The sequence below is a fragment of the Verrucomicrobiota bacterium genome, from assembly GCA_027622555.1.
GTDB lineage: Bacteria > Verrucomicrobiota > Verrucomicrobiia > Opitutales > UBA2995 > UBA2995.
On sequence record JAQBYJ010000040.1, the window covers coordinates 1 to 42,964 of the forward strand.

A 42,964-nucleotide genomic window follows, 5' to 3' on the forward strand; every position below is an offset into this window, starting at 1 on the left:
CCCAGCATGATCTAGGTATCCCATTCCAAATGCTCGTCAATCACCGTGCCAAATAAAAATACCGTGGGAGTTGTCATTTGATCGGGCGGAGTTCGGGGTAACCTTTGGCACTTCCAAATACCTGAAGTGGTTGGATCTGACTATGGACGCTGTTTACACATTCGAATCCCTCGATGCACGGGTCAATGATCTGGGGACTCCATTGGCAGGACCTGATCGAGTAAGGTCGGGAAGTTTTGAAATGCGAATTGGCCGTGACAAGCGAAACAATCCCCTGAATCCAGAATCCGGCTACCGCCTATTTGCTGACATTGAGTGGGGCTCCGAGGCATGGGGCGGCGAAGTGGATTACCAAGCCGCCGATTTAGGGTTGTCCTACCACAAGGAGATCAAACGCGGCCTCATTTGGCACGGATCCATTTCCCATTCTGTGGTTGGCTCGCTCAACAAATCGCAATCTCAGATCCCCAACAACAAGCTTCTGTTTCCTGGTGGAGAAAATTCTATTCGTGGGTACCAACGAGGAGAAGCTGCACCGAGGGATGCATTTGGAGACTTTGTCGGAGCCAAGTCCTTCATGCTTATGAACCTCGAGTTGGAGCAACGACTTACCGATAGCATTTCAATAGTTGGCTTCTACGACGGCCTTGGAATGACCGCTAATATCGACGATTATCCTTTCGACGAATATTTATCTTCGGTCGGGCTAGGCATTCGTTTTAGAACTTTTATGGGGCCTGTTCGTTTGGAATATGGTCACAACCTGGACCAGCGCATCGAAGATCCGGATGGAACATTTCATCTTTCCCTGGGCTTCCCCTTTTAGGATTCTCAAGCTACCTCCCCAAAAGTCGGGACTACTTCATCAACTTACCACCATAAGCCACACGACCGATGGCATCCGCCTCGTACTTAATGTGTACGTTTTCGTGCGGCCGATCAAGAATACCGGCGATCACACGGGTCAACTCAGTTATTTCAGCTTCTATTAAATCAGATGGAGGAACTTTTCGTTTGAGTACATTCACCAGTACCGGACCGATATAGGAGTCCAATGATGTTTTGTTCTCTGCCCAGTAATTTCTGGGCACGGGATTGATCTTCACCCAGGTCTTGCCCGGAGGAGTATCAAAAACTTTTCCAACACCATCGGCCAAACGCTGTACGGCATCCCCTTTCAGGGTTTCATTATTGCGAAAAACTATGTCTATATCCAATTGAGGCATCGGATAAAGGAACCACAGGGATACTTCCAATTCGAGAAACAGAATCAAATAATTCTATTTTCTCTTAAATTTGACAGATCAACTGAAAGCTCACGCTGATTTTGTCATTTACCACGTGCTGACCGAGTTTTTCGAAAATTTTGCCGCTGCCGTAAACAGAACCGAATCGAGTCCTATCGACATCAAACTGGCCTTGAAGTCCCAATTTGCCATCAAGATAAGCGATTTGAGCATTGAACTCAATAGCTTGGGATTTTCCCCGCAACATAAGTCGGCCCTTAACAAGCAGATTGAAATCTCCCGGAGCGGACTCTGCGATTGCCTCGCAAGATTCCATCCTGAATTCGGCGGTGGGAAATTCTTGAACACTAAAAAAGTCATCCGTAGCCAAGTGACCAATTAACATCGCTGCAACACTTCCATCCTGGATGTCGGTGCATGTTATCCGGGTCATATCAAGAATGACGTCTCCCGATGCAAGATGTCCGTCTTGTATTTCTAGCTTACCGGACTGAAATGTAATTCGACCATGGTGTTGGTTAAATAAATTACGGCCGGTCCAACGGAAGACGCTGTGATCAAGATCAATGACATATGTACCGTCGACCGCCTTCAAAGGATTTCTGCCTCGCCCTTCGACTGAAAATCCGGACAACACCCAGGCATCAAGACCCCCTTCAAGCGTTTGGACATTTTCATACCCGGCATTCTGGAGGCGTTCCAAAGCCAAGCCGCTGGCTCCAAACTTGTCGTTCATCCCATACACAACAATGTTAGTGGATGTGTCGTTAACGAGCTCAGAAACCGCATCCAGGAAAGCGACTTCGTAAACACAGGCATGCTTAGAGCCAGATATTCTTATCTCTTCAAAAGCTTCGTCAGACAACAGATGGAGGAGAACAGGCGGAGCCTCAGATGAAAGTTGGCTTTTGAGAAGCAAGGGGGTAATTTTTGAACTTTTCATTATACAAAGGGAGTTGAATCCTGCGGTTTGAGGCAAAACATTTGATTTGAGTTACATGTAATCTTCCAGAGTTCGAGAAGTCCAAGAATTAAAGGTTGTTAGCAAAGTCCGCTTTTCCCAATAATGAAAATATCTTAATTAATTCAAATCCCAATCGACTGAAAACATATCCCACATCATTCCCGGCCCGTATTCGGACTGCTTTATTTTCACTCTTTGTTTTAGGCGTTTACGGTAGCACTTCATTAACCGCAGCCTATCCAGAAAAACCGATCAAAGTGATCGTACCGACCAATGCCGGTGGAGAGACTGATGGCCTGACACGCTTACTGCAAAGAGCGATCGCTGAGAAAAAACTGCTGCCTGAAAAAATGGTGGTGGTAAACCTTCCGGGTGCGGGCGGCACCCTCGGAACCAGAAAGATCAAACAAGCAGAACCGGACGGCTACACCATCGGCCTTTGGCATTCCGGAATCGTCACCTCCAAAGCAATGGGGATTGTCGATTACGACCACAATGATTTCGAATTGATCTGTATGACCGGCTATACGGAACTCCTACTCGGGGTCACTGAAAAATCCAGGTTTGAATCGATCGAAGGTCTCCTGGACATCGCCCGCGCTGATCCCCGTTCAGTAAAAGTCTCAACCAACGTAGGCTTACCGGTACACCTCATACCATTGTTATTTGCAGAAGAAGCCGGTGTCGAATTCCGGTTCATACAAACGGGTGGCGGCTCCCCACGGCTAACTTCCCTGTTAGGCGGCCACAGCGACATGACCATGCTGTCTACCATGGCATTTGTAAATTTCAGGGATTCGGGGCTCAAACCCCTTGTCACCTTTTCCGGGAAGCGAGACCCCATGTTTCCGGAGGTTCCGACGGCCAAGGAAATTGGAATCGACGTAGAACTCGTTGAAATACGAGTCTGGCTGGCTCCCAAAGGAACTCCCGAACCTGTTTTGGAAATGATCCGCAACGCCCTTGAATCGGTCATGACGGACCCGAAAATCGCCGAGGAAATGAAAAGCCTGGGTGTAGTACCCGAATACGGCGGTCGAGAAATCGCCCAACCGCTGCTGGATGTTCTCCTCGAAAAAGTGGCTCCGTTGGTAGGGAAAGCACGTAACATGGATCGTTAAGTTTGGGTCTATGAGATCACTCTATAGTTCCATCCAAGACTATGTTATCAGTGTCTTTACGATAGTACTTGCCGGACTGGTCCTCTGGGCAGCGCAGGACATTCCACCACCCTTTTTTGATCCACTGGGCTCAGCGGCCGTGCCAAAGGCATGTGCCTACCTCCTAATCATCCTGGCACTGGCCATCTCTGTAAGAAATTTTTTCAGGAACAAAGCCTCAGCCAACTCGAGTACCGAAGATGAGGGATTCAAACGCGAACCGATTCTCGGTATTGCTGTAGTCGCATTGTCGGTACTTTACATCTTGTCCATGGGAGCTGGTTGGGTTGGTTTCAGATGGGGAACTATTCTGTATATAGCCATCACCGGATCTCTATTAGCCAAGGGCAATAAACGAGTCATGTTGATCAGCCTGGCATTCGGACTTTTGTTTGGTTTCGGAGGTCAGCACTTGTTCACCGATTTCTTTTATATCGATCTTCCGCAATAATCGCTTCCCATCCATGGATCTGCTTCAAGCCTTTCAATACCTCCTGACACCTGAGCCAATGATGTGGCTTATGATAGGTGTCGCCAGTGGTATTTTTGTTGGAGCCATCCCCGGACTGAATGGGGGTATGTTGATGGTGCTCACCGTGCCACTTACCTTTTCGATGGACTCCACCCATGCCGTACTCCTGCTGATGGGTATGCATGTGGGGTCCGTTTCCGGAGGTCTTATTAGCGCAACGCTGTTGAAAATGCCGGGGACGCCATCAGCCATGATGACCACCCTCGACGGTTATCCCATGGCGCAGCAAGGAAAGCCAGACGTGGCTTTGAGTCTGGGAATTGGGGCATCGTTTTTGGGTGGTTTAATTTCGGCGGTTTTCCTGATTATCCTGGCACCTGCGCTGGCAACCCTGGCATTGAAGTTCGGGCCCTGGGAGTATTTCTCCCTGGTGCTAATGGCCTTAGTTCTTATATCGACCATCTCCCAAGGAACGATGCTGAAAGGGTTACTTTCAGCCATGCTCGGAATCACGGCTGCACTTCCGGGTCTCAATGCTTCGGACGGACAACTACGCCTGACGTTTGGCCAGGAATCCATGACCGACGGGTTCAACCTGCTTCCCGTTTTGCTCGGAATATTTGTGATGAGCCAGCTCATTAAAGACACGGTTGAGCTGAATAAAAAAGCAACGAGTATATCGCTGAAAAACTCACGCTTGTTTCCAAAGTTAAGTACCTGGAAAAAGCAAACGACCAACCTGCTCCGCTCGTCCATCATTGGAACCTGGATTGGAATATTGCCCGGAGTTGGAGCAAGCATTTCCTCGATGGTATCCTATGGTATAGCCAAAGCTTTTAGTAAAACTCCGGAAAAGTTTGGCACCGGTCATGACGAAGGTATCGTCGCTTCCGAAGCAGCCAACAACGCAAACGCAGGCGGCGCACTCATCCCGCTGATTACCATGGGGATTCCCGGAGCACCCGTGGACGCCATTCTCCTCGGTGCCATGATCATGCACAATATACAACCTGGGCCGCTATTGTTTCAAACAAACGGATCGTTGGTGTGGGCGCTGATGGGAGGATACCTGGTAGCCAACATTTTGATGTTTTTGATCATGCTCTTTTCAACCCGAATCGTGGCCAAGGTGATCAACATCAACCGAGCTTATCTAGTCCCCGTCATATTTGTGTTCTGCCTGATTGGAGCGTTTGCTGAGAGCAATCGTTTATTCGATGTATGGCTGGTTATCGTTTTTGGCCTTGTAGGATTTTTTCTGGATAAGGCCAAGTTTCCTCTAGGCCCATTCGTGATTGGCTACGTTCTTACCTCATTTCTGGAAGAGAACTTGCGGTCGGGATTGCAGTCCTCAGATGGTTCCTACCTACCCTTGCTAACTCGTCCCCTATCTTTGGTTTTTGTGCTCGTTGCAGCAGCGTTTTTATTCCTTCCGTTTTATACCGAATGGAACCGGAAAAGAAAACAAAGGCTGGTAGACTAAATTTCCGCCGACTCGACGGTTCTCAAACAAATTGGGGCAACAATATTGAAAGTCTACACCCAGAGCAATCGCCAAGACTGTTTCGGCCTTGAAAGTCCTTAGGTGGTAGGGCAAGGGCGTCCCGGCTATGCCGTCACTATCCCAGAAATACACGGCGCAGCGAGGACGCTGCTGCCCTACCCTCCAATTGGCGAAGTGATCGATTACATCCCGCATTATTGTTTCACCCATAGTTGGTAACAAGCTTTCCCAAAGCTTGTAAAACCTTCTACCGTGCATTAAGAATTACTCGAAATATTTTTATACGGAATAAGCTCTTATCTATTTATCCATCGTATTCCCAAATCGAACCATGAACGCTCTGCGAATTTCCAGAACCCTGATATTAGTAGTAGTTTTCATTTCGGCGACGGTCGGATTAAACGCCTGGACCTCGTATAAGAAAGTTTATGTTCACACCGATGCGAGTCCTGAGTATCTGGCACAACGGTCCCCGGACAAACCGGAAAGTTACTACTTCTTTGAGGGCATGTATTTTGGCGGGCGTATCAATGACAAGAGCCTAAAGAAAGTGGAGTTTATTGAAATTGCTCAGGGGCTGGCACCCCACCTGGCGAAACAGGATTACTGGCCAGCACAAAGCAAAGAGACCTGCGACCTGTTACTCATTGTTAGTTGGGGAATCACCGAAGTGGACGCTTTTAAGGACATTTATTTGGATTACCTCAATGACGGTTACTTCGATAACTTCATATCCACCTCATTTTTCCACGATCAAAGATACTCCTACGAGACAGTGCAGGCAGCCAAGCTAATAGGATTTTATCCACACCTGAACTGGGATCGTTACGACATCATACCTCACTTTCGTCACCAGGACTATGAGTTGAGGGAAGCTTTGGACACTGAACGGTATTTTATGATCGTAACCGCCTTCGACTTCCAGGCACTGGTAAGCGATAAGCAATGGAGACGCGTTTGGTCCACGCGTTTCAGTATGCGTTCGCCGGGCACAAATTTTTACAAAGCGCACCTGGCACTCAGTAAAGCCGGGGGAAATTACTTCGGGAAAAACCTGGATAAGCTCGGAAAAGAACGAGCCGATTTTGATCCTATAATCGCAGATGTTGAAATAGGCGAAATCGAAGTGCTTGAAACCATCGATTCCCCTACTCGCAGGGGAATAATGAATTCAATTCGTTTGTCAGAAGATCGCCGCTAAGGCCTGATTTTTCAAAAGGAAGAATATCTTGTAGTTTATTAACTGGAGGGACAGACTTAGGGCGAAATAAGTTAGTTCGTTGTGACCTCACATTTTTTTAGGATCTCAAAAAGGACACCAAAGTACCCCATGAAACAAAGGATTCACTCACGCCCCATCCGGAGCCTGGTTTTTGTAATCGGGCTTGGTTTGCTTACGCTCAATCATGCTGATGGCTACAAGCGAATATATATCCATTCTGATGCCGAGGAGGACTACCTCGCCCAACGATCATCGGATCATCCAGAGTCATATTATTTCTTTAAGGGTGTTCACTTCGGTGGTTATGTAAACGACGCTTCCCTAAAGAGAACTCAGTTTATCGATATCGCCAAAGGAATGGCCCCGCACCTGGCGCAACAGGATTATTGGCCGGCCCAGAGCAAGGAGACTTGCGATCTCTTATTGGTCGTAAGCTGGGGCACAACCAGTCCCAACATGCATAGGGACGTATCCAATAGTATTTTCAGGGACACCTTAGACGGTGAGTATTACGATAATATCGCAAACGAAGATTATGACGAATCAGATTTTCGTTGGTTTGGACAGCAAAGAAATTCGAAGCTGCTTGGATTTTACCCTTACATCCGTAGAGACCGAATGATTCGCATAAGCCCTCAGGAAGAATACGAGCTTCGGGTAGCCATGCGTGATCAACGCTATTTCATAATCGTAACTGCCTTCGATTTTCAAGAGCTCCTGAACAATAAGCAGTGGAAACGCGTATGGTCCACTCGTTTCAATATGCGTTCACCCGGGATCAGTTTTGAGAATGCCCATATGGCATTGAGCAAAGCAGGTGCCTCCTACTACGGCCAAAAATTAAAAGATCTGGAACATAAAAAGGCAGATCTTGATCCATTCATCGCGGAGGTCGAAATGGGCGAGATCCAGGTCCTGGAAACCATCGACGTTCCTCAGGGACCCGGCATCCTGAATTCACTCCGCTTACCTGAGTAGAAGCGATAAGTTCCCTTATCAACGCTACGAGGACACGATTGAATCCACGCTGGATGAGGTTTATTTAAGGATGACCCACGAAGAATTAGTTCCAATAAAAAAGGCCATTGAGATCCGCATGACGGAGCTAACGAGCATCCTTCAAACCAAGACCGAAGACACAAAACCCATTGAGCCCGATGTTTCCATCGGCCGATTGTCGCGGCTCGATTCTATGCAGATGCAGCAAATGGCTCTCGAGCAAAGACGAAGGAAGGAATCCGAGCTGCAAAAACTTAAAAATGCACTCAAACGAATGGAGGACGGCAGCTACGGAACCTGCATGATGTGCCGTCAACCCATTGCACCTGCTCGATTGGAAGCACAACCCGATGCGATTCTTTGCATAAACTGTGCGCCGTAAGGATTTTGAATCCATTCGTTACTTCTACAAAATTACAAAGCAAAGAGTGCTCACCCTTCCTCCAGCCCAAAATATCAAAGAAAAGCCCCGGCCTGAATTCAGACCGGGGAGCCAAAAGCTTTTAATAATAATCAATATTTATCTAGAGATCTATATCCACACTGATGATAAATTGACGTGGTGTCTTCCGTGCAACCCGGAGGTTGTTTCCTACAACTGACTTAATTACCGGGAATGTACCCGCGTCATCAAGAATGTTGCGGATCGTTCCTTGAATGCGGTAGTTCCTATCTCCGAATAGCTTGATTTTCCCACGATAGCCCCCAGTTAAGTCAAAGGTCATATCGACGGCTCCAGAAAGTTTTTTATCCAGATCAGGCGACTCAACGCCCGCGACGATAATTTCTTCGTAACCTACCGTTGGGGCATCGCGCCAGCGCATAGCACCACCCAAATTCCAACCATTTAATTTTCCTTCAGTAAAGCGGTAGTTCACGTTGAGGTTGGCGGACTTGGCCCGGTCAAATTCATTCGCTTTTCCGTCCAATGCCTTGATCAGAGTGGCCCCGATCGGTCCGTTCACAGTGACGTTCTGGTAATACTCCGATATGGTCCCATTATTCAGGTTATTCTCATTTTGCCAGGCCGTTTCCCAGGTCCACGCAGGAGCACCAGGATCAATGCCCCCAATTAAGCCATCGCCATCGAGGTCGCGAGGATTGCCTACTCCCCCTTCAGGAACGCTGAATTTGGTCCATGAATCTTCCAGGCGCTCCTCGATCCACTGAAACCAGATGTTACCAATATTGGATTCAACCGCCTCCCGACTGGTATAAGTTAAACGAATGTTCAATCCTTCGATGGGACGGGCGGTAATCTGAATTTCCTCTCCGGTTGAGGTGTTGTCACTCATCACCCAGTAACAACAACGACCGCGTTCGCGGAAACCACCGGTTCCTGCACCAGGATAATCATCCACGCCGGTTAAGGTACGGTAACGATTGGCCACGTCCCAAACCGGATCACGCCAGCGATTGAATGGAGTATTTGCCGCACGGCTGGGACTAGAAGAAAGTTCGAAGTCATTGTATTTTATGGAAAGCTTGTCGTCAAAGAGATCCAGCCTGATACCTAGATCCTGTCCCTGTCCTTGGGCACCAGGATATTCTGTTCCATAGGGATCAAAACGACCAATATTTGGCTGGAAAGTATCGGACTCATTCCAGAAAAGGCTCAACCAGGGTATCGGACGTACTACAGCCCCTTTGGTGCGAGTGATACCACTTTGTGGGGCTTCCCATTCACCAAATACGGAGTCATCCACATGCGGGTAAAGCCCGGTTCCTCGCGTGCCATTCGGGTGAGCACCGGCACTATTGGAGTCGTCTCTATCCACATCGATGAAATTTTTTGCCTTGGCGGTATCTTTCCTCCAACCAAAGGTGGTGACGATTCTATTTTCCCAGAAAAACCCTTGGTAGCCAAACTGCCTGGTATCCAATTGCGTATTAATTCCTTGTGGAGCATTATTAGATACCAATCTTTTTCCTTGAGCGTCAAAGTAACCTGTGTTGTTTGGATCAATCGTCCAGGACTTCCCGTTTTCATCCTGGATAGTGATAGGGCGACCATCAAAAGTGAAATCAGTCGGTTGAGCTATATAACCATTCTCTTCGGTCAGGTACATACGTGCGCCTAACCCACGAGCGCCCGTATCCGCCCAACGTCTACCAGTCAAACCATTGGCAAAGTCTGAATTTGCGAAGGAGGGTTCTTCCAAAGTATTTATATCTGGAAGAAAGCGATACCGATAGCCTTGTTGGCCTAGGCCGGTTAATGCCTTGTCGCTAGATTTAAGAGCGGCAACCCGATGCCGACCAAAAAAACGAAGGATGCTATCAAACTTCGCCTCAAAATCAAACTCGTAGGACATGGTGGCCCGCCAGTTTTCACTCGTGTTCGTGTTGTTTTGCCATGAAGGAACACCGTCGACATAAAAATCTCCTAAATGAGGATTCGGAGTAACTCCGTCGCCAAGGAACAGATTGGGGTCTACTTTCACAGTACGATCTTCAATTCCCTGGTCCCATTCTTTAACAATTTGATCCTCTTTGTGAGCTCCTAACTCAATGTACCAATTCTCAGCCAGCTTCTGTTCAATGAATACGTCATAAATGTCAGCTTCGGAAGAATGCCGTTCTACAGCACCAGCCATATTCACTTCCAATGCGCGCGGGAAAATCGAGTTATCGAGTAAGGTATAGCCGTCCGCTTCAAAGTTAACCGCAGACACTCCTGGCAAGTTATGTGGCGAGTCGATGGTCGCCATGGTCCTATAGGTTGTGGTCGGTTGTTGAAATGTACCGTCATTATTGATCAGAACAGTCGGTTGCGCGGGACCATTATTATAGATCAGCGGCAATCCGCCTAGCTGGCCATTGCTTCCTATAAATGCCCCATTATCAAAGCCGGGCTTCCCCCAACCAAACCAAGGTGAGACGTTGTCATAAGGCAGAAAGCGATTTACTCGGGAAAAATCACGCTCAGCGTGCTCGAAGTGAGCCATGATAGTCGTATTTTCAAACGGCTTATAAGTAATCGTCGCATAGACCCGCTGATCTTCATCAAAGTTCGGTTTCCAATCCTGTTTGGTATCCTTGTTTAACAGCGCGACACGAATAGCCAGCTTATCTTCAATCAATACCTTGTTGTAATCCAAAGCGACACGGTGACCTTCAAAGGAATCGACCTGAAAACTGATTTTGCCAAAATCTTCGCTGATTTCAGCACGATTCAAAGTCACGTCTAAAACACCAGCTGGTTGACCAGTTCCGAACAGAATGGACTGTGGACCCGATGCAATCGTAACCCGTGACACATTGTAGTTCTCCGAATTGGTAAAGGCCTGGAAAAAATTTCGCGATACGGTTCCTTCCCCGACTCCACGAATCTGTTGGGCAACTCCGGCAGCCTGGTTTCCAAAACCATCTCCATTACCGCTTACACGGTCTTCCGCGTTGGCCACGTTCAGGGAATAAATGAGGGACTCCTCCAGAGAGTTGATGGCATAGTCTTGCATGAATTCCATGGTGAAAACTTCAACCTGGGCAGCCACATCCTTAAAGTTCGTTCTAAGACGAGTTCCAGCGAGAGTCTCGGTGGCAACCCAGCCTTCTTCCGGTTGGATGGTGAATGGGGAGAGTTCAAAGATATCGGCGTCATCTTCTTGAGCGAAGACGGCGGCTGAGGCAAGGAACCCAATGGGCACCAGTATGACAGGCAATCGCATCCACTTTTGGAATAGACCGTTGGTAACAGTTTTTTGAGAATTAATCATCTTGTAGTTTCCTTATTAAGAATAATGAGGTTGTAGTTTTCTAGAGGCATACCAAAGGCAACGCCATGGGAAGATCAAAGGAAGATAGGGTTATTCACTTATTCGGTGTAATTCGCAGGTGAGCTCTAGTGAAAATCTGCGGATTTTGCTTGTCTATATCGACAGGCATCACAAGTTACCCGTAACAATTTTGGTAAGATTAATAAGACCCAGTTGTTAAAAGAAAGAACCCATGCCCCGCCCCACTCTACAAATAATAGCCGATCGTGCCGGCGTCTCCAAAATGACGGTGAGCCGGGCGCTGCGAAACCACCCGAATTGCGGCAAGGAGACAATCGCAAGAGTGAACGCCATAGCCAAGGAGCTCAATTACAAGAAGCACCCGCTTGTATCCGCGCTCATGACGGATCTGCGATACAAAAAGAACTATGAATTCAAACCCATTGTGGCTCTGCTTCACCTGGATCAGCGAAAGAAACAACTGCATCCCAATTTGAAGCGGATGAGATCCGGAGCGAAGGAAAGTGCAAATCAGCAAGGCTACGATGTGGTGGAGTTTTACTTGACCGACGAAGGGATGACAACCAACCGCATGGTCCAGATTTTCAATGCACGAGGCATTCACGGAATCATTTTTGTACACTCCGCACGACCAAACATCGAACTGGAGATCGATCTTTCCAAATTTGCCTGTGTAGCTACCAAATACTGCATTACAAAACCGGCACTGAACCGTATCGAAACCAGCCAATTTCAAAGCGTGCTTCTGTCGATTGAGAAGTTGAAAGATTATGGCTACAAGAGTTTCGGTTTAGTCACACTAGGCGATTCGGAATCCATCAGCCAATACCGTCGCACCGGCGCCACCCTACATGCGCAACGGAGCTTTCCCGAAGAAGACCGCATCCCCATTCTCAATAAGGAAAAACTCGACGGAAAGACGCTCACCCGTTGGATAGATCGGAATAAGCCCGAAGTCATCCTGTCGCAAAACCACGATGTATATGAACTGCTCATCGACCAGGGTTATAAGATTCCCGAAGATGTAGCATACATTTACTTGGGTCTCTATGAATTCGACGGATGTATAGCAGGCATCAACCCCAACTGGAATGAGATGGGGCGCATTGCCGCCAACCAAGTCATCGACCAGCTTAACCGAAACGAGGTCGGAGTTCCCGAGCACCCCATCGTGACTCCAGTCCAGGGAGATTGGGTCGATGGAGCAACACTGCCGAATCGAGTGCTGGAAGCAGTGAGCAACGAGGCCTAGCTTAGCCACGGGCGAGTGCCCCGCATTCGATTAAGCGACAGTAAAACTGAGCGGACCACAGCGAAGCCCTGCAAAGACTGGTCCCAATAGTACCGTTAAAGATGAACCCTTTGAAATCAGTCCAGTATCTGGCCACATACTCCCCTAATACATGAGCACTGACATCTTCCAAGTTCAGCGCTGTTCTGACTTCAAATTTATGATTTCTGCCTTAAGACAATATCCATCCCTTCGGGTACTCCTTCTTCAGGAACTGGTTTGCTTCAGGAATATTTGTTACCTTCATCTTTTTGGCATCGTATTTGACTTCTGCCTTCGCGCGAATGGCCACGTTACCCAGCAGACCGACCTCAGAAAGCCCAGAAGCGTAATCCCAGTTTGAACAAGCCTGGCCCTTTTCCTTGATAGCGCGACACCAGTCACCTTGGTGGCTGCCCTTCACCCGAGGAATTGTTTTGGCAGGAGGATTCTTTTTGATCTCCGCAAAACGCTCCTCAGGGAGAATACGAACCGTACTGGTGTAGGTGTCGGTCATCATGTAACCTTCATCTCCGATAAACATTGTTCCGCTCTTGTCACGACTCAGCATGTCCTCGTGGGTCAAACCTTCCGGCGCCGGTGGCAACAATCCGCCATCCAGCCAGTGATAGGTTACGGGGTCAAACTTACCGCGCTTTGGAAATTTATAGGTAATAGCGGAAGCATTGGGTGCACTCTGGTCATTGACGTTGGTCGCCATCGCTGAAATCGATTCTGGCAAGCCGAGATCGAGACCAAAATAAGCCGCGTCCATCACATGACACGCCATGTCACCCACCGCACCGCAACCGTAGTCCCACCAGTTGCGCCAGCTAAATGGCAGATATGCCGGGTCATAAGCACGCTTTGGCGCTACTCCCAACCAAAGATCCCAATCCAATCCTTTCGGAACCACCGGGATAAATTCGTTGTGCTTCGGTTTGTTCAAGCCTTGCGGCCAAATAGGACGATTCGTCCATGAGTACACTTCACGAATCTGGCCAATCACACCGGCGGCAATCCACTCCTTGGCCAAGCGAACCCCTTCGTTGGAATGACCCTGATTACCCATTTGTGTAACAATGCCTTGCTTGCGTGCACCTTCTGCTAACATACGCGCTTCTTCAACAGTGTGGGTGAGCGGTTTTTCGCAATAGACATTGATGCCCAAATTCACAGCCGACATCGCGACTGGAAAGTGCATGTGATCAGGAATCGAGACCACTACTCCGTCCATTTTATCCCCGATCTTCTCAAACATGGTGCGGTAGTCCGTATACCACTGTGCGCCCCTGGATACTGCATTATCTATGACAGCTTTAAACTCAGCTCCTCCCCGTGCGTTATTGTAGGCTTTCGCGATACTGCGTTCATCGACATCGCACAAGCCGATGATGTTGTGGCCGAGGTCGCTCAGTGGCATGATCGAGCTCACGCCTTTTCCGCCAACTCCGACAAAAGCCAGGTTGAGCTTTTCACTCGGAGCGCTTCCATGGTTGGCACCGGTCATAATATGCGGAAAAGCTATCAAGCTCGCTGCCGTGGCACCAGCTGCAGTTTTCATGAAGGAACGACGATTAATTCCAGGGATATTCTTATTCATTGTTCGGGTAGTTAAATGAAGATTTAAAACTGATTATTTCATCATTTATTCGTGTTTCCAGCTACCCTTCAAGCACGTTCTCGGAATAAGCTCATTTATTCCATTTAACAGTTTTTAACTCGTTTCTTTTATAGCTTATCCTGAAACAACAAACTCTCCGCCTCCGACTTACTACTCTTTGGGCCGGGAATATTTTTCACTTTTCCCACTTCACTGTTTTCTATCACCCACTCTTTAACCTGAGCAGGTGTCGCCTGGGGCTGTTCTTCCAAAAAAGCCGCCACAGATCCAGTCACCACCGCAGCAGCTATCGAAATACCTGAATCGCGGGTACGATCTGTTGAGCTCTTGCTCCCAGGCCCTGAGAGATTCTCTCCCAAGGCATAAACATCCACGCCATTACCATAATTCGAGGAAATTAATCGAAAATTAAAGGCCGAAGTCGCACCCACAGATATTACCGAATCAAGAGCGGAGGGAATACGATTCTCGACATCCTCCCCCTCATTGCCCGCTGCCACAACAACGGTCACTCCATCCTCAACCAATTGATTGATAGCACGCGTCACCAACTTTTCGATTCTAGGATCCTTTGGGACGCCACCCAAACTCAAATTCGCGATCGCCGGTTGCCCAGCAGGGTGGTGATTGGTTATCCAATGAACACCCTTCAAAAAAATCGACCAATTACCCGAACCATTGCCTTGCAAAGTCCTAACCGAAATCAGCTTCACTCTTGGGGCACGCTCCACAATCAACCCTGCCACCAAAGTTGCATGATCATCAAATGCCCTTGGGACAGTCAACTCGGGCAAACCTCCAAGCATATCGACAACCGCTGTTTCGATTTGGTTAAAAGCCACATGATCAGTCCGGACACCGTTATCCATAACGTAAACCGTGACGGCGGCCTGAAGAAGGGTACCATTTGAAAAGAGTAACCCATAGATGCACACCATTACTCGCTTCCTGATCATACTTTGCTGTAGCTGTGTTTAGGTCGAAGGGAAAAGTCTTAAAAAGTTAAGGTTAACCACCCTAAACTCAAAAACACAAAGATTTTGCTAAAAATATATTTTCCCTCTGAGCCTTCAAACCATGATAAAATCCCAAACCAAAGTTGCCTTTGCAAATCCTACCATTTCTAGGGCTTGCCATCCGGGAACCAAGATTCAAGGCTGGCTACTAATTCCCTAAATCACTCAGCTAAATCACGTGTTAATCCTTGTTAAAATATCCGGTTGGATACTAACCACCATGCCACGGCAGTTTGCCCAATTCTTGTCAGTGATCATAGGCGACCTGGTTTACTTCCTCCCGACAATAAAACGAAGAACCATCCTATCCAACCTACATCATGTTTACCCGGATAAACCGATGTCGAGGCGACGACGTCAGGCACGAACCAGCTGTCGGCGTATGGTTGAGATGTACTTGTTCAAGCTTGCACTTCCTCATTTTTCCGAAGGCCGTCTCGACAAAACATTGATCGCCACCCAAGAGACAATCGAGCTGCTGAAAAACTATGTCGATCCCAATAAACCGGTCATAGGTGTTTCCATCCACAACAGTATGATGGAAGCCTGCACGCTTATTCCTCGTTGCCTCCCATTCGACAATCCGGAAATCGGACTACTTTATTGGCCTCTCAACAAAAAGAAAATCGTGCAATATGTGAAGGATACCAGAAGTAGAAACGGGATAACCTTGATCGATCGCCTCAGTGGCCTTCATGAAGCACGTGAATTGGTTAAAAACAACAACTGGATGATCTTCGTTTTTGATCAAAACGTTGGAGATGCAGGCTACCTTACATTCTTTCTCGGCAGAGCAGCCACTACGGCTGGGTTTCATCAGATCCTTTCACATGATTACGACGCGGACGTACTGAGTTTCTACGGAGAACGCACAGGATTCTGGGAAGGCAAGTTACACGTTGAAAAAATTTCGGGAGGAGGTAAAGAGGAGCCGGTAATCTTACAGGCAAACCATTGGTTGGAAGAGAAACTCACAACGGATGAAAGGTTCTCTGCGAATTGGATGTGGATTCACAACCGCTGGGAAGGTCAAAATCACCATTCGCAGAATCTAAATTTAAAGTTCCCAAATAGCCTTCTGGACGAGACTAAAAAATATAATAATTGGAAAAGCCTTCCGAAAAATAATCGTATTTGGATTCGGATGCCGGAGCATCTTGGTGAGGTCATTAAATGGATCCCGCTTATAAAGAGGATTGGAAATTCAAGGGAAGACGCGGAGATCACTCTGCTTTCCAATCGAAAGTTCAACTCCCTACTCGAAGCCCTTCAGGTAGCAGACCACATAATTTGCATCCCCAAACGAAATACCGGTTATTATCAGAAGTTTTTAAAGTTAAAGACCTCCTATCCAGACACCTATTATCAACTTACAGATTCTTTTGTTGCTGACCTTGAATCGAGACTTATCAATGCGCCACGTCGTTATGGGATTTGCTATCCGAGAACGAATCGCCCATTGCTCACGCACAGCTTCAAGGTTGATCCGGGATGGGATGAAAGAAAAACGCACCAGGTCGAACTCTGGGAGGACTTCTTTCGCTACTTTGGACTACAAGGGGAAGTCGATTACAGTCCATTGCGCCTGGCACCGGGCTCTGACGTAATCAATCCCCTTCGTTGTCTGCAAACACAGTCACTCAACGCACCCTACTTTGGCTTGATATGCGGAGCAGGAGACAAGCCGGAGAAATGTTGGCCCGTGGATTATTGGGTGGAATGTATAGCAGGGCTCATGGATCTTTATCCCGACAGCAATATTTGTTTATTTGGTACTTCAGCGGACCTTCCGGTTAGTCGACAGATTATCGAACAATTCGAACCTGGTTCTATTCACGACTTCACTGGATCCACCACCTTGATGCAATTTGTCATGGCTCTGAATTCCTGCTCAGTTGTTATATCGAACGATTGCGGAGGCTTGCACTTGGCAAATGCTTTGGGCGTCCCGACAGTCGGTCTGTACGGCGTTACCAACCCCGTAAACACAAAGCCAGTCTACGACACACCCTTGCAGATTGTTCAGCCAATTAATTGCCCCAAACACGGAGGTGTCACCTCTGCCGAGATTTGTTTATCCCAAGTACTGGAGGCAATTTCTGAATTGGTAAAGCAACCCGAACCTGCTCCAAAAGAAGCGTCCCTGATTAGTTAAATAATCTTCCACCAACGTCGTTTAACCCATTTCAAGCATAGCTCTCAAATGTTGCTCGACGCCGCCGGATAATCCTTGCAAGTCATAACCACCTTCGAGCACCGATACCACCCTGCCCTTACACAAGCTATCAGCCGCCTGCAAAACACCGCGGGTCAACCTATAAAAGTCCTCGTCTTCCAATTGAACACCAGCCAAGGGGTCAAGGCGATGCGCGTCAAATCCAGCTGAAATAAGAATTAGCTCTGGTTGAAATTCTCGCATGGCAGGAAGTATTTTCTCGTCGAGAAGCGACTGATACAAATCACCACGAGTGCCGCTCGGCACAGTGAGATTTAGAGTAAAGCCCGCCCCTTCGCCAATACCGGTTTCGTTGGACAATCCCGTCCCTGGATACAATGGGCTTTGATGAATACTACAAAAGAAGACGGATGGATCATCATAAAAACTCTCCTGAGTTCCATTCCCATGATGCACATCCCAATCGAGAATAAACACCCGCTCCATTCCATGTCTCTTTAACGCATGACGCGCACCAATAGCGACGGAATTAAAAAAGCAAAAACCCATCGCTGCGTTTGGCCGAGCATGATGTCCCGGTGGGCGATTCAAGCAAAAGGCATTATTAGCATCCTTTTTCACCACCGCATCAATTGCCTCAACACAAGCCCCGGTCGCCCTCAATGCCGCTTTGTAAGACTCAGACGAAACCACGGTATCCGCATCCAAAAATCCACCCCCAATCGCAGCCAACCGTTCTACGCTCTCAATATACGCATTTCCATGATTGGATAGAATTTGCTGCTTAGAAGCCGGCTCCGGTGTGACCCACAAAAACTTATCTGTTATCTTTAAGCTATCCAAATGATCCAGTACCGCTTGGATTCTAGCCGGACGTTCCGGATGCCCCATCCCTGTATCATGCTTCAAAGATAGTGGGTGGTAAAAGATGTGGGTTTTAGTGTTTCCCATTGAAGCTCAAATCAGAACACTATCGTTTCTGTAAGCAAGATTTCCTATAAAATATTCCTGTTTTCAAAGAATATGGGGGTTGGATCGAGTAAGACCATGAGAGATGAAAACATATAAACCAGTATATTCCTCACCCATTGAGAAATCTAATACGAAAGTACACTCCTAAATTCATTTTTGACCCGATCAAGGCGCTTTACGATCAAGTCAAAGTGCTGAAAGCAAGGATCGTACTTTTAAACATTGAAAATGATTACACAATTAATACCCAAAGCCATTAAAAGACGACTACTTGAGAAATTCCGATCGGACGAGCGCGCCGTAAGAGAGGCTGAGACTGCCAAGTTCCCCCGTACATATCTGCAAGAAAAGCACATGCGAAATTGTCAGTTAGTACTCAATCGCTCCAAGTTGCTAGAGCGTTTGGGAAAACAAAATGTTGTAGCTGAATTGGGCGTAAATCGTGGTGAATTCAGCGAGGAAATTCTGGCAGTCACCCAGCCATCCCTTCTTCATCTCGTGGATATCTGGGAATCAGCTCGATACGACAAAAGCCTGTTTACCGAGGTCAGCCTAAAGTTTAAAAAACAAATCGAAGATGATAGAGTCAGGATCCACAAGAAACCGTCCATTGAAGCTGCGGTTGATTTCCCGGACGATTATTTCGACGTTATATATATTGATACCGACCATTCTTATCAAACGACTCGAGGGGAATTACTGGCTTATGCTCCGAAACTAAAAAGCGGAGGAGTCATAGCTGGCCACGACTACAAAATGGGAAACTGGAAAAAATCCTATCGCTATGGGGTAATAGAGGCAGTTCATGAATTTTGCAATATGCATAATTGGGAGCTGTGTTATTTAACCTGTGAACCATTGGAAAGCCAAAGCTTTGCCATACGAAGAATTCAAAATTAAAACGTATTAGAAGTCGCGGTAGAAAGCTTAAAGCTTTTCGGAAACAGGTAGTAAGCTTTCCATAAACACATCACGGAAAACAGCTATTATTCTTATGTCAATAAAACCGAAATTAATCGTCCTTATAATTGCCTTTGGATTATTTGGCCTAAACGGAAATTCGCAAAGGATCCAAATCGACCCTTTCATCTCAATCGATGTTGATGGCGAAGACGCAACTTATCAAGTAGTCCCAGCACTCGGTGAAAATAATACATTCTGTCTATGGGATGGAGATTCGCTACAAGCATTCTTCATCACCGTTCAAGAAGAGTACGATGGAAACCTCGATTCTGTGGCAAAGAACACGATCAAAGGAATGAAATCCGAAGGGGCAAAAAATATTAAAATTCTCAACGAAGAGTCGTTTAAGAATGGGGATGATAAGGAGGTTCGTTCTCTTGCAATTCAATTCACAGCTGACGGAATAACTCACAAACAGATGTTTTATGTAACGGAGATTAAGAACGCCTGCGAAATAGTAATTGTGACTATAACCGATCCGTCATTTTTCGATTCGATCAAAGAAAGATCCGACAAGTTAATGAGATCTTCCAGTATCAAGGATGAGCCAGAAGGTGTCAGCCCTTGAAACAAGAATTTCGCAAAATTAGGGAGTTCCCCATCCCCCTCCCCCTGGAGTTAGTATTCGGATTCGATCTCCAGCCTGGATGTCAACGCGGTCAGTCGGAGCCAGTTTTTTCGGAGCTTGGTTTTTTCGAATAAGCCATTGCTCACCCTGTTTCCCAGGTAATCCACCGGCCATTCCATAAGGGGCTTCAACTCGATGTTGGGTTAGGAGAGAAAGAGTGACGGGTTCCGTAAATTCCAATTCGCGAATAATACCATCACCTCCGTCGAATTGGCCTCTACCTCCTGAATTTTTGCGGATGGAAAACTCGATCAGCTTCACCGGATATTTATACTCCAGTAACTCTGGGTCGGTGATTCCGGTGTTGGTCATATGAACATGGACACCACTCGCTCCGTTAAAACCTTCACCAGCCCCGGCTCCACCAGCAATGGTTTCGTAAAAGCTGATCCGGTCGTTACCAAAAATGAGATTATTCATCGTTCCCTGACTACAGGCGACAACTTCAAAGGCCAGTAACAGGGTATCGACCAGACGTTGACTGGTCTCCACATTCCCCGCCACGACAGGAGGACATTTCGATGGATCCTCATCAAAGGGAGGATTAAGAAGTCCTTCCGGAATCTCGATTTTAACCGGTCGTAAAAGACCTTCATTTAAAGGCATAGGTTCATTCAACCAAACGCGAAGGAAATAGATTACAGCACTATAAACGATTCCAGGAGTCGCATTAAAATTGAGCGGATGAACGCCACCGCCGTCGTTAAATAAAAGGATGAGGGAATCTCCAGAAACAGTGCCCACCACTTTTAAAATCGTTCCATCATCGAGCTTTTGAAGCGCTTCATAACTTCCGTCAGGGAAGTTGCCCAATTTACGACGCAAACTTTTCTCCGCACGGTTTTGAATGGCGGCCATATATTCACAAACAACGTCACCACCTTTTTCTCGAACCAGGTTTTCAAATTCTTGTAGCCCTTTTTTGTTAGCTGCAATTTGCGCTTTGAGGTCAGAAATATTCTCGCCCACCCGCCTGGAAGGATAAGGACTTTCCCGTAAGAGTGATTCAACCTGCGTGAGATTTACCTCACCTCCTTGCATGACTACAGTAGGAGGAATAACAACCCCTTCCTCTACCAGAGATTTTGCCGCTGGTGGCATTGAACCCGGAGCAATCCCACCCATTTCGGCATGATGCGCACGGTTCACTAAAAACCCCATCAATGAATTCGAATCTGAGAATATGGGACAAATTACAGTTACATCCGGCAAATGTGAGCCACCCATCGCAGGATGGTTGGTAACGAGCATCTCACCTGCTTGCCAAGCGTGTGTTTCGCTCACCGTACGAACGCACATTCCCAGGGCACCCAGATGAACCGGTATGTGAGGGGCATTTACCACCAAACATCCATCGGCGTCGAGCAGACCACAGGAAAAATCAAGACGATCTTTTACGTTGGTGGAAACGGCAGTCCGCATGAGCCGCAAACCCATCTCTTCAACCAAACTCTGAAATCGATTAGAAAATAATTCGATTTCAACTTCCTCCGAATTGTCCGTGTGAGCCCGGGCCTCTTCAGTGCTTGAAAGACGTAATGTTCCTTCGGTGCCTAATGAAGCTTTCCAACCTACATCCACAAACAAAGTGCTAAAAGGGTCTTGAATAATGGCAGGCCCCGTAACCCTGGATCCTAAACCCAGGTTCTCCCGAACATAGACGGAGGCGTCCCTCCACTGACCACCGCTAAAAGCACGCAGTTTTTTTATTGGGGAACAGTGTTCATGATAATCAAAAAACGCTTCTGTAGGATTCACCACCGATGGCGTGGCAACAACAACCCGGTAACAAACCACCTCAATCAAATCCAGATTAGGGCGATACCCGAAGATAGAATGATAACGCTCCAAAAACAGTTCAAGTGGTGAGGTGTCTGGAAGCCAATTGATATCAATCGGCATCTCTTGGCCTCTCAATCGCAGACTGACTATCCGCCGACTCAGACGAGCGAGTGCTCGATCACCTGGATTCAATTTATGAAATGCCTCCGTTTCAAGTTCAGCTGTCAGGTCCCCGGCTTGTTGAAGAAACTCATCATAAGAGCACAAGGTTTGCCGCTCAACAAACCCCTCTAAAACGGCTTTTGAAAGCCCAACGGCACTTAGCAATCCTGCGTCGCCTGGAAACAGAATAGTTGAAATTCCCAACTTTTCAGCAATGCCACAGGCATGCTGCCCACCTGCCCCACCGAATGCGACCAAGGCATAGTCGCCAGGATCATAGCCTTCGCCTGTGGAAATCTTCCGAATGGCATCGGTCATGTTTTCATTGGCAATTTCCAACAGCCCGCTCATTAGCTGATCGGTTGAACTCTCCCCTCCTTCCAACTGTATGCGATACTGCAAGGCCTGAAGTTGATCTTCACTTTTTCTGAGATCAACAGGAATGCCAAATTGCTCCGGATCCATACGCCCCAAAAGGAGATTCACATCGGTAATCGTCAAAGGACCGCCTGTACCATAACAAGCCGGACCAGGATCAGCACCAGCGCTTTCAGGACCGACCCGTAAGCGCTCTCCATCGAACATACATATGGATCCACCTCCGGCAGCCACCGTTTCGATTTTTAAACTCGGTGCCATGACATGCGCATGTCCCACACGCGTCTCGAATTGATACGCCAGTACTTTGTTGTACCGAGCCACGTCCGTACTGGTTCCTCCCATGTCAAAACCAATCAACTTGGAATAACCAGCCTGCTCTCCGCAATTAACTGCTCCTACAACGCCACCTGCCGGACCACTAAACAAACTATCTTTCGCTCTAAAATGCGCATGTGGCACCAAGCCACCCGCACTGGTCATCACGGACAGCCCATCTTCCCCGAACTGAGCAGCAATCCGACTGAGGTAAGTATCCAACACCGGAGTCAGGCAGGCATCCACCAAGGTTGTTTCAGCCCTGGGAAGGATCTTGATAAAGGGTGCACATTCACTGGAAGGAATCACAGTAAGAAATCCCAGATCTTTTAAGAAACGAACGAGTGAGCGTTCACCACGATCATCCCTAAAGCTATTCATTAAACATATCGCAGCAGTTGATACTCCACGTTCCATGAAGTCCTCAATTTGTTCCGCAAGCTCATCTGTATTCGGCAATCCGGTATTCAAATCGATCTCAACTTCAATCACCGAGTCATAGATGGGCTCAGGTCGCTTTATATCCAATGAGAACAAATCAGGTCGTTGCTGCGTATTGATTAGAAGTAAGTCACCGAGGCCCTTGTTAATAATGAAAACAGTCTTGGCTACCTTCCCTTCCAATAATGCGTTCGTTCCCTTAGTCGTCGCGAGACGCAGTTTCGATTTTGGCAAAGGTTCATCTCCGGGAGTTCCAGTGATAACTCGGGCCCCTAACTCCGGTGCTTCGCCGGCAAACTCAATAACAAGCAAATCGCCAACCGTTACTCCGGCAGGAAGCTCCTCTTTCAGTTCCAGTTTCCGAAGATCAGCATCGTAAGCCACCACGAGATTCGTAGAATCACTGCCTAAAAAACGTGCAAAAAATCCTTTGAAAAAGTTTTGCGGATACGTTTCAGCAAGACCCAGGATACAAGAATGTGTGCCCACCTCCTGAATACTTGCCCGAAGTGAGCTATTGCTCAAAACCTTCGCTCGATGGAAAGTTCCGTCAGGATTACGTCCCAGGCAATCCGTAAATGTGCCGCCCGTATCAATCCAGAATTCCCATTCCCCGGTCATGCCGATCAACAATCAGTAGTCCCAGCTTTGAATTTCGGGGAAGTCATCTTTCCCTTCATCTGAAGTGTAGATAACAATCCTCTGCCGAAGATTTTTTTCTGGAGAGTTGGGTAAGGCACTCCGATCGATGACTCCATCGAGATTGGCATCCATCACCATATAGATGTGCGGATTTCCAAATGCGTCCACCAAACGCTCGGCTCCACCAAATGTTTCAAGCTCGGATAACTGCAATTCGAAATAGCGTTTGTATTTGGGGTTGAAATTGCGGATCAAATCGCGGGTTTTAGGATTTTCGAATGCGGAACCGTCCGGTTGGCTGAGGGCGAGTATTTCAGTAAAACGGGCCCATTGTTCACTATTGTTGAGATTTACGACCACATCACCGTTAGACAAATCACCCAACAAATCCGGATAAGCCCCATTGTCGGTTCGATATAAAGTCACCGCGTTGATGATCTTCCCAAACAAGGCTTCCGTCTTAGCACGATTCGCTTTTCGTTGGATGCTAAGAATGCTCGGAATCAATATGCCAAGGAGTATGACAATAATTGCGATAACCGTCAGGAGCTCGGTCAGAGTAAACCCTCGCTTACTTTTTGAAGCCTTCGCCTCTGAGTATGTCACAGGTAATAATAACATGGAAGCAAAGGGTCTAATGGATCGATAGGGAAACGGTCAATCATCGTACCGAAGATTGTCCTGGTCCAGATGACCGCCGGAATCACCATCAATGGAAGATTCACCATCAGGGCCTTTTGAAAAAAGTCGATAAGCAGACTGCCGTGTTTGGTTATCCGGCTGAATGTACCTATAAACATAGGGCTCATCCCAAGGATCGAGCAGTTCGACGGTTTCACCTTCATCCAAGGAAAATTTTCCAACCTCAAGCATAGGTGGGAACGGTTTATTCAATATAGTCCCGTCCGGTCCCAATTTCCCTTCCAATGCCTCGAAAAGCTGGTGGGGTGTTTCAACATCGGGATAATCACCAAATCGGCCACGGTAGCTTTCCAATGCGACCGAAATGGCCTGCAGCTCGGATTCCCCGCGAGCTCGTTCCCCTTTATTAAACACTCCTGTGGCAACTGAAAACAACAACCCAGAAAGGATCGCGATGATTGCGAGAACGGTCAGAAGCTCGGCCAGCGTAAATCCTCGGTTGGACCAAGGATCCTGATAGAAGGGTCTCATAAAGATTCACTAGTCATTTATTCAGCGGTCTGAGACGAGCTTTTTCAGAAATCACAAATCAAACTGATGCATAATGTGGTATTGACAGAGCCATATCCGCCCTCAAAGGTTTCTACTTTCTGGTAAAACCAAGAGCTCGTTAATAGTGGAAGTGAGCCGGTTTATTTCCTCCTCCGGGACCAGATCAACAACCTTGTAAAGGTCCATTATCGCCGCTTTGAGGCATTATCAGTTTTCTTATTATTACGATCTTATATGGATAATCCTGCCGACAATACTGTTGAGGTAGAGGGCATTCTGGAATTACTACAAAACAAGACGGGGCAGTTACTCGATCCGTCTCGCAATGGTAAACCGACACCGACCGACCCTTTTGTACCCAGAGAACTGGTAAATCGCTTTAAACTAAAAAAAGGCAATTACATTAAGGGAATCGCATCCTCGGACCCCCGCTTTCCCAATCCAAAGGTCAAATTCGTCGAAACGATTGACGGTTTGGGGCCAGAAGAGCGGAAGCGCTGTTTTCAGTTTTCAAGCCTGACGTCAGTGGCACCTGATGAACAGCTGAATTTGGAAACCAAAGAACACAAGATGACCTTGCGCTGCATCGACCTGTTCTGCCCGATTGGTAAAGGACAGCGTGGATTGATCGTGGCGCCACCGCGGACAGGTAAAACAACTTTACTTCAGGATATAGCTTTAGGGGTAATTGAAAATCATCCTGAGTGTCACGTCATGATGCTGCTCGTGGACGAACGGCCCGAAGAAGTGACAGACATGAAACGTACGGTTGACGCCGAAATATTTGCGTCTTCGAACGACGAACCAACCGAGAACCATACCAAAATTGCGGAGCTGGCTATCGAACGTGCCAAATGCCTGGTGGAAGTTGGAAAAGACGTGGTAATTTGTATGGATTCGCTCACTCGATTAAGCCGTGCCTATAACTCCTCAAAAGGTGGAGGTGGCCGAACGATGACGGGTGGACTCGATATCCGTGCCTTAGAAAAACCCCGGCAACTCTTTTCAGCCGCTCGAAACACTGAAGAAGGCGGCAGCCTAACAATTATTGCGTCGGCGTTGATTGAAACAGGCAGTCGTATGGACGACCTTATTTTCCAGGAGTTTAAGGGCACGGGAAACATGGAAATGGTTCTCGATCGAAAAGTCGCTGAACTACGTCTTTGGCCGGCAATGAACATAAATTCTTCCGGCACTAGAAAAGAGGAACTGCTAATCGATCCGAAGAAGCTGGAAACCATTCATTTCTTCCGTAGAGCACTAGCTCCGTTGAGGATTGAAGACGCAGCGGAAACGATGCTAACTCGTCTTTCGAAAACAACTACAAATGATGCATTTTTGTCACTAATAAGTCGTTGACATAGACAGCGCATGATTTCTCATAACACGTTTCATAAAACAAGGCTGATAAGACAATAAATGCAACAATTTGCTGAGCAATGCACAGAGATGGCTCGTTCGATGTTGGGCCACAACCTAGCATCAATAAACCAGGACGGAACAATAACTCCTATTGCAGGAGAAGAAAAGCGATTCGACGAACCCGGGCATGCAGCTTTGGCCATTGGCGAATTTTATAGAGCGACCGGTGAAACCGAACTTGATGGCCATGATCTGATCGATCTCGCCGCCCGCTGTATAACCGCCCAAACCTTTATTGAACCGATAGCCGAAAACGGAGTCGCTTATGCGGCACTCGCTTTACTTTCCTTTGGTCCAGCAAAAGACCGAAACCCTGTCTGGGAACGTTTGGTTGAAGAAACACGTTTGCGTTTGGATCGCCTCCTGCTGGCACGGTCTGACCACGAGAACCATTGGCAGGCCTTTAACATAGCTAAAGCCGTAACCCGATTCAGTATGGGACTCTCCAAAAAGGACGAAACCGGTAAGCTTATAGACCGTTTCCTCGAGCGGATTGGAGAAACTAATTCTGGCAATTTCCATGACGATAGCGAAGACGGTAAAGGCGTATACAATATTTACGGTGTCCTCGCCTTCACTTTTATCCGTCAGGCAATTCAGCTTCACGCGAATATTCATTTGCGCGACCGCAAGCTTCCAAGTCTACGAACACATGCTGAAAAATATTTGCGCCTGCTTCCCGACTTGGTTCGTGAAGACGGACTAGGGTGGTCTTTCGGACGTGGCGGTGGAGCTTATGGACAGATGTACTGCATCAGCTTAATCCTTCAAGGATTCCGTGACAACTGGATCGTGCCCGAAAAACAGATGCTGTATTTTGATATCCTACGTCGTCTATTTTACTTTTTCTATCTAACTTACCTGGATCAGGAACACGGCAACTTGATAATCAGAGATGGAGAGAGGGAAACAACTCCAGCCCATACAACACGTATGGCTGACTTCGACGGAGCTCGTTATTTGAGCCAATGGGCGCGTTTGGCAAGGACGGTCAATGCACCTGTAAATACTGAAACCTTAAAGGCGAAGAATACGAGCCGTTTTGTGATTTTTGACAAATCCTCACGCAAGGAACAAGGCCTGTTTATTTATAAGAACGCTGAGTCTGGGTTGCATATCAACATACCACTGACGCATACCGACCAAAAGAATACTTCCGACTCACTCGCATTCCCACACAGTCCAGGAATATTCGACTGGCCGGTGAACAAACAGCTTCCAGTAATGATCCCCGAACTGAAATTCGGTGATCGTTACGTGATACCAAGTTATTATGGCAAGCGCTGCACAACCGGCATGGGACTACGCAAATCCATTTATTTCCGCTATGAGCAACCTGACTTGATTGATACCAATCAAGAAATCGTTTCAGGACTAGGCAGTTGTAAGGTAAACTGGACCTTCAACGGAGGAAAGGTCACGAGCGAGTTTATTTTTACGGTTAAGCAACCTGTCACAATGGAACGCATGCGTTACATGCTGGTTATTGCCTCACCTCACTCACTTCACCGAGTTGGCAACACGTTTACTCTTGGACAGGAAGGTCTGCGTTGTACCGTGCTGAAAGACGACTTCCAGGCACAATGGGCAGAAACTGAAGTGGTGACGGATGATCCTAACTATAAAACGATGTGGGGAAATATTCATTACCTGCAGACGCTTGTTCGGGATCACCCATTAAATATGCGCCCTGGTCAACAATATCGCCTATCGGTGGCTTTCGAGCCCGACTTGGCGCGAGCAGACGGCTAATCCTTCTGAGATCATGTTATCCTCGCGTATCATCCCATGCCTGGATGTGACCGATGGTCGCGTTGTAAAGGGGGTAAAATTTAAAGCACTGAGAGACGCCGGTGATCCGGTAGATTGCGCCATGGCTTACGAAGCACAGGGAGCGGATGAGCTGGTGTTTCTGGATATTACCGCATCGAGCGACGAGCGAAACATTATGCACGATGTTGTATCCAAAACCGCCGAACACTGCTTTATGCCGCTGACGGTGGGTGGAGGATTGCGCAACACCGATGACATCCGTGCGATGTTGAAATCCGGCGCTGACAAGATTAGCCTAAACACCGCTGCCGTTAATAACCCTGACTTGGTAGACAAGGCCTCCAATCGATTTGGAAACCAATGTATTGTAGTGGCCATTGATGCAAAACGCGTTCCAGGTTCCGAATCCTGGGAAGTTTACACACATGGTGGCAGAAACCCTACCGGACTGGATGCTGTCGAGTGGGCTAAAAAAGTGGTGCAGCTGGGAGCCGGTGAAATACTGCTTACGAGTATGGATCAGGACGGAATGCTCAATGGATATGACATCGCACTCAATCGACATATCAGTGAAGCCGTCGAAGTACCGGTTATTGCCTCTGGAGGAGCAGGTAACCTGCAACACATGGTAGATGTTTTGACTGAAGGGAAAGCTTCGGCCGTGCTAGCCGCTTCCATATTCCATTTCGGCACATACACCATTAGTGAGTGCAAAAACTACTTGGCAGAACACAACGTAGCGGTAAGAAAACTTTCCTAAGGGCACCCCTTGACAGAATCTATATAATGTCGGGAAACCTTCAATGAAAGCGCACCGACTCCATAGTATTACCGGACTGCTCCTACTATTTTTAGGGCAAGTCACCTTGGTGGGAAAACCAACGATTGTGGTTTCAATACCGCCACAGAAAGCCTTTGTACAGGCGCTTACCGGAGCTGAAGTCGATGTAGTTACACTGATTAAGCCCGGGCAAAATCCGACCAATTTCTCACTCACACCGAGAACGCTGGCTGAGATAGCAACAGCTGAAGTGTATTTTTCAATTGGAGTGCCTATGGAGACCGCATTTCTCCCAAAGCTTCGATCAATCTACCCAAACTTGACGATCGTAGACACGTCGGCAGGCATTCGTAAACGAAGCTTGGAGTCGCATTCCCACGATGACGAACAGGGAGCCCACGATCACGCGGCAGACCCGCACATCTGGTTGAGTCCTGGATTGGTAAAAATCCAACTTCGATCCTATGCGCGAAGCTTGAAAGAACTGCTACCTGATCGAACGAAATTAATTGATGAGAATCTAACCGCGTTTTTTTCAAAACTGGAAGCAGTCGATACCCAATTAAAAGAAATATTGGCGCCTCACAAAGGCGCTATCGTCTTTGTTTACCATCCAGCATTTGGATACTTTCTGGAACGCTACGGCCTCAGACAGGAAACAGTGGAATTGGAAGGAAAACAACCAAGCCCCAAACAACTCAATTTTTTGATCAAATTGGCCAAAGAACTCAACGCTCGCACAATCTTTGTCCAGCCTCAGTTTGAAAGACGCACGGCACATACTTTGGCAAAAGCCATAGGTGGAAAAGTCGAAGTCATAGACCCGTTGGCAGAGAATTACTTGGACAATCTGATTCTCATAGGAGAAACCATTGCAAGTAGCTACCGCTAGTTGATGCACAAAACGGATCCGATCATTTGCTTTAAGAAAGTTTCATTGTCCTTTGGGAAGAATCAGGTGCTTAGCGATGCTGATTTCGATATCGAAGCCGGTGATCCTCTTTGTGTTGTGGGTCCCAATGGAGGTGGAAAGACTACCTTGCTCAGGCTTTTATTGGGCCTTGTAAAACCGGATAAGGGATCCATTACCGTGTTCGGGACAACTCCCACCAAAGCTCGTTCAAACATTGGCTATATGCCACAATCACTTCATTATGACCCCAAATTTCCCATCACAGTTAAAGAGGTAGTCGCGATGGGCTTGCTAGAAGGCGGAATGTTCTCTGGATGGAAATTAAGAAATTCGAAATCCATTGTCGATGCGTTGGCAGCGGTTGGCATAGACAAGCTTGAGAACTCCCAATATTCAGAACTCTCAGGCGGACAAAAACAGAGAGTCCTTATAGCTCGGGCCATGGTATCCAAACCTGCGCTGCTGCTGCTTGATGAACCTACAGCCAATCTGGATCTGACCTTGGAAGACAAGTTATTGGAAACGCTCCTTCAATTTCATCCAAGCATGAAGATTATCATGGTCTCCCATGATCTTGGTTTCGTTTCGGGAGCTGTTACACAAGTACTCTGTGTTAATAAACATGTCCACACACATCCCACTGAATCCATCTCAGCTGAGCTCATTGAAGAGCTATACGGCTCCAGCCCCCGCCGAATTCTACACAGTGCCGATCTAGGTCATGATCACCACCACCACTAATTCGGATTTATGGATTCCCTAAGGCATATACTATTCGACGATTCCTTGTTTTTCATGAGACAAGCGTTGTTGCTTAGTCTGCTGGCCAGCATTCCTTTTGGCACAATCGGCACCTTGGTGGTTGCAAAGCGAATTTCTTACCTGGCTGCCGCGATTGCGCACGCAGTTCTTGGAGGGATTGGTTTCTCTCTCTACGCCCAACATCAATGGGAATGGACCTGGTTACATCCGCTTGGCGGAGCTTTTGTAACAGGAATAATTGCAGCGCTTTTAATTGGTTGGGTTAGTTTGAAATATAAAGCTCAAGAAGATACTATCATCGGGGCCATTTGGTCACTCGGGATGGCAATCGGTCTCTTGTTTATTTTCAAGACACCTCAATATGTAGATCCGATGAGTTATTTGTTTGGAGACATACTCATGATCTCAACTTTCGATATTGGGGTAGTCGCGATTCTGACGGTTGGAGTGTTGTTAATGATAACAGCGGCATATAGGCCCTTGGTCGCCCTTTGCTTTGATGAAGAATTTGCTTCACTTCGCGGCGTCAGGACTACCCCACTCTATCTTTTTACACTCTGCCTAACAGCAATCACCATCGTTCTTCTCGTGAGCTTGGTGGGCATCGTTTTGGTAATTGCACTACTAACTCTCCCGGCCGCGATTGCGGGTCTCTTCTCCAGGAAACTTTGGCAAATGATGCTGGGCGGGAGTGCGTTGTGTATGGTTTTCACCTTCACCGGCACATGGCTTAGCTACGCATGGGATCTTCCGACCGGGCCCTTTATCATCATTCTGGCTGGAGTCACTTACCTGTTTACTTTGTTTCTGAAAAGCAAAGCAGCTTAGACACTTGTCATTCAGCGTTTCCAAAAAGGATAGATCAGCCGTTTCAAAATTCCTTTGGGATAACGCTCCATGCCTTCGAAACCAAGCTGCTTGGGTTGCTCTTCGTTTGTTGGCCAATAGGCCGTTTTGAATAACCAATCCCAAATACTGAGAACCTGACCAAAGTTTTGACCACCTTTGCCATGGACCTCAATATCATGATGCCACACATGCATCGCCGAGGAATTAAGAATGTACTTTAAGGGTCCCCAACTGAATCGAATATTTGAGTGATTCAGATCGAGCATTACGGTCCATAACACCGCAATAATGAGCAGCACAGTTCCATCAATCCCGAAAATCACCAAGGGGAGGTAGGACAAGGTTTTGTAGATGATGATCTCGCCCCAATGAAAACGAAAGTTTCCAATCCAATCAAGTTCCTCAATGCTATGGTGCAATTTATGGAACTCCCAAAAGAGAGGCACGTTATGCATAAGTCGATGGATGTTCCACTCAACAAAGTCTTTAAGAATAAAGAACACAATAAACTGCACCCATAGTGGCGCAGAAGCGAGTAGCGCATAATTAGCAGGAACAGGCAGCCCGATGTTTATGAGAAAACCGTTGAACAGCATTACCAATTTCCCAGTCAGAATTGCAAAAATCAGTCCCAGGTAGTGGCCATTAAACACCAACCAAAACACATCCTGCCAGAATCCCGTCCGCAGCACTGCCTGTTTCTTCCGCCATGGATGAAGTCGTTCCAACAAAAAGCAAAACAGAGACGCGGCAACGAGCCAGAAGTAATATTGAAGATAAACAGGCATTACAGATTAATTAAATATTTGGCCGCCTTCAAAAACGGCACGACTTCCGAGATCCCTTTCAATTCGTAATACTTCGTTCCACTTGGCCATTCGCTCACTTCGGGTAAAAGATCCAACCTTCAGCTGTCCTGCATTGGTGGCAACCGCCAAGTGACTTATAAAACTGTCTTCGGTTTCTCCCGATCGGGCGCTCACAACGGGTCGCCAACCCACAGATTGGGTTAACTCAATGGCACGAATGGTTTCGGTCACTGTACCGATTTGGTTGAGCTTAATCAAAACGGCATTGGCAACACCGCGCTCGATCCCCTGCTGGATACGGTCAATATTCGTTGTGAACAGATCATCTCCGATTACCTGAAGTTTGGGAGAAACTTGATCTTTAAAAGAAGCCCAGCCTTCCCAATCTCCATCCGCCATCGGATCTTCAATTGATATAATGGGAAAGTCGCGGCACCACGATGCCATCAGGGAAGCGAATTCTTTAGACGAATAAGTGTTGTCATCCAGTTTCAACCTATACTGCCCAGTTGATTCGTCATAAAGATCGCTCGCCGCAACATCTAACGAAATACTGATATCAGCTCCCGGTCGATAGCCGGAGGCTTCAATGGCTTCGACCATGAATTCGAGTATCTCTAAATGGCTATCAAAGCTTGGCCAAAAGCCACCTTCATCGGCAGCACCGCAATACTTACCGCGAGATCGCAGGAGCTCAGCAGCGGAATGATAAATATTGAAGGTCATCTCCAAAGACTCGGCGTAGGACTTGGCGCCGTTTGCAATTAATAGAAAGTCCTGAATGTCCGTTCGCCAATCGGCGTGAGCTCCTCCCCCCACTAATTGAATTTCCGGAAGAGGAAGTGTGCAACCTCGGCCATTTCCCAAATACTCATACAGAAGCATGCCTTTTGCTTTTGTAGCGGCATTGGCAATCGCCATGGAAACACCTAGAATCGCATTCGCACCCAGGCGACTTTTATTCGGCGTGCCGTCCAATGCGATCATTTGCTCATCGAGAAATACCTGATCAAATACATCTCTTCCAACCAGCGACTTTGAAATTTCCGTATTCACATGGTTCACGGCCTTGAGCACTGACTTTCCTCGGAGGTAGGAGCTATCACGATCGCGTAGCTCCAACGCCTCGAATTGGCCAGTTGATGCTCCAGAAGGAACCAATCCGTACCCGCGCATTCCGTTTTCCAAGACTACTTCTCCCTCCAAAGTAGGGTTTCCACGTGAATCGTAAATCTGGTATGCGGATATGGAACTGATTTTCATAACAATAACTCTGACGAAGTTTGTCGGTAGCTTCTAATTTCAAGAAATTTCCGCAAACCAATCTTCAATTAGATCTTCTAACCTCATCGTTTTGGAATGAAGCGTGCGATAAACAAAGCGACGAACAAACTCTTTTTGAGGTTCTTCTGTTAGATATTCGACCGGAGACTTTCCGTCCACGCGAGCCAACAATAACATCGCTAATAATCTGCTTCCCCGAATTGAGAATGCCTCACTTTCCCTTGGAGACATTTTAATAACGGATCCATAACCATCCATGAAACTTTCGACCAGCGGTCGAAGTCCCCCACCTTCCGATCCGTGAAACAAGGCTTTGAGCAACAGATGGTTGAGCAGAAAACAATAGTCAAAGACCGGATCACCGAAATTGGCTACCTCACAGTCCAAGGCGACCAGGCGACTTTCTGAGACAAGAATGTTCTTGGGACTGAAATCTCCATGCACCAGGCATTCCTTGTGATTTCGAAGACGTTTAGCCTCTTCCTCAAACAACGAACTTAACTCAGGATGACGTTTTCCGGTGGTGACTATATAAGGTTCAATTCGCAGGTCCCAAAAGTTCTGATCATTATTGAAGCGCTTAGCTGCTACGGCATCTCCTCTCGAAGCATCATGAATTTTGGCTAGTACACATCCGGCGGTTTTTGCGTATTCAGCCTCCCAGACCTTTCCGAGTAGTTGTTCCTTCCAATTCTCAAAACCATCACCAAGATATTCCATGGCAAAGTAACCATTTCCTTTGTGTAGGACACGTGGCACACATTGGGGAACAATTTGGTACACATACTGAATATAGTCGTACTCCGATTCATTGCGTGAGGTGTCAGCAAACCAATCATCTTTCACCATCAATTTTCCCAAAGCCTGTTTGACCACTAACCGGGACGCTCCATCCGTAACTAAAAATATCTCCGAGGAAACGCCTCCAGTCAACGCCTTCAAAGTAACTGCTGAATGAGTTACCAGGCCATCCGCAATCAGACGGTCGAGCATTAGTTGCATGGATTCGGTCATTTCAAACGAATCATTTACTTAAAATATTCGGCTGCCAAATAAGTTCTACTAGAAGATTAGGCATGGACCGGACGGATCAAAAGGGCCAATGGGGTCAAAAGGGCCAATGGGGTCGATGCTCATATTTCATATTCATAAAATTTTGCCCTATCTCTCAGTAGAAAAGTGAATGAAGTTATACAAATTAATCACAACACTCTACCAAGAACAATCTTGGATAATTAGTGGGAATGGGAGAAGAAGTATTCGGAGAGAGCATAAATATGAAATATGAACTTTGACCCTTTTCGCGCCCCTCTTAAATATGAAATATGAACTTTGACCCTTTTCGCGCCCCTATGTTAGTTTTTAAGACCATATTTTCTTTTTAAAGCATCACAATCAAATTCATTGTCATCACAATCCAAAATATCTAAAGCAGTATTTTTACTTACATCCAAGCTTGTGAGTTGATTATCACTACAAAACAATTTAGTTAAAGCAGTATTTTTACTTACATCCAAGCTTGTGAGTTTATTATCATGACAATACAACCAAGTTAAAACAGTATTTTTGCTTACATCCAAGCTTGTGAGTTGATTACCATCACAATACAACAAAGTTAAAGCAGTATTTTTACTTACATCCAAGCTTGTGAGTTCATTGTCATCACAATACAAATAAGTTAAAGCAGTATTTTTACTTACATCCAAGCTTGTGAGTTTATTATCATAACAATACAATTTAGTTAAAGCAGTATTTTTACTTACATCCAAGCTTGTGAGTTGATTACTAACACATCCCAAATAAGTTAAAGCAATATTTTTACTTACATCAAGACTGGTGAGTTGATTATTATTACAATTCAAATAAGTTAAAGCAATATTTTTACTTACGTCCAAGTTTGTGAGTTTATTATCATGACAATACAATTTAGTTAAAGCAGTATTTTTACTTACATCCAGGCTTGTGAGTTGATTTCTAAAACAATCCACATAAGTTAAAGCATAAGCACCGCTTATATACAAGCTTGTGAGTTTATTTTTAGAACAACTCAAAGAAGTTAAAACAGTATTTTTACTTACATCCAAGCTTGTGAGTTTATTCCAACCACATTCCAAATAAGTTAAAGCAGTATTTTTACTTACATCCAAGCTTGTGAGTTGATTACCACCACAATACAATTTAGTTAAAGCAGTAAAGGCTTCTATTCCTTTTAAATTAGAGATATTCAAGTCACTACAATCAATAGTGTCATTAAAGGCACTTGCTTCACTTACTTGTATTTTATTATCTCCATTGGAGTTTATGGCTTTATTATTAACTAAATATGCTTTAAAGTTAGCATCGGGTATGTTTACATTTTGACCAAAGCCAATCATTGGTATAAGGAGTAATAGCAGTAGTAGATTTTTCATAGTTTAATTTTTAAGTTAAGTAGTAAAGGTATAAAAAGTAATCTCTTAAGACCTAATTATTTCTCAAGAAAAAGAAGTTTAGATTCGTCTTTTATTAGGCTAAATGGAAAGATGAATTGATACTATGTTAGTTTTTAAGACCATATTTTCTTTTTAAAGCATCACAATCAAATTCGCCGCGTTTTTTAGTTTTTGTCCTAAAATCGAGTTCAATTACACTACATACAATTGGCCTGTATTTTTATTTTTTTGTTAACTGATGGTTGATGATTTGTTGGTTTGATTGACGGCGCTTTTGACGTTGAATCTGTTTTTCACGGTTTCTGCGTTCGACGATTTCTTCCCGCAGACCCTGGTGAGCCTGGTGGGGCGTCACATAATCGATGGCAGAGTGGTAATGCTCGTAGTTATACCAGTCAATGTATTTGTCCATATAGAGGGTGGCGTCTTCGTCGTCGACAAAGCAACCGGGATACTCCGGGTTTGTTTTGGTGGTACTGAAAAATGATTCCACAAAGGGATTGTCATTGGGGGTTCGCGGGCGTGCGAACATTTGAGGCATCTGATGGATTTCACACAAGCGTTTGATGGATTTGGCCTTCATCTGGCGTCCGCGGTCACTGACGATCTCGGGACGTTGCGACTCGGGCAAATCCAGAATGTTTTCATCACCGAGGGCGCCCTCTATGAGCAGACCGCCCTCATGGGCTGTTTGCCGCCAGCTAATGCGCCATTGAACGGCCTTGCGTGAAAACTCATCCAGAAGCAAATACAGGTACAAATAAACACCTTTAACCAAGGTCGGCAGATAACTCACATCCCAGCACCATCGCTGATTTGGACCGGTGAGCTCTTTTCTGTCGGGCGCTTTGGAACGGCCGTTGTGGGCTCTTGCGGGACCGCGCATACTCATCAGATTGGAGCTTTTAAGGATGCGGTAAACCGAGGAGAAGCTGACATGGAAAAGGCCTTTTTCCCAAGCACTGACCGCCAATATGCGATGAGACAGATCAGCATGAGTTTCTTCACCGGCCATTTCTTTGACCCGCTCGATTTCTTCGGGCAGGAGCCGGTGCAAGGCATGCCTGGGACCGGGCTTTTCATCGGCCAAAGACAAGCCCAATCGCACATTGCGTTTCCAGCACATAACCCTGCGATAGGAGATCATCATAACCGAACAGGTCCGCGCGATTGTCAGTCCGCGATTCTGACTGGTGTCAATCAAGGCAATCATCTGCACTTTAATTTGCGATGAAAGGCGTTTGCCTTTTATCGCTCCCACGAACCCCCATTCGTTTTTTTTCGCAAAATCGCCAATTCCACTGAAAGATCGGCTAACGCGCGTTCCTTTTGTTCAAGTTCTTCTTTCAGACTGTTGTAGGCTTCCGCACTGATGGTCTCTTTCTTCTTGCCGGGTTTTGCCTGCAGCCGCTCAAGGGCGCCTTCCTTGACCTGGTTGCGAATCCGAACCAAATCACTGGCATAAAGACCTTCGCGGCGCAGTATCTCGCCTACCGGTTTATTGGCATCCTGGGCTTCCAGAAATATCTGATACTTCTTGTCCGCCGCAAGAAACCTACGTTTCTTTTTGGGTTTTTTAGAATCCGGTTCATCGGATGATTGATTACTTTTCATATGGCACTTTCTGTTGGCCTCTTGGCTGGTTGATGGCCCTGGCTCCAGTCGCCCTTCGGGCTCCTTCCGCCAGGGCCATCAACCAGCATCTTTGTAGTGTAATCAAGTCTTCTTTTTAGGACGCTAATTCAGAAACAAAGGGAACGCGAATCTGCTCGGACATTTTACCAGATTAAATACAGGCTGGTTGGCTATTATTTTTCTGATAATAGGTAATGTTGTCTACTCTCAAAATGGCACCATTGCCTGGGCCAAGCGCGCGGGGAGCCAAAGTATCGACGAAGGCAACGGCATCGTGGTCGACGCGGATGGGAACGCATATGTAACCGGTTACTTCAAATTGACGGCAACCTTCGGACAAGGTGAAGCTAATGAGACCGTACTGACCGCTTTGAACCAGGACATTTTTGTCGCCAAGTACGCTGCCAACGGCGACTTGGCCTGGGTCAAGCAGGCAAAGGGCTCTGCCTGGGGAAATGCCATCGGCTTGGACGGCAGTGGCAATATTTACTTGTTCGGGCACTACGGCTCCCAAACCACCTTTAACACAGGACAGCCAGAGGAAATTGTGTTGCCGTCGACCGGCCAGAACGTGTTTCTTGCGAAGTTCGACCCCGATGGTAAATGCCTATGGGCAAGACAAGACGGCGGAACGAACAACGAATATGGCAACGGCTTGGCGGTCGATGCGGCCGGGAACTGTTATGTCACTGGCCGCAATGGTTCGAATCCTGCGACCTTCGGTGCGGGCGAACCAAACGAAACCGTCCTCCCCGGTCTCGGTGGCAATAATGGGGAAGATATTTTCATCGCCAAATACGATACAAACGGACTGCTGCAATGGGCCAAGAATGCAGGCGGACCGAATGGCAACAATGGCGCGGGGATCGGAGTCGATGCTTCCGGGAACTGCTACGTCACAGGACGATTTAGCGGCCCCACGACTTTCGGACCCGGTGAGGCAGGCGAAACCATCCTAGAGGGCGGAGACGAAGCTTTCGTCGCAAAGTATGGTCCGAACGGAAACCTTGTTTGGGTTCGCAGCGGCCAAGGACAAGCCGCGCGGGACGAAGGCACCGCCATCGCTGTGGATTCAGATGGCAATTCCTATACCACCGGCACTTATCGGACCCTCCCTCCATTCGGCGGCCAACTCAATCCGACACAACTCAGCCTGGCAGCCTTGGACGACATCTTCGTGGCCAAGCACGACACCAACGGCAACCTTCAATGGGTCAAAATGGCGGTCGGTCCAGGCAGCCAATTTTCTCTTGGCATTGCATCGGACGAGAACGGCAATTCTTATATCACTGGCTATGGCGGCGGAATTACATTCGGCTCTGAAGAGGATGGCGCGGTCAGTCTTGGCGGCGGAGCTCAGGATATCTTTGTCGCGAAGTTTGACGACAATGGATTGACGCAATGGGCCAAGATTGCCGGCGGCAGCAGCGACGACCGCGGTCATGGTATTGCGTTCATGTCAGGAAGCGCATACGTGATCGGTCGCTTTGGCCAAACCGCGACCTTCGGTTTCGAGGAAACTAACCAGACAGCAATCACCTCCAGAGGCAATTTCGACGTCTTTGTTGCCAAATTTCAATCCGATGAGTCTACGATTCGAGATCTGAAATTCGTCCGAATCGGTTTACTTACTAATGGGAACCCGGAACTCACCATTTCCGGAACCTCATCGAAAACATTTACCATCCGGCGTTCTGGAACACTCGAAGCGTTGAGTTGGAATACTATCGGAAACATATTCACCAATGCTCAAGGTCAGGCTGTTTTCGAAGACACAGACGCAGCACTCGTCTTTCCCGCATTCTACGAGGCAATAGGTGATTGAAAAAGGAGGAGTAGGTTTTTCCATCCCGGTGGCTACACAATTCTTCTGTATCCTGAAAGGAAGTTGCCTTCATTAACTCAACATCTAGCTTGGACCACTTGGGAAAGTGAGAGGAGCGATTGAAGCCAACGTAATGAATCCGAAATTTAAACTACTGGGATTGATTTTAGTAACATCAATGAGTCTCAATCTACTTAGGACGGAGCTCGTAGCACAGAATGAAAAAAACGATATGACCACGACATCGCCGATTGAAGGAGTAAAGTTTCACATACTCAAAAGCAATGGGCTGAATATGCGCATTGCTGAAATGGGAGATGCCGGTCCGCTGGTATTGTTAGCTCACGGTTGGCCTGAGTCCTGGTATTCCTGGCGTCACCAAATAACTGCGCTCGCTAACGCCGGCTATCGAGTAGTTGCTCCTGACATGCGCGGGTATGGTGAAACGGATGCGCCGCCAGATGTGAACGATTACGACATCGTGCATTTAGCTGGAGATATGGTCGGCATCCTCGATGCTTTGGGCGAAGAAAAAGCCATTATGGTAGGACACGACTGGGGAGCCATTGTGGCTTGGCACAGCGTCCTATTGCACCCCGAACGATTTAGCGCCTTGATTGCTATGAGCGTCCCTTACAGCGGTCGCCCCAAACAATCATTAATGGAGAGATGGAAAGCTACCTACGGTGAAAATTTCTATTACATTCTTTATCATAATGAACCGGGTAGTATAGCAGAAGCGGAATACGATTCCGATCCTCGCGGCATTTTGAGCCGACTTTATTTATCGCCAAAATCCCCTCGAGAAGCACCAACCATTACCGAGCGCAGTCGCTCGGCTGGTGGTTGGATTGGTCGCCTTGGTGCACCTAAAGGATTACCAGCTTGGTTAACAGCGGATGACCTCGATTACATCGTGTCGCAATTTGAAAACGCAGGCTTTCGCGGCGGCATAAATTACTACCGCAATTTCCAACGCAATTGGAAAATCACAGAAAACCTTCAAGGTGTGAAAGTGAAAGTACCAACCCTCTTTATCGCAGGTGAAAAAGATATGGTCATTGCGCATGCCACTGTTGAAGATTTGACACGAGGAATGAACCGGGCAGTCGATGACCTGAGAGGCGTTGTTTTGATTCCAGATATCGGTCACTGGGTCCAACAAGAAGCTCCGGAGCAAACCAACACAGAGATGTTGAAATTTTTGAAGGAACTTTAATCGTCCAATAATAAATACGAGATCTTCTTAGCGTTAATTCTCAACGGCTTGGTAGGTCATCGAAGCCATATCAGGTCGCGTATTGATCAGCTCAATAGTTTTGGGACTGAGTATACGTGTGCCGTCAAGCTGGCAGCCTTTCAGCATCATTAGATGGAATCGAAAGTTGTCACGCGCGTAGACACCAATCCGCCATTCACTCATTACCCAGATTCCTCAAACCTCGGTTGTCTTTGGTAGAGGATGGTTAAACTAAAAAATACCGTACTGCCTATGGTTATAAACCAGTGCATAGGAAATCTTCTGATAATAGATCTGATATCCATTATTTCTTTAAAGATCCTATATCTGAATACGACCAATTGTTGTGGATGCTCCTCTCCAGATATCAACACTCTTGACATACTGTTACCTGGATCCAGCCAAACAGTTGGGGAATTGGATCCTTTTCCATTTAATCCGGATAATTTGAGGAAAGCCTGCCCCACTTCGAAACCTGAAAAAGAAAAGATCCTTTCTGCATTATCCACCAGCTCCTTACTATTAAACACGTGCTCCTGGTAATGTTCTCCTTGTCGAAGACTCACCGATATCCTGGCACTATTTTCTCTCATATAAGTACCAAATTTCAAACCCAGCCCTAAACTCGAAATGGCCATCCCAGGCGTAACTTTTATTTCCTGCAACACCTCCACTCCCTTGTAAAGAGGCAACGGAGCGGGCACAAGCTCAGTTGAAAAAGTATCTCCTAAGGCGAAGGTGGTTTCAACTGGTTTGTATTTTGTAAATAATACCAGGGACACAGTCGTTGCGGTAAACAAGCTAATAACTAACGGCCAAAGTAAAAGGGTCCCACCAGACACTCGTCTGGCATTTGGTAAATCAGACGCGTTTATCTTTGATAATAATATAGCCCGTTGCCCGGAATAGATCAACACGGATAACATGCATGAGAATACAAATGAAAGGAACACAAGACCACCCCAGCCCATTCTGGAAACAACGTAATCTCGGTTGGAAACTTTTTTAGAAATCCACAGGTCCACACTTTGATCAGTCGACACTCCATTAATCGACATGGGCGGTGTATCGGCACTTTGGTGACACCAAAGGGTTGCACATCGGTCGTATGCTCCACCCAGGCATTCGATTCTCAATGTGGCTTGCCCTGGAACAAGGTCTGAAAAAGGAAAGGAAACAATTTCCCCATCTACCAGACGTATTGGATCAAGCGTATGCGTTTGTATTTGTTCATTCTGTATAAGCTGAATCGTAAAAAGGCCAGGATTGATTCGGGCGTAGGTTCCAAACAGCATCCCGATAACTATCGTTTCTCCCATATTGTCATCCGGAAATTCGAAGCTCTGTTCAATAACGGTCCTATCAAGTAGTGGGCCTGCGATGACTTTTTCTCCATTTCCGATCTGTTCATGAAGAGGAACACTCATGAATCCGGACAGCGCCCAAAACAAGCAAACCGCGGTCACCATAAATGACGAGATGATTGAAACAACCAGTTTTCCTTTTTCAGTCATCTCGATTCAAAAAACGGAATTACCTCCCCGACCCATATACAGTATTCCGCTGCGGTCATCAATAAAGCCAAGGGTAAGGCCAGGAGAGGTCCTCGCGAAAGCTTCGACAACCCAGGAACAATCCAAGCCAGAAGCAGAAATCCCAATACTGAAAAAAAGTATCTTCCGTGCGTTCCTCTCAATTGGCCTTTTTCGTTACTAAGATTATATAATTTGAAAAATAAAATGAGTAGAAAGAACCCGCATACGAGTATGGATTCAAATTCAATTCTCTCTCTCCAATCACAGCAGGGTTTAGTGGTTAACCAAATCCGTGTGCTACCAAACGCAACCGCAAAAAGTATTGAAAACAGGCTGAGGTACAGGATCCACGAAACAAAGAAAGACTCCGCGGAGAACAAATCGAACTGGTAAACTGCAACGCTGGTCAATCCTCCACCGACGAAAGAAAAAACAGCCGACTTTTTCCGAAAGAATTTGGACTCAAGAAACAAGAACCATAGACTTACTGTTCCAAGTAGTGTGACGAGTAACGCGTAGAGAAATTGATAAAAAAGTGGAAGGTGAAAGCTTGTGAGAATCAGGTCCTGCCCCGAGCCGTACCAACCGAATATCCCAAAAAAGGTTCCAAATAGCTGAGTGAAGAATGGATAGACTGTTAAAAACTCAATTACAGTAAAGTGGGTGGGTTGACCAGAGAGCTCGAAGTCAATATCGGCAGGCAACCCGTGACCAAGGATTATATAATTACGGATCACCCAACCAAGGAGCGGCAACCATGCCCAACAGTTAAAGGATCGTAGATCATCGTAGCATGATCTATGTCCTTTGTTGAACAAGTCCGAGGAGTT

The 42,964-nt window shown here is 46.8% G+C and carries 36 protein-coding genes; 19 read left to right on the forward strand and 17 right to left on the reverse strand.

What is annotated here, in order from left to right; translation table 11 throughout:
* The first annotated feature begins 70 nt into the window (after positions 1 to 70).
* On the forward strand, positions 71 to 826 hold the full coding sequence (locus O3C43_12050) for a BamA/TamA family outer membrane protein (protein MDA1067224.1): 756 nt from the start codon (positions 71 to 73) through the stop codon (positions 824 to 826).
* Positions 827 to 857: 31 nt separating this feature from the next.
* Here the strand turns inward: O3C43_12050 and O3C43_12055 are convergent, their stop codons facing one another.
* Together O3C43_12055 and O3C43_12060 are read right to left on the reverse strand one after the other, a co-directional pair.
* Positions 858 to 1,274, reverse strand: a complete 417-nt coding sequence (locus O3C43_12055; protein ID MDA1067225.1) for a hypothetical protein — start codon at positions 1,272 to 1,274, stop codon at positions 858 to 860.
* A gap of 16 nt (positions 1,275 to 1,290) precedes the next feature.
* Positions 1,291 to 2,190, reverse strand: coding sequence for a YceI family protein (locus tag O3C43_12060; GenBank protein ID MDA1067226.1), 900 nt, complete (start codon positions 2,188 to 2,190; stop codon positions 1,291 to 1,293).
* 95 nt (positions 2,191 to 2,285) lie between these two features.
* On the opposite strand from O3C43_12060, the gene O3C43_12065 reads away from it, so the two are divergent.
* From O3C43_12065 to O3C43_12090, 6 genes are all read left to right on the forward strand, one after another.
* Positions 2,286 to 3,332 (forward strand): tripartite tricarboxylate transporter substrate binding protein, encoded by a 1,047-nt coding sequence (locus O3C43_12065; GenBank protein MDA1067227.1) that lies wholly within the window; start codon positions 2,286 to 2,288, stop codon positions 3,330 to 3,332.
* 10 nt (positions 3,333 to 3,342) lie between these two features.
* Positions 3,343 to 3,822, forward strand: coding sequence for a tripartite tricarboxylate transporter TctB family protein (locus O3C43_12070; GenBank protein MDA1067228.1), 480 nt, complete (start codon positions 3,343 to 3,345; stop codon positions 3,820 to 3,822).
* Between the two features lie 13 nt (positions 3,823 to 3,835).
* Positions 3,836 to 5,326: a tripartite tricarboxylate transporter permease gene (locus O3C43_12075; protein ID MDA1067229.1), complete on the forward strand. Its 1,491-nt coding sequence runs from the start codon at positions 3,836 to 3,838 to the stop codon at positions 5,324 to 5,326.
* A gap of 352 nt (positions 5,327 to 5,678) precedes the next feature.
* A complete protein-coding gene (locus O3C43_12080) occupies positions 5,679 to 6,548 on the forward strand; it encodes a hypothetical protein (GenBank protein MDA1067230.1) in 870 nt (289 codons plus the stop codon).
* A 129-nt stretch (positions 6,549 to 6,677) separates the two neighbouring features.
* Entirely contained in the window at positions 6,678 to 7,547 is an 870-nt protein-coding gene (locus tag O3C43_12085) for a hypothetical protein (protein ID MDA1067231.1), read from the forward strand.
* 70 nt (positions 7,548 to 7,617) lie between these two features.
* Positions 7,618 to 7,950: a TraR/DksA C4-type zinc finger protein gene (locus O3C43_12090; protein ID MDA1067232.1), complete on the forward strand. Its 333-nt coding sequence runs from the start codon at positions 7,618 to 7,620 to the stop codon at positions 7,948 to 7,950.
* A gap of 142 nt (positions 7,951 to 8,092) precedes the next feature.
* Here the strand turns inward: O3C43_12090 and O3C43_12095 are convergent, their stop codons facing one another.
* The gene (locus tag O3C43_12095; protein ID MDA1067233.1) at positions 8,093 to 11,287 is read right to left on the reverse strand and encodes a hypothetical protein; all 3,195 of its coding nucleotides are present in this window, start codon (positions 11,285 to 11,287) and stop codon (positions 8,093 to 8,095) included.
* A gap of 232 nt (positions 11,288 to 11,519) precedes the next feature.
* On the opposite strand from O3C43_12095, the gene O3C43_12100 reads away from it, so the two are divergent.
* A complete protein-coding gene (locus tag O3C43_12100; protein MDA1067234.1) occupies positions 11,520 to 12,560 on the forward strand; it encodes a LacI family DNA-binding transcriptional regulator in 1,041 nt (346 codons plus the stop codon).
* Between the two features lie 211 nt (positions 12,561 to 12,771).
* Here the strand turns inward: O3C43_12100 and O3C43_12105 are convergent, their stop codons facing one another.
* Positions 12,772 to 14,181 carry a Gfo/Idh/MocA family oxidoreductase gene (locus O3C43_12105; GenBank protein MDA1067235.1) on the reverse strand — a complete coding sequence of 470 codons (1,410 nt, stop codon included), beginning with the start codon at positions 14,179 to 14,181 and terminating at the stop codon, positions 12,772 to 12,774.
* Between the two features lie 128 nt (positions 14,182 to 14,309).
* Positions 14,310 to 15,158, reverse strand: coding sequence for a S8 family serine peptidase (locus O3C43_12110; protein ID MDA1067236.1), 849 nt, complete (start codon positions 15,156 to 15,158; stop codon positions 14,310 to 14,312).
* Positions 15,159 to 15,396: 238 nt separating this feature from the next.
* On the opposite strand from O3C43_12110, the gene O3C43_12115 reads away from it, so the two are divergent.
* Entirely contained in the window at positions 15,397 to 17,373 is a 1,977-nt protein-coding gene (locus O3C43_12115) for a hypothetical protein (GenBank protein ID MDA1067237.1), read from the forward strand.
* 21 nt (positions 17,374 to 17,394) lie between these two features.
* On the opposite strand, the gene O3C43_12120 is transcribed toward O3C43_12115, so the two are convergent.
* A complete protein-coding gene (locus tag O3C43_12120) occupies positions 17,395 to 18,303 on the reverse strand; it encodes a histone deacetylase (GenBank protein ID MDA1067238.1) in 909 nt (302 codons plus the stop codon).
* A 291-nt stretch (positions 18,304 to 18,594) separates the two neighbouring features.
* On the opposite strand from O3C43_12120, the gene O3C43_12125 reads away from it, so the two are divergent.
* The gene (locus tag O3C43_12125; GenBank protein ID MDA1067239.1) at positions 18,595 to 19,266 is read left to right on the forward strand and encodes a class I SAM-dependent methyltransferase; all 672 of its coding nucleotides are present in this window, start codon (positions 18,595 to 18,597) and stop codon (positions 19,264 to 19,266) included.
* A 94-nt stretch (positions 19,267 to 19,360) separates the two neighbouring features.
* Entirely contained in the window at positions 19,361 to 19,897 is a 537-nt protein-coding gene (locus O3C43_12130) for a hypothetical protein (GenBank protein MDA1067240.1), read from the forward strand.
* Positions 19,898 to 19,915: 18 nt separating this feature from the next.
* Here O3C43_12130 and O3C43_12135 read toward each other — a convergent pair whose 3' ends face one another.
* Genes O3C43_12135 through O3C43_12145 form a run of 3 tightly spaced genes read right to left on the reverse strand, consistent with a single transcriptional unit; the run spans position 19,916 to position 24,853 of the window.
* Positions 19,916 to 23,659 carry a hydantoinase B/oxoprolinase family protein gene (locus tag O3C43_12135; protein ID MDA1067241.1) on the reverse strand — a complete coding sequence of 1,248 codons (3,744 nt, stop codon included), beginning with the start codon at positions 23,657 to 23,659 and terminating at the stop codon, positions 19,916 to 19,918.
* A 12-nt stretch (positions 23,660 to 23,671) separates the two neighbouring features.
* Entirely contained in the window at positions 23,672 to 24,301 is a 630-nt protein-coding gene (locus O3C43_12140) for a prepilin-type N-terminal cleavage/methylation domain-containing protein (protein ID MDA1067242.1), read from the reverse strand.
* 36 nt (positions 24,302 to 24,337) lie between these two features.
* Complete coding sequence (locus O3C43_12145; GenBank protein ID MDA1067243.1) at positions 24,338 to 24,853, reverse strand: prepilin-type N-terminal cleavage/methylation domain-containing protein; 516 nt, start codon at positions 24,851 to 24,853, stop codon at positions 24,338 to 24,340.
* A 255-nt stretch (positions 24,854 to 25,108) separates the two neighbouring features.
* On the opposite strand from O3C43_12145, the gene rho reads away from it, so the two are divergent.
* From rho to O3C43_12175, 6 genes are read left to right on the forward strand one after another with little or no spacing between them, the layout of a single operon-like run.
* Positions 25,109 to 26,233 carry a transcription termination factor Rho gene (rho, locus tag O3C43_12150; GenBank protein ID MDA1067244.1) on the forward strand — a complete coding sequence of 375 codons (1,125 nt, stop codon included), beginning with the start codon at positions 25,109 to 25,111 and terminating at the stop codon, positions 26,231 to 26,233.
* A 60-nt stretch (positions 26,234 to 26,293) separates the two neighbouring features.
* A complete protein-coding gene (locus O3C43_12155) occupies positions 26,294 to 28,048 on the forward strand; it encodes a hypothetical protein (GenBank protein MDA1067245.1) in 1,755 nt (584 codons plus the stop codon).
* Positions 28,049 to 28,061: 13 nt separating this feature from the next.
* The gene (gene hisF, locus O3C43_12160; GenBank protein ID MDA1067246.1) at positions 28,062 to 28,829 is read left to right on the forward strand and encodes an imidazole glycerol phosphate synthase subunit HisF; all 768 of its coding nucleotides are present in this window, start codon (positions 28,062 to 28,064) and stop codon (positions 28,827 to 28,829) included.
* A gap of 43 nt (positions 28,830 to 28,872) precedes the next feature.
* The gene (locus O3C43_12165; protein ID MDA1067247.1) at positions 28,873 to 29,742 is read left to right on the forward strand and encodes a zinc ABC transporter substrate-binding protein; all 870 of its coding nucleotides are present in this window, start codon (positions 28,873 to 28,875) and stop codon (positions 29,740 to 29,742) included.
* Positions 29,743 to 29,745: 3 nt separating this feature from the next.
* On the forward strand, positions 29,746 to 30,504 hold the full coding sequence (locus O3C43_12170; GenBank protein MDA1067248.1) for a metal ABC transporter ATP-binding protein: 759 nt from the start codon (positions 29,746 to 29,748) through the stop codon (positions 30,502 to 30,504).
* Between the two features lie 9 nt (positions 30,505 to 30,513).
* Positions 30,514 to 31,353 carry a metal ABC transporter permease gene (locus tag O3C43_12175; protein ID MDA1067249.1) on the forward strand — a complete coding sequence of 280 codons (840 nt, stop codon included), beginning with the start codon at positions 30,514 to 30,516 and terminating at the stop codon, positions 31,351 to 31,353.
* Positions 31,354 to 31,364: 11 nt separating this feature from the next.
* Here O3C43_12175 and O3C43_12180 read toward each other — a convergent pair whose 3' ends face one another.
* The 6 genes from O3C43_12180 to O3C43_12205 all read right to left on the reverse strand — a co-directional run bounded on the left by O3C43_12180 (position 31,365) and on the right by O3C43_12205 (position 37,513).
* Positions 31,365 to 32,162, reverse strand: coding sequence for a sterol desaturase family protein (locus O3C43_12180; GenBank protein ID MDA1067250.1), 798 nt, complete (start codon positions 32,160 to 32,162; stop codon positions 31,365 to 31,367).
* Between the two features lie 6 nt (positions 32,163 to 32,168).
* On the reverse strand, positions 32,169 to 33,446 hold the full coding sequence (gene eno, locus O3C43_12185; protein ID MDA1067251.1) for a phosphopyruvate hydratase: 1,278 nt from the start codon (positions 33,444 to 33,446) through the stop codon (positions 32,169 to 32,171).
* A gap of 39 nt (positions 33,447 to 33,485) precedes the next feature.
* The gene (locus O3C43_12190; protein MDA1067252.1) at positions 33,486 to 34,481 is read right to left on the reverse strand and encodes a phosphotransferase; all 996 of its coding nucleotides are present in this window, start codon (positions 34,479 to 34,481) and stop codon (positions 33,486 to 33,488) included.
* A gap of 341 nt (positions 34,482 to 34,822) precedes the next feature.
* Positions 34,823 to 35,878 carry a hypothetical protein gene (locus tag O3C43_12195; GenBank protein ID MDA1067253.1) on the reverse strand — a complete coding sequence of 352 codons (1,056 nt, stop codon included), beginning with the start codon at positions 35,876 to 35,878 and terminating at the stop codon, positions 34,823 to 34,825.
* Positions 35,879 to 36,119: 241 nt separating this feature from the next.
* Entirely contained in the window at positions 36,120 to 37,112 is a 993-nt protein-coding gene (locus O3C43_12200) for a DDE-type integrase/transposase/recombinase (GenBank protein ID MDA1067254.1), read from the reverse strand.
* Between the two features lie 35 nt (positions 37,113 to 37,147).
* Complete coding sequence (locus O3C43_12205) at positions 37,148 to 37,513, reverse strand: hypothetical protein (protein MDA1067255.1); 366 nt, start codon at positions 37,511 to 37,513, stop codon at positions 37,148 to 37,150.
* Between the two features lie 187 nt (positions 37,514 to 37,700).
* Between O3C43_12205 and O3C43_12210 the strand changes: the two genes are divergently transcribed.
* A complete protein-coding gene (locus O3C43_12210) occupies positions 37,701 to 39,359 on the forward strand; it encodes an SBBP repeat-containing protein (protein MDA1067256.1) in 1,659 nt (552 codons plus the stop codon).
* Between the two features lie 178 nt (positions 39,360 to 39,537).
* Entirely contained in the window at positions 39,538 to 40,578 is a 1,041-nt protein-coding gene (locus O3C43_12215; GenBank protein MDA1067257.1) for an alpha/beta hydrolase, read from the forward strand.
* Positions 40,579 to 40,611: 33 nt separating this feature from the next.
* Here the strand turns inward: O3C43_12215 and O3C43_12220 are convergent, their stop codons facing one another.
* A complete protein-coding gene (locus O3C43_12220) occupies positions 40,612 to 40,782 on the reverse strand; it encodes a hypothetical protein (GenBank protein MDA1067258.1) in 171 nt (56 codons plus the stop codon).
* Positions 40,782 to 42,113: a hypothetical protein gene (locus tag O3C43_12225; GenBank protein ID MDA1067259.1), complete on the reverse strand. Its 1,332-nt coding sequence runs from the start codon at positions 42,111 to 42,113 to the stop codon at positions 40,782 to 40,784. Before O3C43_12225 ends, O3C43_12220 begins: the two co-directional genes overlap by 1 nt.
* Positions 42,114 to 42,964 lie beyond the last annotated feature (851 nt).

Bases quoted from the DNA above. Each gene is read 5' to 3' on its own strand.
- O3C43_12125 (MDA1067239.1), top strand. From the start codon at position 18,595: ATGATTACACAATTAATACCCAAAGCCATTAAAAGACGACTACTTGAG.
- O3C43_12075 (MDA1067229.1), top strand. From the start codon at position 3,836: ATGGATCTGCTTCAAGCCTTTCAATACCTCCTGACACCTGAGCCAATG.
- rho (MDA1067244.1), top strand. From the start codon at position 25,109: ATGGATAATCCTGCCGACAATACTGTTGAGGTAGAGGGCATTCTGGAA.
- O3C43_12155 (MDA1067245.1), top strand. From the start codon at position 26,294: ATGCAACAATTTGCTGAGCAATGCACAGAGATGGCTCGTTCGATGTTG.
- O3C43_12080 (MDA1067230.1), top strand. From the start codon at position 5,679: ATGAACGCTCTGCGAATTTCCAGAACCCTGATATTAGTAGTAGTTTTC.
- O3C43_12200 (MDA1067254.1), bottom strand. From the start codon at position 37,112: ATGATTGCCTTGATTGACACCAGTCAGAATCGCGGACTGACAATCGCG.
- O3C43_12100 (MDA1067234.1), top strand. From the start codon at position 11,520: ATGCCCCGCCCCACTCTACAAATAATAGCCGATCGTGCCGGCGTCTCC.
- O3C43_12070 (MDA1067228.1), top strand. From the start codon at position 3,343: ATGAGATCACTCTATAGTTCCATCCAAGACTATGTTATCAGTGTCTTT.
- O3C43_12215 (MDA1067257.1), top strand. From the start codon at position 39,538: ATGAGTCTCAATCTACTTAGGACGGAGCTCGTAGCACAGAATGAAAAA.
- O3C43_12190 (MDA1067252.1), bottom strand. From the start codon at position 34,481: ATGACCGAATCCATGCAACTAATGCTCGACCGTCTGATTGCGGATGGC.
- O3C43_12095 (MDA1067233.1), bottom strand. From the start codon at position 11,287: ATGATTAATTCTCAAAAAACTGTTACCAACGGTCTATTCCAAAAGTGG.
- O3C43_12060 (MDA1067226.1), bottom strand. From the start codon at position 2,190: ATGAAAAGTTCAAAAATTACCCCCTTGCTTCTCAAAAGCCAACTTTCA.
- O3C43_12165 (MDA1067247.1), top strand. From the start codon at position 28,873: ATGAAAGCGCACCGACTCCATAGTATTACCGGACTGCTCCTACTATTT.
- O3C43_12110 (MDA1067236.1), bottom strand. From the start codon at position 15,158: ATGATCAGGAAGCGAGTAATGGTGTGCATCTATGGGTTACTCTTTTCA.
- O3C43_12090 (MDA1067232.1), top strand. From the start codon at position 7,618: ATGACCCACGAAGAATTAGTTCCAATAAAAAAGGCCATTGAGATCCGC.
- eno (MDA1067251.1), bottom strand. From the start codon at position 33,446: ATGAAAATCAGTTCCATATCCGCATACCAGATTTACGATTCACGTGGA.
- O3C43_12180 (MDA1067250.1), bottom strand. From the start codon at position 32,162: ATGCCTGTTTATCTTCAATATTACTTCTGGCTCGTTGCCGCGTCTCTG.
- O3C43_12145 (MDA1067243.1), bottom strand. From the start codon at position 24,853: ATGAGACCCTTCTATCAGGATCCTTGGTCCAACCGAGGATTTACGCTG.
- O3C43_12195 (MDA1067253.1), bottom strand. From the start codon at position 35,878: ATGAAAAATCTACTACTGCTATTACTCCTTATACCAATGATTGGCTTT.
- O3C43_12205 (MDA1067255.1), bottom strand. From the start codon at position 37,513: ATGAAAAGTAATCAATCATCCGATGAACCGGATTCTAAAAAACCCAAA.
- O3C43_12130 (MDA1067240.1), top strand. From the start codon at position 19,361: ATGTCAATAAAACCGAAATTAATCGTCCTTATAATTGCCTTTGGATTA.
- O3C43_12170 (MDA1067248.1), top strand. From the start codon at position 29,746: ATGCACAAAACGGATCCGATCATTTGCTTTAAGAAAGTTTCATTGTCC.
- O3C43_12105 (MDA1067235.1), bottom strand. From the start codon at position 14,181: ATGAATAAGAATATCCCTGGAATTAATCGTCGTTCCTTCATGAAAACT.
- O3C43_12225 (MDA1067259.1), bottom strand. From the start codon at position 42,113: ATGACTGAAAAAGGAAAACTGGTTGTTTCAATCATCTCGTCATTTATG.
- O3C43_12140 (MDA1067242.1), bottom strand. From the start codon at position 24,301: ATGTTATTATTACCTGTGACATACTCAGAGGCGAAGGCTTCAAAAAGT.
- O3C43_12220 (MDA1067258.1), bottom strand. From the start codon at position 40,782: ATGAGTGAATGGCGGATTGGTGTCTACGCGCGTGACAACTTTCGATTC.
- O3C43_12085 (MDA1067231.1), top strand. From the start codon at position 6,678: ATGAAACAAAGGATTCACTCACGCCCCATCCGGAGCCTGGTTTTTGTA.
- O3C43_12135 (MDA1067241.1), bottom strand. From the start codon at position 23,659: ATGACCGGGGAATGGGAATTCTGGATTGATACGGGCGGCACATTTACG.
- O3C43_12175 (MDA1067249.1), top strand. From the start codon at position 30,514: ATGGATTCCCTAAGGCATATACTATTCGACGATTCCTTGTTTTTCATG.
- hisF (MDA1067246.1), top strand. From the start codon at position 28,062: ATGTTATCCTCGCGTATCATCCCATGCCTGGATGTGACCGATGGTCGC.